Below are 55,588 nucleotides of genomic sequence, written 5' to 3'. Positions count from 1 at the left end.
ACATCCCCCCGCGGCAAAGCCCCGAGACGAACAGCCCCGCCTCCCGGATGCGCCGCGCCGCCGCCGCCACGCCCATCTCGCCAAGCTTGTCCCGCCAGGGCGAGATGCCTGGGATGCCATGCCGCGCACAGCCCTCGATGCATTGCGCGAGGCTCCACCGGTCCCTGACGGTGACGGTGTTGAGTGACAGCCCCGTCATCACGCGACGCCATGCACCGCGAGCAGCGCCCGCATCCGCGCCACCGCCATCTCCGGGTCCTGCAGCAGCCCCGCCGCATCCGCCAGCCGGAACAGCTCGGCCAGATGCCCGATGCTCCGCGTCGATTGCTGCCCGCCCAGCATGGTGAAATGCTCTTGGTGCCCGTTGAGCCAAGCCATGAACACCACGCCCGTCTTGTAGAAGCGCGTCGGCGCCCGGAAGATATGCCGGCTCAGCGGCACCGTCGGCGCCAGGACGCCGTGGAAGCCCGGCAGGTCGCCCGCCTGCAACGCCGCCAGCGCCCCCCCCACCGCCGGCGCGATCGGGTCGAAGATGCCGAGCAGCGCATCGGAATGCCCCTCGGCATCCCCCGCGATCAGCTCGGCATAGTTGAAGTCGTCGCCCGTATACATCCGCACGCCGGCCGGCAGGCGGCGCCGCATAGCGATCTCCTTTTCCTTGTCGAGCAGCGAGATCTTCACCCCATCCACCTTCGCGGCATGTCCGGCGATGACGGCCAGCGCCGTCTCCATCGCCTTGTAGTGCTCGGCATTGCCCCAATACCCCTCGAGCGCCGGGTCGAACATCTCGCCGAGCCAGTGGATGATCACCGGCTCCTTCACCTGCGACAGGATGCGGGCATAGACCCGCTCGTAATCGGCCGGCCCCCGCGCCGCCTTCGCCAGCGCCCGCGACGCCATCAGGATGATGCGCCCGCCCATCGCCTCGATGGCCTCGCACTGCTCCTCATAGGCCTTGATCACGTCATCGACGGAGACATCCGGCCCCGGCGCGAGATGATCCGTCCCCGCCCCGCTCGCCATCACCGCCCCCGGCACGTCGCGCATCGCCTCCAGGCTGCGCCGCACCAGCTCCTGCGCCCCCGCCCAGTCGAGCCCCATCCCGCGCTGCGCCGTATCCATGGCCTCGGCCACGCCGAGCCCGAGCGACCAGAGATGCCGCCGGAAGTCGATGGTACGGTCCCAATCCACCTTGATGTCGAGCCAGGGGTCCTGCTCCGCACGTGGGTCGGCCACCACATGCGCTGCGGCGAGGGCAATGCGCGGAAACGGCGGATGCGCCTTCGGGAACACACGCGGCTCGCTCAACGTGAACCGCTCGATGCCATTGCCCTTCGGCAGGTCGATGCTCACCATTGCTCAGCCCTCCAGCGTCGGGATATCGATCCACCGCCGCTCTCGCCAGCTGCGCAGCCCGGCCTCCGCCAGCTGCACCCCCTTCGCCCCGGCGAAGAGGTCCCACGGGAAGCTCGCACTCTCGCCGGCGAGGTGGCGCAGGAATATCTCCCACTGCACGCGGAAGCCGTTCGGATAGTCCTGCGTGCTGGGCACCTCCTGCCAGCCGCCGAAGAAGTCGATCGCCTGCGGGATGTCGGGGTTCCACACCGGCTTCGGCGTATTGACGCGGCTCTGCGTCCAGCACCGCTGCAACCCGGCGACGGCGCTGCCATGCGTCCCATCGACCTGGAAGGTGGCGAGGTCGTCGCGCCGCACCCGCGTCACCCAGCTCGAATTGATATGCGCGATGACGCCGCCCCGCAGCTGGAATGTCGCATAGGCCGCATCATCAACGTCGGCCTTGTAGGGCCTGCCATCCTCGCCGATCCGCTCCGGGATATGCGTCGCACCCAGACAGGAGACGGACTCCACCTCGCCGAAGAGGTTGTCGAGGACGTAGCGCCAGTGGCAGAGCATATCGAGGATGATGCCCCCGCCCTCCGCCGCCTTGTAGTTCCAACTCGGCCGCTGCGCCGGCTGCAGGTCGCCTTCGAAGACCCAGTAGCCGAACTCGCCCTTCACCGCGCAGATGCGCCCGAGGAAGCCGCTGTCGATCACCATCTTCAGCTTGCGCAGCCCGGACAGGAACAGCTTGTCCTGTACCACCCCATGCTTGATGCCCGCCGCCCTGGCGAGCCGCGCGACCTTCAGCGCATCTTCCAGCCGATCCGCCGTCGGCTTCTCCACATAGACGTGCTTGCCCGCCGCGATGGCCCGCTCGATCAGCCCCGCCCGCAGCTGCGTCGTCGCCGCGTCGAAGAACAGCTCATCCTTGGGGTCGGCGAGGCAGGCATCGAGATCGGTCGAGACCCGCTCGACGCCATGCGCCCGCGCCAGCGCCTCCAGCTTCTCCCGATTGCGCCCGACCAGCACCGGGTCCGGCATCACCTGGTCCCCATTCGCCAGCCTGACGCCGCCATCGGCGCGGATCGCGGCGATCGAGCGGATGAGGTGCTGGTTCGTCCCCATCCGGCCCGTCACGCCGTTCATGATGATGCCGATGCGCCTCACCGCCATGGCCGCCTCCCCTCCGTTCAGGTAACCATCCAGTTACCCAAATCCGGAGTCAAGGCCGCAGATAGCCCAGCACCACCTCCACCGCATGCCGCTCCCGCGCCCGCAGCGCCGCCTCGCCGCCCAACTCCGTCCCCAGCGCGGTCGCCAGCGTGAACTGGTTGGCCACGAAGAAATGCCCGAGCCCGACGATGGTGATGTAGAGCTGCACCGGGTCCACATCCCGCCGGAAGACCCCCGCCTCCGCCCCCCGCGCCAGCACCGCGCCGATCTGCCCGAGCAGCGGCGAATAGAGCGCCGGCACCCCCTCGGACTTCCGCAAATAGGCCGCCCGGTGAATGTTCTCCTGGTTGAGCAGCGCGACGAATTCCGGATGCGCCGCCGTGTAGCGCAGATTGAACTCGACCAGCCGCCGCATCGCCTCCGCCGGCGGCAGCGCCTCGACGCAAAGCGCCCGCTCCTCCGCACGCTTGGCCGCATAGGCGCCCTCCAGCACGGTGAGCCAGAGCTCCTCCTTGCTGCCGAAATAGGCGTAAAGCATCCGCTTGTTGGCGCCCGCCCGGAGCGCGATCTCATCGACCCGCGCGCCCGCCAGCCCCTTCTCGGCGAATTCGGCCAACGCCGCATCGAGGATGCGCTGCCGCGTCGCTGCCGCCCGGGGCGAAAGCCCGTCCATCACCCCGCCAGAACCTTCGCCAGCAGCGCCTCCGGCATCGCCGCGTCATCAGCGGCCAGCGGATCGCGCGGCAGCACCCGGTGCCGCAGCACCAGCCGCGCCAACTCCAGCCGCTCCGCGTCCTGCAGCCGTCCCGCCTCCCAGGCCATCGCCGCCGCGCTGGTCAGGTGATAGAGCGCGCTCGCCGCCTGCCGCGCCAGCGCCGGCTCCTGCTGCGCCCGCTCGGCGAGCGCTGCCGCCCGCTCGAAGGCCGGCATCGCCTCCGGCAGCGCCTCCCCATTGCCGAGCAAGCCCTGCACATGCGCCCTCAGCACCGGCAGCGACCCTTCGCGTTGCGCTGCCCGCAGCACGTCGAGGGCGACGATGTTGCTCGTCCCCTCCCAGATGCTGCCGAGATGCGCATCCCGCACCAGGCGCGGATCGGCCCATTCCTCGATGTAGCCGCAGCCCCCGCGCACCTCCATCGCATCGCCGGTGACACGGCGGGCATCGCGGCAGGCACGGAATTTCAGCAGCGGCGTCAGGATGCGCAGCAGGGCATAGGCACCCTCCTCCCCCGCATCGCTCCGCCGCATGGCCTCGGCCGCCTGGAACACCATGCTCCGCGCCTGTTCCATCGGCAGGACGAGCTTCATCAGCTGCCGCCGCATCAGCGGCATCTCGACCAGCCGCCGCCCGAAGGCGATGCGGTGCCGGGCAACGAACATCGCCTCCGTCACCGCCCGCCGCATCAGCCCCGCCGCCCGCATCCCGTTCGACAGGCGCGAGGCGTTGACCATATCGGCCATCTGCCGGAACCCCGCCTCCGGCTCGCCGACGAGGAAGGCCGTCGCCCCCTCCAGCCGGATCTCGCCCGAGGCCATGGAGCGCGTTCCAAGCTTCTCCTTCAGCCGCACGATCCGATAGGCGTTGCGCGACCCGTCCGGCCGCTCCCGCGGCAGCAGGAAGAGCGACACGCCCCGCAATCCGCCCGGCCCGTCAGTGCGCCGCGCCAGGACCAGCGCCACCCCCGCGTCCGGATTGCTGCAGAACCACTTGTCGCCGGTGAGCGCCCAGCTCCCATCCTCCCGCTCCTCGGCGGTGACGGCCGTCGCCGCGATATCCGAGCCGGCCCCCTGCTCGGTCATGAACATCGCGCCCTGCCGCAGTGCGTCCAGATCCGTCGAGGTCAGCCCCGGCAGGTAGCGCGCCACCAGCGCCGGATCGCCGAACCGCCGGAGCGTCCGCGCCAGCGCATCGGTCATGGAGAGCGGACAGCACAGGCCGAATTCCGCCTGCACGAAGAGGTAGCTGAGCGCATACTTGGCCGCCGGCGGCATCGCCTCCGGCCAGCCCAGCACCCCCGGCCGATGCGACATCGCCGCCAGCCCGAATTCGCCGAAGGCGACCCGCTCCATCTCCCGATAGGCCGGATGGTAGTCGATCGCCGCCGCATCCTCCCCCCGCCGTGTGCGGGGCTTCAGCACCGGCGGGTTGTGGTCTGCCACCCCCGCCAGCTCATCCAGCCGCCCGCCCGCCAGCGCCCCCATCCGGTCGAGATGCGGCAGCAGATGCGCCAGCAACCGCTCCTCCAGATAGAGGCCGAGCAGCGGTCGCGCCCAGGGATCGGCCCGCCAGAGATTGATCCCCCGGCTGTCGGGAACGGCCTCGGCGCCGACCGGCGCCGGCATGATCGGCAAACTGTCCATCACCGCAGCATGCCGCAGCCGCACCCCGCCATGCTAGGCTCCCGGCCAAGGGCAGCCATAAGCCATGTCACAGGGAGAACGAACGCCATGACCATCGCCGCCGTCATCCGCGAGAAGGGCCGCAACGTCGTCTCCGTCTCGCCCGAGGCGCCGATCGCCGAGATCGCCTCGATCATCGCCTCCCGCCGCATCGGCGCCGTCGTGGTGCTCGCCGACCATGGCGGCCTCGTCGGCATCGTCTCGGAACGCGACGTGGTGAAGGCCCTCGCCCGCCACGGCGCCCGTGTGCTGGAACTGACGGCGAGCGACCTGATGACGCGGCAGGTCACCACCATCACCATGCGCACCACCATCGACCAGGCGACGGAGATCATGGACGCCGGCTATTTCCGCCACCTGCCGGTGATGGAGGACGGCCAGCTCGCCGGCATCGTCAGCATCCGCGACCTGGTGAAGCACCGCATCACCCTGCACCAGCGCGACCTCGAGGCGCTGAAGGCCGCCACGGGCCGGGGCAAGGGCTGACTCAGCCCGCCCGCAGCAATCCCGGCCCGTTCTCCTTGAGCCAGGCCACCGCCGCATGGCGGTGCGGCGTCAGCCGCTCGACCAAAGTCCAGAACTCCGGCGAGTGGTTCATCGCGCCGAGATGCGCCACCTCATGCGCGACGACGTAGTCGAGCACCCAGCCCGGCGCCATCACCAGCCGCCAGGAGAAGGCGAGCGTGCCATCCGGCGCGCAGCTCCCCCAGCGGCTCCGCGTATCCTTCAACCGGATGCGCCGCACGCCAAGGCCGAGCGCCGCCGCGTGCCGGGCCACCAGCCCGGCGATGCGCTCCCGCGCTTCCTCCTGCAGCAGCGCCGCGACGCGCCCTGCCACATCCGCATCGCCGCCGAGCAGGATCGCGCCCGGCTCCAGCCAGGCCTCGCCACTCCGCTCCCCGGTGACACGCACCACATGCGCCGCGCCGCCGAGCGGCACCTCCGCCCCCGGCGCGAAGATGACAGGCGGCGCCAGCGCCGCCAGCCTCTCGCGCACCCAGGCCGCATGCGTCGTCAGCAGCGCGACGCCGGCCGGCCGGCCCGCGCGCGGCGGCAGCGTCACCACCACGGAGCCGCTGCGCACGTCGATGCGAAGGCTCACCCGCCGCGCCCGGGCCGAGCGTCGCCATTGCACGGGGCCCGGCAGAGCGGCCTCCTGCCCGAAAGACTCGTCATCCTGGTCCATCGGGCCACCATGCGCAGCAAGCAGCCCGCGCTTCAACCCGGCAGCGCCTTCAGCTCCGTCTCGACGAAGGAGAGCGGCGCGCTGCCGCCATTGACGACGTTGTGCTCCACGCCCGCCACCCGCGTGTAGGAGATGCCCGCCTTCAGCTCCGCCGTCACCGTCTCGCCACCCGGCAACTCGACCAGCAGCGTGCCATCCGTCACCGGCACGACGACGTAGAGCCAGCCATGCCGATGCCAGCCCGTCTCCGCGCCGGGATTGAAGTCCCAGCGCGTGACGCGGATGTTCTCGTCATCGATCTGCACGGTGCCCGTGGCGGGCTCCCGGCATCTCATGGGTTCGGTGAAGCTCACTCAGCGGCGGCCTTCACGCCCAGCCCCGGCAGCGGCAGCGCGCCCGCCACTTCCCAGGCCTTCCAGACCGCATCCGCCTGCGCCTGCGACAGCTTGAGATGCGGCGGGCGGATCGTGCGCCAGCCATCGTCGCCCGTGCTGCGCGCGATGATCTCGCGGAGCCCCGGGATCAACGCCACGCTCGTCGCCGCCTTGCGCGTCGCCGTCAGCACCGCCTGCGCCGCATCCGCCTCCGCGCCGGTGCGCTTCGCGTAGACGATGCCGCCCCAATGGCTGTTGGCATTGCTCGCTGCGGTGATGCAGCCCGCGCCGCCCTCGGCGAGGATCCGCTGCACATACTCATCGGAGCCAGAATAGACCTCGAACCCATCCTTGGCGAAGGCGTCGATCATCGCCTTCATGTTCGCGTAGTCGCCGCTGCTGTCCTTCACGCCCTTCACCGCGCCAGGATAGGCCTTCAGCAGCCGCCCGATCAGGTCGAGGCTGAAGGGCACCGCCGATTGCTGCGGGAAGTTGTAGAGGTAGAGCGCGATCCCGCCGCCGACCCGCTGGATCACCTCGGAGAAATACGCGAAGAGCCCGTCATCGCTCGGGTTCTTGTAGTAGAAGGGCGGCAGCACGAGCACGCCTCGGCAGCCCTGCGCCTTGGCATGCAGCGTCAGCTCGACGGTATCGGCGAGCGAGGCCGTACCCGTCCCCGGCATCATCGTCGCCGCCGACACGCCGTTGGCGACCAGCCCCTCAAGGATCTGCTTCCGCTCATGCAGGCCGAAGCTGTTCGCCTCGCCCGTGGTGCCGAGCACGCCGAGCCCGTTGCAGCCATTGGCGAGCAGCCACTTGGCATGGTCTGCCATCCGCGCCGGATCGGGCGAGAGGTCCGGCCTCATCGCGGTCAGCACGGCGGCATTCACGCCGCCGAACAGGGCGTCCTTCATGAGCTCTCTCCTCGCTTCGCCGGAGGCCGCGCCTTGCGCGGCAGCTGTCCCGGCCATTCCACCACATGGTCCTCGAGGGCGCCCGCCTCGCGCTCCGTCACTGCGCGCCCGCGCACCGACACCCCCGCCTCATGCACCGTCTCCGGACTACCCGAGATCAGCGGATGCCACCAGAACAGGTCGCGCCCCTCCGCCACCAGCCGGTAGGCGCAGCTCGGCGGCAGCCAGTCGATCGCGGCCACCCGCGCCGGCGTCAGCTTCACGCAATCCGGCACGTGCTGCCGCCGCTTCGCATAGTCGCGGCAGCGGCCGCTCCCGGTGTCGAGCAACCGGCAGGCGACCTCGGTGAAGACCACCTCCTCGGTGTCCTCGTCGCGCAGTTTGTGCAGGCAGCAGCGGCCGCAGCCGTCGCAGAGGCTTTCCCACTCCGCCCGGCTCATCGCCTGGAGCGGCTTGGTCTTCCAGAAGGGCAAGATGCTGTTCACCGCGCCATCCTACCCCATAGGGCGCCGGCCTACAGCCCCAGCAGATCGAGCGTCCTGTTGACGACCTTCGCCTCGTCGAACCGCTCGATGGCCCTTAACCGGCCGGCCGCTCCCATCCGGGCGCGCAGGCCGGCATCCCCGGCCAGCCGCCCCAAGGCCTCCGCCAGCGGCTCGATGCTCGCCGGCGGCACCAGGAAGCCCGTTTCCCCCTCCACCACCATCTCCCGCGAGCCGCGGATATCGGTTGCCACCACCGGCAGGCCGCAGAGCATCGCCTCGATGATGGACATCGGCAGCCCCTCGAAATGGCTCGGCAGGGCGAAGACATCCGCCGCCGCCATCACCCGCGCCACGTCGTGCCGGTAGCCGAGCCGCCGCACCCGCCCCGGCATCGCCGCCTCGGCCTGCGCGAACCAGGGCTCCAGATCCTCGCCATGATCCGTCGCCAGCCGCTCGCCCACGACCCACAGACTTGCCCCCGGCACCGCCTCCATCGCCTGCAGCAATTCGGGATAACCCTTGTGGCGCACGAGGCGCGAGACGGCGAGCACCACGCACTCCCCCTCCCCCGCGCCGAGCTCCGCCCTGACCGCTGCCCGCGCCCCCGCATCCGGCCGGAACAGTCCCGGGTCCCGCCCGTTCCGCACCGGCACGGCCTGCGGATGGATGCCGAGCCGCCGCGCATCCTCCGCCTCCTCCTCGCTGACGGTCAGGTAGGTATCGGTGATCCGCCCCGCCGCCCGCTCCAGCGCCAGCGCCAGCTCCCGCCGCCAGCCAGGCCCCGGCTGGTTGAACAGGAAGCCATGGCAGGTATAGGCGACCCCGGGCACCCCCGCCGCCCGCGCCGCCGCCCGTGCCAGCAGCCCGCTGATCGGCATATGCGCATGCACCAGGTCGAACCGCTCCGCCCGGAACACCCGGTGCAGCTCGCGGAGGCACCGCGCCTGCGCCACCGGGTTGAGGCTCCGCGCCATCGGTACCGGAATGACCCGGAATCCCTCCGCCCGCGGCAGGTCGAGCAACGGCCCCTCGGCACACAGCCCCACCACCTCATGCCCCCGTGCCCGGGCTCCCCGCATCAGCGGCAGCAGGAAGTGCCGCAGCGAGAAATCGACATTCGTGACCTCGGCTATCTTCAGCGGGCGGTCAGGCTTCCGCCCCCTCGCCCAGCGGCGCCGTCGCCGCCACGCGGCCGAGCGCCCATTGCACCGTATCCTGCCCCGGCTCGGCCGAGAGCACGATCTGGCTGTTCTGCCGCTGCTCGCCACCGAGATAGAGGCTCTCCTCCAGGCTCACCGCCGCCCCCTTGGCGCGCAGCCGCCAGCTCTGGCCGGAGGGCAGCCGCAGCAGCACCGCCTGCTCGTCCTCGACGAGGCTCGCCGTCACCCCCGGATGCAGGTGGAACCGCACGACGAAGCCAGGCGGCTTCGCCCCCTGCTCCAGCATCTCGACGATATCCTCGCCGCGCAGGTCGTCCCCGGACTCGGCTAGATAGAGCCGCCGCCGATGCACCGCGCCGAAGGGCCGCCGCCAGCCGTCATGGCTCGCCTCCAGCCATTGCGCGCCATTGGCCTCGTGCCGCTCCTGCTCGACGCGCTCCGGCCGCCGCCCGAGCCCCTCATCCTTCAGCTCGCTGCTGTTGGTATCGGCGAGGATCAGCGTCGAATGCGCCGCCGTCGCCCGCACCGCATCGCGCCAGGCGCCCTCCGCCCCCGGCGCCGCGCCGCAATTCACCACCAGCCGGTCCCGCCCGACCGACATCTCGAATGACAGGCTCCCGGCATGTGCATAACGGTCCGCCCCGCGCGGCAGCCCCGTCTCGGCATCCCGCGCGCGCGCCGGCGGCGCCGCCGCGGCATCGGCGATGACGAGCGTCCGCCCCGCCTGCAACCGGTGGAAGCCCGTCTCCTCCAGCAGCATCGGCGCCCGGCCACGCGCCTGCCCCTGGGTGAGGACAAGGTCGACGAGCCCCGCCCCCTCCTCCCGCGTGCCGTTGAACTGCGCCAACCCACCATCGCCATGGCGGAACAGCCTGAGCGCCTGCCCCGCCCGCTCCAGCACAGTGGCAAGCAAGGCAGGCGGGTTGATCCCCGCTCCGTGCAGCAGGTTGCGGATCTCGATCAGGTCCTGCATGGCGAAGAGCTGCTGCGCCGGCGAGCGCTCCACATGCCCGCCATCCGGGTGGAACTGCCGCTCCAGCTCGCCGGGCAGGAAGCGGAGCGCCCGCGTCATCCAGGCCTCCTCCTCCAGGGCGACGGCGGCCGCGATCGCCCCCTTCAGGGTGACGAGCGCCCCGCGATGCATCGCCTCCGCCGGGAGGGAGCCGACGACCCCCCGCGCATCCTGCGCCAGCCGCACCAGCAGCCGCTTGCGGAACCCGTCCTCGGCGGTCGCCGCCAGGAAATCCCAGTGGCCGAGCCAGGCCGAGACCCGCGCCGCGGCGACATCCGGCGCCTGGGCCAGCGTCTCTTCCGCCCCGCGCCCGAGCCAATCCTCGGCCAGGTCCCGCGCCCGCGTCCGCGCCGCATCCGTCCCGAGCGCGCGCAGGTCTCGCATCCATGCGAAGCCATGCGCCGCCGCCCGCCACGCCACCGGCCCCGCCGCCGCATCCCAGCCCGCGCCGCTTTCCGGGTCGAGCCGGTGCGTGGTGCCGAGATGCTCGAACTCGCCGCGCAGCAGCCGCGCGCCCCGGTTCGCATCCCCCGGCCAGAGGTCGCGGAAGGCCCGTGCCGGCGCCTCCGGCACCTTCACCGGCCGCAAGCCGGAGATGAAACGCCGCGTCCCGCGGATGATGTCGCGCATCAGGCCATAACCTTGGGTCGGAGCGCCTGGATGGCCTCCCTGTAATCTGGCTTGCCGAACACCGCCGTCCCGGCCACCAGCACATCGGCACCGGCGGCGATGCAGCGCGGCGCCGTCTCCGCCGTCACCCCACCATCCACCTCGAGGTCGATCGGCTGCCCTCCCGCCGCCGCATGCGCGTCGATCATCCGCCGGAGCGCCGCGATCTTGCCGAGCTGGCTGTCGATGAAGCCCTGCCCGCCGAAACCCGGATTGACCGACATGACGAGGATGAGGTCGCAGAGGTCGAGCACGTTCTCGACCGCGCTCACCGGCGTCGCCGGGTTGAGCACCACCCCCGCCCGCTTGCCGAGCGCGCGGATGGCCTGCAGGCTCCGGTGCAGGTGCGGCCCCGCCTCCGCATGCAGGCTGATGGTATCCGCCCCTGCCTCGGCGAAGGCGGCGAGATAGGGATCGGCCGGCGCGATCATCAGATGCACGTCGAAGGGGATGGCGAGGTGCCGCCGCAGCGCCTTCACCACCACCGGGCCGAAGCTGATATTCGGCACGAAATGCCCATCCATGACGTCGAGATGCAGCCAGTCCGCCCCGGCAGCGGCCACGGCCCGCGCCTCATCGCCGAGGCAGGCGAAATCGGCGGCGAGCAGGGAAGGCGCAATCCGGACGGGAGGCTTCGGCATCCCGGCGGTTCTAGCGGCGGCGGGAGGGCGGGGGCAAGGCGCCGTCCGACGGAGGATTCCAGGGCGCGACGGTTGAATCCCCCAAGAGTTGCTCCAATCATCCATTTATCGCGCCAGAGCTTCAACCGCGCCGCCACCGCGCCATGAAGAACCCATCCATGCCGCCCCGCTCCGCCCACAGATCCGGCCGCGTCCGCAGCGTCCCCGCACCCGTCACCGCCGCCTCCAGCCCCGGCACCTCCTCCGGCCGCACCGGGTCGGCGACGAACCCCTCCGGCGCCGCATGCCCCTCCCCTTCCTCCGGCTGCAGGGAGCAGGTGGCGAAGACCAGCCGCCCGCCCGGCGCCACCCGGCGCGCCGCCGCGGCGAGCAGCGCCCGCTGCACCTCCGCCATCGCCGGCACATCCCGCGCCCGCTTCAGATAGGGCACGTCCGGGTGCCGGCGGATGGTCCCGGTCGCCGTGCAGGGCGCATCGAGCAGAACCGCGTCGAAGACCGCCCCGCCCGCATCCCACTGCACCGCATCCGCCTCGACGACCTCCGCCTCCAGCCTGAGCCGCGCCAGGTTCTCGCGCAGCCGCATCGCCCGCCGCGGCTCGCGCTCCACCGCCACCACCTGCCCGCCGGCGGCGACCAGCTGCGCCGTCTTCCCCCCCGGCGCCGCGCAGAGGTCGAGCACCCGCTCCCCTGCCCGCACCCCGAGCATCCGCGCCGGCAGGGCCGCGGCGGCGTCCTGCACCCAGAACCCGCCCTCGGTGAAACCCGGCATCTCCGCCACCCGCGTCCCCGGCGGATAGCGCCAGCTCCCCGTCGGCAACTGCTCGCCCCCCTCCGGCGCGGCGGTGCCCGGCGCCAGCGACAGGTCGAGCGGCGCCTCCTCCCGATGCGCCGCGGCGATCGCCCGCACCCCGGGCCCATAGGCCGCATGCCAGGCCGACCACAGCCAGGGCGGCGTATCCAGCCGCTCCGCATCCAGCCCCTCCAGCGCCGCCGCCCCCGCCTCCGCCACCCGCCGCAGCACCGCATTGGCGAGGCCGGTGAAAGGCTTCGGCACCAGCGTCACGCAGCTGGCGACGGCCGCATGCGCCGGCGTCCCGAGCAGCAGCAGCTCCGCCGCTCCCATGCGCAGCGCCTGCCGCACCTCGGAGGGCGGCTCCCGCCGCAGGAAGGGCTCCAGCACCGCATCGAGGCTCCCCGCCCGCCGCAGCACCGCCCCCGCGATCCGGTGCGCCGCCGCCTTGTCGCGCGGCGCGATGCCCTTCGGCAGCGCATCGAGCGCCTCCTCCAGCGGGCGGTGGCGGGTCATCACCGCCTCCAGCAGGGCAAGGGCGGCACGGCGGGTCGGGGAACCGAGATGGGAGGACATGGCAGCGGTTTATGGCCCCCGACCCCGCCCCATGCTAGTCCGCGCGCCATGCATCTCTCGGCCCTCTCCAGCCCGGACCCGTCGCTCGGCCTCCTGCCCGATGCGCTGCAACGCCGGCCGAAGCTCTTTTTGGTCCTGCTTTGCCTGCTGCTCTGGCTGCCCGGCTTCTTCACCCTGCCGGCGACGGACCGCGACGAGGCGCGCTTCGCCCAGGCCAGCCGGCAGATGGTCGAGAGCGGCGACTATGTCCGCATCCGATTCGGCGAGGAGGAGCGGAATAAGAAGCCCGCTGGTATCCACTGGCTGCAGGCCGCCTCGGTGCACCTGATGGAGGCCACGCATCTCGGCACGCGGGACATGATCTGGCCCTATCGCCTGCCGAGCCTCGCCGGCGCCCTGCTCGCCGTGCTGGCGACCTTCCACTGGGGCCGCGCCCTGGTCGGCAGGCGGGCGGCGCTGCTCGGCTCCGCCATGCTCGCCTCCTCCCTGGTGCTGGTAGCCGAGACCCATATCGCCAAGACCGATGCCGCCCTGCTGGCCGCCATCGTCGGCGCCATGGGGCTGTTCGGCCAGGCCTATCTCCGCCCCGACGCCTTCACCGCCCGGCAGGCGGCAGGGTTCTGGCTGCTGCTCGGCCTCGGCGTCCTGCTGAAGGGCCCGATCGGGCCGATGGTCCCGCTGCTCGCCGGCATCACCCTCGCCGCAAGCGACCGCGAGGCCCCCTGGCTCCGAGCACTGCGCCCTGCCTGGGGCATCCCCCTGATGATCGCCGCCGCCGCGCCGTGGTTCATCGCCATCGGCCTGGCGACGGAGGGCCGCTTCTTCCAGCAGGCGGTCGGTGGCGACATGCTCTCCAAGATCGGCTCCGGCGAGGAGAAGCATTGGGGCCCGCCCGGCTACTACCTGCTGACCTTCGCCATCGCCGCCTTCCCCGGCGCCTGGATCGTGCTCGCCGCCCTGCCCAATGCCTGGCGTGACCGGCTGAACCCGCCGACCCGCTTCCTGCTCGCCTGGGTCGTCCCTTCCTGGCTGGTCTTCGAGGCGGTGCAGACCAAGCTGCCGCACTACACCCTGCCGCTCTACCCCGCGCTGATGCTGCTCGGCGCCGCCTGGGCGATCAATCCGATGCGCAACCCGCCCGGCCGCTGGTGGCGTTGGACCGGCATCGCAGGCCTCGTCCTCGTCGCCACGGCACTCGCCGCCGCCGCCCTGGCCGCGCCCTGGTATCTGGAGCGCCGCATCCTTCCCGCCGGCCTGCTGGCCATCCCGGCCGCCGGCGCCCTCGCCTACCTGCTGCTGCGTGCCGCCCGGCTCCGTGCCTGGGGCCGCGCCGGGCTGCTCGGCGCCCTGCTCGCCGTGCCGCTCTATGCCGCGGTGCTGGAAGGCATCGCCCCCCACCTCGCCCCGCTCTGGATCGCCCCCCGCCTCGCCGAGGCGGTGGAGGCCCGCGCGCCCGGCCTGCCCGCCGACCGCTTCGGCATCACCGGGCATTCCGAGCCCTCGGTGCTTTTCGCCCTCGGCCAGGAGGCGCGCTTCCTCCGCACCGGCACGGAGGCCGCCGATTTCCTCGCCGCCGGCCCCGGCCGTGTCGTTGCCGTCGGCGACCGCGCCGAGGCCGATTTCCGTAGGCGGGCCACGGCCCTCGCCCTGGCACCGCAGGAGGTCGCCAGCGTCACCGGCTTCAACTACTCCCGCGGCCGATGGGTGACGCTGCTGCTCTACAGGCTGCCGGCATGATCGCCTGGGCCTCCGACCTCGTCGTCTCGGCCGGCCTCACCGGCGTCTTCCTGCTGATGGTTGCCGAGAACCTGTTCCCGCCGATCCCGTCGGAGGTGATCATGCCGCTCGCCGGCTTCGCCGCCGCCCGCGGCCAGCTCTCGATCGAGGGGGTGATCGCCGCCGGCATCGCCGGCTCGCTCGCCGGCAACGCCTTCTGGTACGAGGCGGCGCGGGCCTTCGGCGCCGCCCGCATCCGCCGCCTCGCCGACCGCTTCGGCCGCTATGTCGGCCTCACCCCCGAGACCCTCGACCGCGCCGAGGCCGCGCTCCGCCGCAACGGCGCCGCAGCCGTCTGCCTGGCGCGGATGATGCCCGGACTCCGCACCGGCATCTCCGTCCCGGCCGGCCTCGTCGCCCTGCCGCGCCCGGTCTTCTACGGCTTCAGCGCCCTCGGCACCTCGATCTGGACCGGCGGGCTGGCCACCGCCGGCTACCTGCTCGAGGACCAGTTCCACCTGATCGAGGACTGGGCCGGCACCGCCGGCCTCGCCCTGACGGCGCTGATCCTCCTCGTCGTCGGCCTGCGCATCCGGCGGGCGCGACGGGCGGGGTAGCGCCTCAGCGGATGGCGATCGGGTTGATGATCGCCTGCACCGCCCCGCGCAGCAGCGGCTGGCCGAGCACGAACAGGAATTCCTTCGCCCCGTCCCGCGCCAGCGCCCGCGTGTCCATCACCTCGAGGATGTGGATGCCGTTCTTCGCAAGCAGCGTCTGGTGCCCTTCCCAGACCCGGTTCGGGTTCTTGAAGGGCACCGCCTCCACCCCCCAGGTATCCGCCCCCACCGCAACGACGCCGAGTGAGGCGAGGTACTCCGCCGCGCCGTTGTCGATCCCCGGCTCGCCCTTGCCGAACCGCGCCGGGTCCCGCTCCAGCAGCTCCACCCAGCCGGTATGGATGAGGATGACATCGCCTTGCCGAACCTCGACGCCCTGGTCGCGCATCGCCGCGCGCAGGTCGTCGGCGGTGACGATCTCGCCCTCCTCCAGCATCGGCTTGCCGCGTGCCTTCGTCATGTCGACCAGCACGCCGCGCGTCACCATCGGCGGGATGCCTTCGATGCCGAGCCGCGTCACCCCGGTCGTGCGCATGAAGTCGCGTGCGTGGTTGCCGTTGTAGAAGACGTTGTCGATGCCGAGATGGGCGAAGCTGTCGATCTGGCTGCCGACGCCGAGCCAGCCGGTGAACATGTCGTCCGCATAGGACATGCGGTTCTCCGACGGCACCGTCGCTCCCTCGAACTGGTCCGGCATCATCACCGTGACGGCCGCGCTGCGCGGCGGGAAGGCCGGCGTCTCCCGCCCCACCGGCACGCCGAGCCGGTAGACCTGCCCGCGCTGCACCAGCCGCGCCGCCTCCAGCACCTTCTGCGGCGTCAGCAGGTTCATCGCGCCGATCTGGTCATCCGCCCCGTAGCGCGAGGGATACCAGTTGCCCGCCGACTGCTGCCCGGAGGCCGCGAGCGGCGCCAGCATCGCCGCCGCCAGGACCGCCTTGCCGAATTGTTTCAGCATTGTTTCCTCCCGTAACACAACCCTTCGGGAGGATAGCGGGAGCGACGCCCCCGCCAGCGGTCACGCTGGCGCGATCATGTCCTATTCACTCTCGCGGTGTAGGTCGTGCGTCACGATTCCCGGCACTTCCGACGGCAGTTCCAGCCAGTCGCGCCGCTGCAGCGTCCGCACCGTGTCCTCGTAGCCGCTCGCCCAATGCTCGCGCATCGTGTCCGGGCCGAACTCGTAGTCCTTCGACTGCCCCTCATAGGCCCGCGCCTGATAGACCATCTGCAGGATCGCCAGCCGCGGCAGCTGCGCCAGGCTCTCGCGCAGCCGGCGCTCCTCCTCGCTCAGCGCCTCCTCCGGCACCTTGGCGAGGATCTGCCGCAACCGCACTTGCCACTCGCGCCGGGTGCGGAAGGCATCCGTGTTCATCCGCGTCCGCGAGGAGTAGCGGATGTCTTTCTCCCGCCCCAGCACCTCCTCCATGTCGCGCGGCAGCGCGCCGCGCGCCGGGAACAGGTCGACCTGGAAGACCAGCGCATCCCGGCTGTCGATCTCGTCTTCCAGCAGGTATTGCAGCGGCGTGTTGGAGACGAGCCCGCCATCCCAGTAGTAGGCGCCATCCACCTTCACCATCGGCAGCCCCGGCGGCAGCGCGCCCGAGGCCATGACATGCTCCGGCGCTAGGTGCTGCTGCGCGCTGTCGAAATAGCGGAAATTCCCCGTCGCCACGTTGACTGCGCCGACCGCCAGCCGCGGATGCCCGCCCGGCGCCGCCAGCAATTCCCAGTTGACCAGATCCGCCAGCGTCTGCCGCAGCGGCGCCGTGTCGTAGAAGGCCGTCGCCCCGCTCCCCCCGCGTGGCGCGAACCAGGGATTGACGCTGTTCGGCGCAAAGAAGCCCGGGGTCCCGAACAGCAGCGTCTCGAAGGCGCTCGTCCCGTTCCGCGCCCGGCGCAGCATGTCGCCATCCGGCGCGAAGGGCCAGACCGGCCGTTCCGTCACCCGCTGCCAGAAGGCGCGCAGCCGCTCCAGCCGGTCCTCCCGGCGGTTCCCCGCGATGATCGCCGCGTTGATCGCCCCGATCGAGACGCCGGCCAGCCAATCCGGCTCCAGCCCTGCTTCATGCAGCGCCTGGTAGACCCCGGCCTGGTAGGAGCCGAGCGCACCGCCGCCCTGCAATACCAGGGCGATGCGGCCGAAGGGGCAGGCGATGGGCTCCATGGTCGTCTCCTTGCGCCAAGCGGCAGCGGTTGCTGCACCGGAAGCGGGTGCGACGCAACACCCTCCCGCATCACACCCCGCTGGCCTATCGTCACCGGCCCAGGGAGGACCAGAGCATGGACGGCACCGCCGCACCCCGCCCCAACGACCAGCAGGCACAACTCGAAGCCCTCTACGCCGAGATGCGCCCGCAAAGCCTCTATCCGCTCTGGGAGGTCCTCTCCGCGCTCGTCACCCCTACCCCCCGCTCCGCCGCCAAGCCGCACCACTGGCCCTACGCCCCGGCGCGGGACTACCTGCTCCGCGCCGGCGACCTCATCAGCGCCGAGCAGGCCGAGCGCCGCGTCCTCATCCTGGAGAATCCCGGCCTCCCCGGCACCTCCGCCATCGTGCCGAGCCTCTATGCCGGCCTGCAACTGATCCTCCCCGGCGAGGTCGCCCCCTGCCACCGCCACGCCCAGTGCGCGCTGCGCTTCGTCATGGAAGGCGACGGCGCCTTCACCGCGGTGGATGGCGAGCGCGCGGTGATGCGCCCCTTCGACCTCGTCCTGACCCCGAACTGGCAGTGGCACGACCACGGCAATGCCAGCGACAGCCCGATGATCTGGCTCGACGGCCTCGATATCCCGACCGTCCGCTTCTACGAGGCGAGCTTCGCCGAACGCCTCCCCGAGGCCAGCCACCCCGAGACCGTCCCCCCCGGCGACAGCGCCCGCCGCTACGGCCGCAACCTCCGCCCGCTGCGCGGCACTGCGGCCGACCGCCGCCCCGCCCGCCAGCCGCTCTTCCACTACCCCTACGCGGAATGGCGCGAGAGCCTCCTCGCCCTCGCCGCCGCGGAGGCGCCCGACCCGCATCTCGGCCACGCCCTGGAATTCGTGAACCCGGCCGATGGCGGACCGGTCATGCCGACCATCGCCGCCCATGTCCGCCACCTTCCTGCCGGCTTCGAGACGCGGCCCCGCCGCAGCACCGACGGCACGGTCATGGTCGTTGTCGAAGGCCGTGGCACCGCCCGCATCGAGGGCGCGGAACACCCGCTGGCCGAGCGCGACCTCCTCGTCATCCCCTCCTGGCACGCGCTCGAACTCCGCGCCGGGACGCCGCTCACCCTCTTCGCCTATTCCGACCGCGCCGCGCAGGAGAAGCTCGGGCTGTGGCGGGAGGAACGGCTTTAGCCACCCCGAACTTGAACCATCCCCAGGCGTTTCGATCCCAACCACGGATCAGGACCCTCGTGATGCCAAGCCACACCCAGGACCGCCCCGACAAGACCCGCGACGCCAATGTCGAGGCCGCCGTCGAGGACACCTTCCCCGCCAGCGACCCGGTCGGCCACACCGCCGAGCACGGTTCCCGCGCCGTCCCGGCCGAGGACATGATGCCTAGCCGCGTCTCCTCCCAGGCTGCCGGCCTCGCCAGCTTCACCGTCCCCTTCCCGAGCCAGGAGAGCGCCAAGCTCGCCCTTGAGACCCTGGTGCGCGAGGGCCCGGTCGATCGCCGCTGCGCCGAGATCACCCATGAAGGCGGCCAGACCACGCTGCGCGTCTCCGCCCCGGAGGCGGATGTCGCCCGGCTGAAGTCGATGCTGGAGAACAGCCCCTCCGCTACCTAGGAAAATAAGCTTTACAGCACCGTTCGTTGCTAATACGTTCCCTCCTGCACCCTGCAGGAGGGAACGATGCCCCAACCCCCCGACGCCGCCTTCTTCTCCGAGGCCGCCACCCAGGCTCCGCCGGCCGCCTGGTCCGTCGCCCTCGTCATCGCCGCCCTGGCCCTCTTCATCACCGGCATGGCCTGGCTGCTCTCGGCCCTGGCCCGCCGCCTCCAGGTCGCGGCACAACAGGCCGGCCCCACCGCCTTCGCCCGGCTGACAGAGCTGCCCTGCGGGGTGCCCGATGGCACCATCCGCGCGCTGATCTCCTGCTTCATCATCATCTTCGGCTTCCTGCTGATCGGGTTGCAGAAGCCGCTCGGCCTCGCCAGCGCCGAGGCGCTCACCGGCTTCATCGGCGCCGTCATCAGCTTCTACTTCGCCACCCGGCAGACCGAGCAGGCCCGCGCCGCCACGCCCGCCGCCGACCACACCCCCGCGAGCACGGCCCTCGCCACCGCCCGCAGCGTGCTCGATGCCGCCGCCGCTGCCGCGCAGCTGGCCCCCGGCAGCGAGGCCGCCCAGCGCGCCGCCGCCACGGCGAGCGCCGCCCGCACCACGATCGACGCCGCAGCGGAGGCCCTGCGCGCCCCCACCCCCGCCAGCATCGCCGTCGCCACCGGCGCCGCCGAGGCGACCATCAGCGCCGCCCTCGGCCCCGCCAACCCGGCCACCGCCCTGATCGCCGACACGCTCGGTGCGCTCCGCGCCAGCCCGGCCCTGCTCGGCCTCGGCGGCCCCGCCGGCCTCGTCGCCGCCATCGGCCTCGGCGCCCTCCAGGCCATCGGCCAGGGCGGGGAGCATTTCGAGCGCTGGAAGGCGCGCATCCTCGACCGCCCCTATACCGCCAACCTCTTCCCCCCCGGCCCGGTCGACGGCGCCGTCGCCCTCTCGGCACTCGAAGCCTCGCCGATCTTCGCCCGGGCCTTCCTCACGCCCGGCCTCGCCCCGACCGAGCGCTTCGCTACCGCCACTCGCCTCGCCACCCTCGCCCGGGGCGAAACCGAGCCCGCCCGCCTCGCCCTCGACACGCCAGGCCGCTTCGCCAGCGCCGACGAATTCGCGGCCGGCCTCCAGGAATTCCGCGGCCGGCTGCTCGACGGCACGATCGACGCCGTGGACGGCCGCCCCATCGACCTTGCCCCCGCCGGCCTCGCCACCCCGCCCCTCCCGCAGGAGGCGCTGCGCGAGGCGCTTGCCGCCCTCCGCCAGGATCCCGCCGGCAGCGACCTCGACCGCCTGGTCCTGCTGCTGACCAACATGGCCGCCAGCCCCGACCTCACCCGCGCCCAGGCCGCCGACCTGCTCCGCCGCCAGCTCGCGGCGGCCGCATGAGGCCCGCCCTCACCCTTCTCCTTCTCCTCGCCGCCTGCGCCACGCAGCGCCTCGCGGCCGACAAGGACCTGCTGGCGCAGGGCGATGTCATGCGCCTCGCCACCCAGCCCGCGCCCTGCGCCGATGCCCGGCCGGAATGCCGCCAAACCCAGGAGATCCGCGCCGAGGCTTGCCGCCGCAGCGGCGACCTGCCCTGCGCCATCGCCGCCTGGCAGGCCGCCCTCGGCCCCGGCAGCCCGCGCCGCATCCCGCTGAACCTCGCCGCCGCCGCCCAGGACGCCATCGGCACCGGCACCGGCGACCCCGCACGCAACGCGGCGGCGGAGCTGCTCGCCGCCGACGCCCTCCGCGCCACCGATCCCGCCGACCCGGCAGGCTGCGCCCACGCCGCCTCCGCCCGCCTCACCTTCGCCCTGCTCGCCCCACCCGGCCCCGCCCGCTGCACCCTGCTCGCCCCCCTCCCCGCCGCCTGCCGCCCCGTCCGCCCGCGCCCCCTCGCCGCCGCCCTGCACCGGAGCTGCCCATGACCCCCCGCACCCTCCGCCTCACCCAGCCGATGATGCGCGGCGAGGACGTGCTCCAGCTCCAGCGCCGCCTGCAATCCGGCGGCTGGCCCCCGCCCGTCCCCGGCCTGGTCCGCAGCGCCGACGGCCTCTTCGGTCCGGCGACGGCCGCCGCCGTCGCCGCCCTCCAGGCGCTGCTCGGCCTCCTCCCCGACGGCACGGTGGACGCCACCCTCTGGTCCCGCTTGATGCTTGGCACCCCGCCGCCCGCGGACCCGCTCTCGCCCGAGGCGCTGGCCGCCCTCGCCCTGCCGCATGCCCGCTTCGGCGGCGGCACCCGCTGGTCGCTGACCAGCTCTGGGATTGTCCTGGAGAGCGGCGACCTGCCCGCGACCGCCGCGCAGGAGGCGATGATCCGCCGCATCCTCGCGGCCTTCGCCGCCCCGCTCGCGGCCGAGTCTCTCCGCCACCGCCTGCCGGTGGAGCTGCTCGCCGCCTGCATCGCCACCGAATCCGGCGGCGACCCGCTCGCCGAGCGCCACGAGCCCGGCTTCCGCAGCTATGAGGCGACGCCCCACCGCGTCTCCATCGGCTGCATGCAGACCCTGGTCTCGACGGCGGCAGCCGTCCTCCGCCGTCCCGTCGCCCCCGAGGAGCTGCGTCGCCCCGAGATCAGCATCGCCGCCGGTGCCGCCTTCATCGCGGAAGCCGCCCCCCGCACCCTGCTCGACCCGCCGGTCGTCGCCTGCGCCTACAATGCCGGCTCGGTCCGCCACGACCCCTCGCCCGGCAACCGCTGGCGCATGCTGCAATACCCGGCCGGGACCGGCGCCCATGCCGACCGCTTCTGCGGCTTCTTCAACGCGGCCGTCCGCCTGCTCCGCCGCGAGCCCGCCTTATCCGCTCAATTCCTAAAATTTCCGCCTCAACCCGTTGATTCGGCAGGGGAGGACCCCTCGCGCCCTCAAGCGGCTTGAAGCCGCTTCAAGCGGATTGAACCCCCTTGGTGGTGCTGTACTCGAAATGCAGCGCCTCCCCGGGGAAGACCCGCGGATGGATCGCATGCGCCGCCATCGCCGCCTCGGAGAAGCCTTGCAGGATCAGCTTCAGCTTCCCCGGATAGGTGGCGATGTCGCCGATCGCATGCACGCCCGGCAGGCTGGTCATGCAGGTCGCGGGCTCGACGGACACGTGGCTGTGGGAGAGCCCCAGCCCCCATTCCGCGATCGGCCCCAGCTCCATCGACAGGCCGAAGAAGGCCAGCAGATGATCCGCCGGCACCACCTTCTCCTCGCCCTTCAAGGTCGCCAGCACGACACCCGACAACCGCCCCCCATCCCCCTGGAGCCCGTGCAGCTGGTAGGGGATGGCCATCTCCACCTCGCCCTTCGCCGCCGCCTCCTCGAGCCTGGCTGCGCTCTCCGGCGCCGCCCGGAACTTCGCCCGGCGATGCACGACCACCACCCGCTCGGCGACGTCCTTCAGCGACAGCGCCCAGTCCACCGCCGAATCGCCCCCGCCCGCGATGACGACGCGCTTGCCGCGGAATTCCTCGCGCCGCGCCACCGCATAGCGCACCGCGCCCGAGGCCTCGTAGCCGGCGAGCCCTTCCAGCGGCGGCCGGTTCGGCCCGAAGGCCCCGGCCCCGGCCGCGATCACCACCGCCTTCGCCCTGACCTCGTCCCCCGCGCTGGTGCCGAGGAGATAGGTTTCCCCCTCCCGCGCCAGCCGCTCCACCCGCCGCCCGAGCAGATAGGCCGGCCGGAAGGGTGCCGCCTGCGCCTCCAGCTGATGGATCAGCGCCGCCCCCTCGATCGCCGGATGCGCCGGGATGTCGTAGATCGGTTTCTCCGGGTAGAGCGCCACGCATTGCCCGCCGATCGAATCCAGCGCGTCGATCACGACGCTCCGCATCCGCAGCATGCCGCACTGGAAGACGGCGAAGAGCCCGACCGGGCCCGCGCCGATGACCGCCACATCCGTCTCGATCGCCGCCATCACCATGACCTTCGAAGAGGCCCGGGGTATTAGGGCCGAAGCCGCGCTATACCAACCCCTCGATGCCCCCTTTGACCCTCCCGTTGCCCGACGCCGAGGCCACCGCACGCCTCGCTGGCCTGCTCGCCCCGCGCGCCCGGCCGGGCGATGCCATCCTGCTCGACGGCCCGCTTGGCGCCGGCAAGAGCGCCTTCGCCCGCGCCTTCCTCCGGGCGCTCGCCGGCGACCCGGCGCTGGAGGTGCCCTCGCCCAGCTTCACCCTGGTGCAGACCTACGACCTCCCCGGTGGGCTGGAGGCGCATCACTTCGACCTCTACCGGCTCGACGGCCCCACGGACCTCCGCGAGCTGGGTTGGGAGGAGGCCCGGCGCGGCCTCGTCCTGATCGAATGGCCGGACCGCCTCGGCCCGCTGGCGCCGGAGGGGGCGTTGCATCTCCGCCTCGCCCACGGCGATACCGAGACTTCCCGCATCGCCACACTGGACGGCTGGCCCGGCCGGCTGCATGGGCTGCCCGGATGAGATTCCCCGAACCCTTCCTCGCGGCCCATGGCTATGCGGCGGCCGCGCGCCAGCCGCTGGCCGGCGATGCCGACCTGCGCCGCTACGCCCGCCTCACCGGCGGCCCCCGCCCCGCCCTGCTGATGGACGCCCCGCCGCCGCAGGATGTCCGCCCCTTCCACGCCCTCTCCCGACACCTGCTCTCGGCCTGCTTCTCCGTCCCAGAGGTGATCGCCGCCGACGAGGCCGCCGGCTTCCTCCTGGTCGAGGATTTCGGCGACGCCACCCACGCCGCGCTTCTCGATGCCGGTGCCGACCCGCTCCCCCTCTACCGCGAGGCGGCGGAGACGCTCGCCGCCCTGCACGCCGCCCCGCCGCCCCCCGGCCTCCCCGCCTGGGATGCCGAGGCGATGACGCGCGCGACGGCCGCAACCTTCCTCGACTGGTGGTGGCCCGCCGCCTTCGGCGCCCCGCCCGGCGAGGCCGTCCGCACCGAACTCGCCGCGGCGCTGGCCGAGATGCTCGCCCCGCTCGCCGGCGCCCGCGGCTTCGTCCACCGCGACTACTTTCCCGCCAACCTCATGCGCATTGGGGACCGCGAGGGCATCCGCCGCACCGGCATCCTCGACTTCCAGGACGCCGCCATCGGCCACCCCGCTTACGACATCGTCTCGCTCGTGGAGGATGCTCGCCGCGACGTGACGCCCGAGGTCCGCCGCGCCACCCTCGCCGCCTATCTCGCGGCCCGCCCCGGCCTCGACCGCGGCGCCTTCCTCGGCGCCATGGCGGCCTGCGGCGCGCAGCGGCATCTCCGCGTCGCCGCGCTCTGGGTCCGTCTGGCGAGGCGCGACAACAAGCCCGGCTATCTGATACATGGCCCCCGCTGCTGGGCGCTGCTCGACCGCGCGCTCTCCCAGCCGGCCTGCGCCCCGCTCCGCCGCTTCCTCGACGCCCATGTGCCGCATGAGATGCGCCGCAACCCACCGGAGGCCGCGTGATCACCCTCACCCATGGCATGGTCCTCGCCGCCGGCCTCGGCCTGCGGATGCGGCCGCTGACCGAGACCACCGCCAAGCCGCTGCTGATGCTGCAGGACCGCAGCCTGCTCGACCGCGCGCTCGACCGGCTTGAGCAGGCCGGCATCGGGCAGGCCGTGGTCAACGCCCACTGGCATGCCGACCAGGTCGCCGAGGCCGTCGCCCGCCGCGAGACGCCCCGCATCGCCCTGCAACGCGAGGAGGAGCTGCTGGAGACCGGCGGCGGCGTCACCCGCGCCCTGCCGCTGCTCGGCCCCGGCCCCTTCGCTGTGCTGAACGGCGACAGCGTCATCCTCGACGGCCCGAGCCCGACCCTGGCCCGCATGGCCGCCAGCTTCGACCCGGCGGCGATGGACGGGCTGCTGCTCGTCGTCCGCACCGCGCAGGTGGATGGCGAGGTCGGCCGCGGCGACTTCCACCTCGACCCGCTGGGCCGCATCCGCCGCCCGCGCGAGCTGGAACTCGCCCCCTACATCTTCTCCGGCGTCCAGATCCTCGCGCCCTCGCTCTTCGATGGCGCCCCCGCCGGCCGCTTCAGCCTCAACCGCCTCTACGACCGCGCCATCGAGGCCGGCCGGCTCTATGCGCTGGTGCATGACGGCATCTGGTTCCACCTCTCGACGCCCGAGGATTTGGAGCGCGCCGAGGCCTCCCTCGCCTCCGGGTTGGTGAAGGCGCTGTTCTAGCGCCGTTCTGCTGATATCCTCGCCCGGTGACCGTCTTCCACATCCCGACGCATCTGCCCTTCCTCGACTGCCTCGCGGCCGGGGTGCTGCACGCCATGCCCGGCGACGCGCCGGAGCGGCTGTCGCGCGTCACCATCCTGCTGCCGACGCGCCGCTCCGCCCGCGCGCTCCGCACCGCCTTCCTGCGCGCCGCCGATGGCCAGGCGCTGCTGCTGCCGCGGATGCGAGCGCTTGCCGGCCTCTCCACCGAGGATGCCGACGAGCTGGCGCTGCCCGCCCTGCTCGACCTGCCGCCCGCGGTCGACCCGCTGCGCCGCCAGGCGGTGCTGACCGGCTTCATCCAGCGCCTGGAGCGGAAGCACGGCGGCCCGGCGACGCCCGACCAGGCCTGGGCGCTGGCAGGCGCCCTGGGCACGCTGCTCGACGAGATCGCCCTGGAAGAGCGCGACCTCGACCTGCTCGCCGAGACCCCGCCGATCGCTCTCGCCGAGCAATGGCTGGAGCGACTCGAGTCGCTGGTGCCGGAGACGCATGCCGCGCACTGGCAGATCACCCTCGCCTTCCTCCGCGGCGTCATGGCGCAGTGGCAGCACTGGCTGGAGGGCGAGGGCTTGCTCGATATCGGCATGCGCCGCGCCCAGGCGCTGCGCGCCCAGACCTTCGCCTGGCAGCAGGACCCGCCGCGGGACCCGGTGATCGCCGCCGGCATCGGCGTCGGCGGCACCATCCCGGCGGCCGAGGCGCTGCTGCGCGTCATCGCCCATGACCTGCCCCGGGGCGCCGTCGTCCTGCACGGCATCGACGCCGCCTCGGCCGAGCCCCGCGTCTGGGACGCCATCCCCGATTCGCCGACGCATCCGTATTGCGGCCAGCGCCGGCTGCTGGCGGCGCTGAAGCTCGGCGCCGACCAGGTCGAACGCTGGCCCGGCTGCCCGGCGGCGGAGGCCGAGCGCGCCGCGCCGCAGCGCCGCCCCGATCTGCTCGGGATGGCGCTCCGCCCTGCTGCCGGCCTGCCCGCCTGGCAATCCTGCCGCCCGGAGGAATGGCGCCCGGCCCTCGACGGCCTCACCCTGTTGACCGCACCCGACGCCCAGGCCGAGGCCGCCGCCATCGCCCTGACCCTCCGCGAGGCGCTGGAAGACCCGGCCGCCCGCGTCGCGCTCGTCACGCCTGACCGCGACCTCGCCCGCCGCGTCTCGGCGGAGCTGGCCCGCCACGGCGTCACCGCCGACGACTCGGCCGGCGAGCCGCTGGGCGAGACGCCGACCGGCAGCTTCCTCCGCCTCCTTGCCCGCATGGCCGCCGCCGAGCTGGCGCCGGTGCCGCTGCTCTCCGTCCTCAAGCACCCGCTCTGCGCCGGCGGCTGGCCGCGCGAGCGCTGGGTTTCGGCCGTCCGCCGCCTGGAGCGCGCGGCGTTGCGCGGCCCCCGTCCGGCGCCGGGGATCGCCGGGCTGCGCGCCGCCGCCCGCGCCGGCCTCGCCCGCGAGAGCGAGGCCGAGGCGCTGGCCGAGATCACCGTCCTGCTCGACGCGCTGGAGGCGGCGCTCGGCGGCTTTGCCGGCCTTGCCTCGGCGGCCCGCCCGCCGGCCGACCTGCTCGCCGATCACCTCGCCGCCGCCGAGGCGCTGGCGACGACGCCGGGCCTGCCGGGCGGCCTCCGCCTCTATGCCGGGGAGGAGGGCGAGGCGCTGGCCTCCCACCTCGCCGCCCTGACGCCCGCCATGGCGCTGCTGCCGCCGCTCGCCGCCGAGGCTTGGCCCTCGCTCTTCGACGCCGCCATGGATGGCGCGGCCGCACCGAGCCTCCGCGGCAGCCGCGGGCGGGATGGCGGGCCGCATCCGCGCGTCGAGATCCTCGGCCTGCTGGAAGCGCGGCTGCTGACCTTCGACCGCGTCGTGCTCGGCGCGCTCGACGAGACGGTCTGGCCGCTGGCGACCGATCCCGGCCCTTGGATGAGCCGGCCGATGCGGCGCGAATTCGGCCTGCCGGAGCCCGAGGCGCGCATCGGCCGCGTCTGCGCGGACTTCCTGCTGACCGCCTGCTCCGCCCCGGAGGCCGTGCTTTCCCGCGCCCAGCGCCGCGGCGGCGCGCCGACGCTGCCCGCGCGCTGGCTGACCCGGCTGGAGACCTTCCTCACCGGCCAGGAGGGGCTGCGCCTGCCGCCGAGCCCCGCCATCGCCTGGGCCGCCCGGCTGGACCGGGCCGAGCGCGCCATGCCCTGCCCCCGCCCCGCCCCGCGCCCGCGGCCGGAGCAGCGGCCGGTGCGGCTTTCGGTGACGCAGGTGGAGACGCTGATCGCCGACCCCTATGCCTTCTATGCCCGGCATGTCCTGCGGCTCTACCCGCTCGACCCGCTGGAGGCGGATGCGGGGGTGCTCGACTACGGCAACCTCGTCCATGCGGCGATGGCCGGCTTCGTCCGCCGCCTTTCCGGCCGGCCCTGGCCGGGCGAAGAGACGGCGCGGCGGTATTGGGAGGATGCGGCGCGGGACGCCCTCGGCGACGCCTCGCCACGCCCCGGCCTCGCCGCCTTCTGGGCGCCGCGCCTCGGCCGCATCGGCGAATTCGCGGTGCAGCAGGAGGCAGCCCTGCGCCAGGGCGCCGCGCCGATCCGCAGCGAGGTGGAGGTGCGGGGCGAGCTGCCGCTGCGCCTCGGCGGACGCGAGGTCAGGCTCACCGCCTATGCCGACCGCATCGACATCCTGCCGGGCGGCCTCCGCATCCTTGACTACAAGACCGGCGAGCCGCCGAGCGGCGAGGCGGTGCGGGACGGGCGGAAGCCGCAGCTGACGCTGGAGGCCGCCATCGCCGCGGCGGGCGGCTTCGAACGGGTGCCGCAGGAGGATGCTGAGGCGCTGCTCTACTGGCGCCTCTCCGGCGGGCCGAAGCCGGGCGAGGAGAAGGCTGCCGCGGAGGACAGGGTGCTCGTCCGCCACCTCGCCGATATGGCGCAGACGGCGCTGATCGGGCTGATCGGCGACTTCCTGCTCGGCGACCGGCCCTTCACTGCCCGGCCGCACCCGAAGCGGGCGCCGGCAGGCAGCGACTACGATCATCTCTCGCGCCTCGCCGAATGGGCCGGCGCCGAGGATTCACGGGGCGGCGCATGAGCGAGAACGCGCGCCTCCGCGCCGAGCAGCAGCAGCAGGCGGCCTCCGACCCGACGGTCTCGGCCTGGGTGGGCGCCTCGGCCGGCTCCGGCAAGACAAAGGTGCTGATCGACCGCGTGCTGCGGCTGCTGCTCGACCCGGACCAGGTGCCGGGCCGCATTCTCTGCCTCACCTTCACCCGCGCCGCAGCGGCCGAGATGCAGGAGCGCCTCCGCAAGCGGCTGGGCGCCTGGACGACCGAGGAGGAGCCGAAGCTTGCGGAGCAGATTCGTCGCCTGACCGGGCACGAGCCGGATGCGCGGCGGATCGAGCGGGCGCGGCGGCTGCTGATTGAGGTGCTGGAGATGCCGGGCGGGATGCGCATCTCGACCATTCACAGCTTCTGCCAGAGCCTGCTCCGCAGCTTCCCGCTCGAGGCCGACCTGCCGCCGCAATTCGCCGTTCTGGAAGAGCAGGACGCCGCCGCCATGCTGGCCGAGGCACGCGAATCGGTGCTCGCCAATGCGGGCGCGGTGGCGCAGGAGCTGGCGCTGCTGGCGGGCATCGCCTCGGCGGATACCTTCGCCGATGTCACGCGCGCGCTGCTGCAGGACACGGCGCGGGAGCGGCTGCTGCGCTGCCTCGATGGCTGCAACGGCATCACCGGACTCCGGCTGCGGCTGGCCGCGGCCCTCGGCGCGCCGGACAGCCTCGACGAGGCCGAGGTGATCGCCGCCGCCTGCACGGTGGAGGAAGCGCCGCTGCGCCTGGCGGCGAGCCTGCTCGGCGCGAGCAAGACCGAGAGCGACCGCAAACGCGCGACGCTGCTCGCCGAGTGGGTCGGCGCGGATGCCGAGGCCCGCGCCGCGCGCTTCGACGATTGGCACCGGTTCTTCATCACCGACAAGGGCACGGTCCGGGCCGGCACGGGTCTGGCCACCAAGGGTGTCGGCGCGCGCCAGGCGGAGGTGCTGTCAGCGCTCGTCGCCGAGGGCGAGCGGCTGCTGAAGGTCGCCGAGCAGCGCGCCGCCTGCCGCCTCGCCGCCGCGACGGGCGCGCTGCTGGCGCTGGCCGCACCGGTGCTCGACCGCAGCCGGGCGCGGCAGCGCCAGGCCGGGCTGCTCGGCTATGGCGACCTGATCGACCATGTGCGGCGCATCCTGCAGGACCCGGGCAGCGCCTGGGTGCTCTACAAGCTCGATGGCGGGCTCGACCACGTCCTGCTCGACGAGGCGCAGGACAGCAACCCGGCGCAATGGGGTATCGCCGCGGCGCTGACGGCGGAGTTCTTCGCAGGCGCCGGGGTGGAGCGCGGCCGGGCGCGCTCACTCTCCGCCGTGGCGGTGGAAGCGCCGGCGCCGCGCCGCACGGTCTTCGCGGTCGGTGACATCAAGCAGGCGATCTACGGCTTCCAGGGCGCCGATGCGGCGGGCTTCGCCACCTGGCAGCAGCATTACGGGCGGCAGGTCGCCGACGGCGGCGGCGAGTTCCGCCATGTGCAGCTCGACGTTTCTTTCCGCTCGACGGCACCGGTGCTGGCCCTCGTCGATGCCGTCTTCGCTGATGGGCCGGCGCGGCAGGGCGTCGTCGCCGATGGCCTGCCGCTGCGGCACCTGCCCGATCGCCAGGGCCATGCCGGATGCGTCGAGCTCTGGCCGCTGCTCCGCCCGGCCGAGACGCCCGCACCCGAGCCCTGGCAGGTGCCGCTGGAGCCGGAGCGCGTCGCCAGCGCCGACGCGTTGATGGCCGAGGCGCTGGCGGCGCGAATCGACCACATGATCCGCCACGAGCAGCTTCCGGCGCGCGGCCGCGGGGTGCGGGCGGGCGACGTGCTGGTGCTGCTGCGGAAGCAGGCCAATGTCGCCCTCGTGCCGCTGCTGGTCCGCGCCCTGAAGGCGCGGCAGGTGCCGGTCGCGGGCGTCACGCGGGTGAAGCTCGTCGAGCATATCGCAGTGATGGACCTGCTCGCCCTCTGCGACGTGCTGCTGCTGCCGGAGGACGACCTCCAGCTCGCCGCGCTGCTGAAGAGCCCGCTGATCGGCCTCTCCGAGGAGGGGCTGCTGGCGCTCGCGCATGGCCGCACGGGCTCGCTCTGGCGCGCGCTGATGGCACACCGAAACGAGGCGGCGGATGGCACCGCGGCGCGGGCGGCGGCCTGGCTGGCGCGGCTGGCGGACCGGGCCGATCTTGTCACCCCGCACGCGCTGCTGGCCGAGGTGCTGGGCGAGGCCTCCATGGATGGCACGCGCGGGCGGGCGCGGCTGCTGGCCCGCCTCGGCCCAGAGGCGGCCGATGTGCTGGACGAGCTGCTGAACGCGGCGCTGACCCATGAGCGGCGCCACCCGCCGAGCCTGCAGGGCTTCCTCCACTGGCTGCGCCAGGGCGGCGCCGAGGTGAAGCGGGAGGCCGAGACGGCAGGCGATGCGGTGCGGATCATGACCGTCCACAATGCCAAGGGGCTGCAGGCGCCGATCGTCATCCTCCCCGATGTCGGCAGCGGCACGGGCAGCGAGGCGATCCGCTGGCTGGTGGGGGACGGGATCACCCTGCCGCTCTGGGCGCCGAACAAGAGCTTCCACGCGCCCGCCTTCCTCGCGGCCAAGGCGGCCGACGAAGCCAGGCGGCAGGAGGAGGAAAACCGGCTGCTCTACGTCGCCCTGACCCGGGCCGAGGACCGGCTGGTGGTCTGTGGCTGGGGCAAGGAGCCGGGCGAGTGGTACCTGCATGTCGCGGCCGGCTTCCGGCGGATCGAGGGCGCGGCGGAGCATCGCTTCGACCATCTCGGCTTCGGCGCGCCCGCGGCCTGCGACTTCGGCGATTGCACCCACTGGCGGCTGGAGTGCGGGCAGCAGGAGGCGGCGGTGCCGGACAGTCTCCATTCCGCCGCCGCCGAGGCGGGGCCGCTGCCGGATTGGGCGACCCGCCCGGCGCCGGCCGAGGCGGTGGAGGCGGCGCTCAGCCCCTCAGCCCTGCCCGGCGAGCAGGAGACGCCGGCCGCCGCCCCGCATGGCGAGGCCGACCCCGGCGGGCGGCGCTTCCGCCGCGGGCGGGTGATGCATGCGCTGCTCCAGCACCTGCCGGAGCGGGACCCGGCCGAGCAGCGGGAGGCGGCGGCGCGCTTCCTCGCCCGGCCGGGCCATGGGCTGGACCCGGCCGAGCAGGCGGGGATGCTGGAGGAGGTGCTGGCCTTGCTCGCCGCGCCAGCGATCGCCGCGGCCTTCGGGCCAGGCAGCCTGGCCGAGGCGCCGATCGCCGGCCGGATCGGCGGGCAACTGGTGACCGGGCAGGTGGACCGGCTGGTGGTCGGGCCGGACCGCGTGCTGGTGCTCGACTACAAGACCAACCGCCCGCCTCCCGCCACGGCGGAGGCGGTGGCGCCGCTCTACCTGCGGCAGATGGCGGCCTACCGGGCGGTGCTGCGCCAGGCTTTCCACGGCCGGGTGGTGGACTGCGCCTTGGTCTGGACCTATGGCGCGCGGCTGATGCCATTGCCTGGTGAATTGTTGGACCAGCATATCCCTGCGCCGGCGGCATAGCGGGCCCGCGCGGGCGGCGGCCTTGACCCGAGCCCTCCGTGTGACGAATTCTTACGCCACGATGGGGCCTTTCCGGCTCCTGGAGCGAGGCGCAGAACGATGAGCGAACTCACCAAGGCCGTGACCGATGACAGTTTCAAGCAGGACGTGCTGGAAGCCTCCGGCCCCGTGCTGGTCGATTTCTGGGCGGAGTGGTGCGGCCCCTGCCGGATGGTCGGCCCGATCCTCGACGACATTGCCCGCGAGTATGACGGCAAGCTGACCATCGCCAAGGTCAACATCGACGAGAACCCGATGACGCCGAACGAGTACGCGGTGCGGGGCATCCCGACCATGCTGCTCTTCAAGGACGGCAAGCTGCTCGACACCAAGGTCGGCGCTCTGCCGAAGACGGCGCTGAAGGACTGGATCGCCGGCAAGATCGCCTGATCCCGGCGGGGCTTTCCGGCCTGGCCGGAGGCCCCATCTCCGCCGGATGAGACGTTTCCTGCGGACCTTCCTGTCCATTCCCTTGGCCCTGCCTTGGGCCCTGCCGGCCGTGGCGCAGAGCCCGGCCGGCTTTCGCGTGGCGGAATTCGCCGACGGCCTCGAACGCCCCTGGGGCGGAGCCTTCCTCCCGGACGGGCGGCTGCTGCTGACCGAGCGGTCGGGGCGGATGCGCCTCGTCGGGCGCGACGGGGCGGTGTCGCCTCCGCTCGCCGGCGTGCCGGAGGCAGAGGCGCGTGGCCAGGGCGGGTTGCTGGATGTGGCGCTCGCTCCCGATTTCCAGCGGACGCGGGAGGTCTATCTCTGCCAGGCGGCACTGGTGCAGGGCGGCGCGCTGACACGGCTGGTCCGCGCCCGGCTCTCGGCGGATGCGACGGCGCTGGAAGGGGCGACGCCCATCCTCGATGCGACGCCGCCGCAGGAGAGCGGCCGCAACCACTATGGCTGCCGCATCGCCTTCGGCCCGGACGGGGCGATGTACCTTGCGACCGGCGATCGCTATGCGACCAAGATGCGGGCGCAGCGGCTCGACGATCTCGGCGGCAAGGTGCTGCGCCTGGCGCGGAACGGTGCGGCGCTGGCCGACAACCCCTTCGCCGGTCGGCCGGGAATGCGGGCCGAGATCTTCACGCTTGGGCACCGTAACCCGCAGGGCCTCGCCTTCAATCCCTGGACGGGAAGCCTGTGGGAGGCGGAATTCGGTGCCCGCGGCGGGGACGAGGTGAACATCCTCCGGCCGGGGCGGAACTACGGCTGGCCGGTCGTCACCAAGGGCGTTGACTACGACGGCAGCCGGATCGGCGAGGGCACCGCGCGGCCTGACATGGAGGAGCCGGCGCATTACTGGGTGCCCTCGGTCAGCCCCTCCGGCATCGCCTTCTACACGGGCGACGCCTTCCCCGCCTGGCGCGGCAGCCTGTTCCTCGCGGCGCTCAACCCGCCTGGCCTCGTGCGTCTCTCGACTGATGGCGACCGGGTGACGGGAGAGGAGCGGCTGCTGCAGGGGCGAACGCGGTTCCGCCAGGTGCTGCAAGGGCCGGACGGATTCATCTATCTGCTGACGGATGAGGGCGCGGGACGGGTGCTGCAGCTCCGCCCATGAAAAAGGCCCCGGGGATCGCTCCCCGGGGCCCGTCCTGCCGGCTTGCCGCCGATCAGTTGTCGCTCTGGCGGACGCCCATGAACTGCATCATCAGCTGGAACAGGTTGATGAAGTTCAGGTAGAGGCCAAGCGCGTCCAGCACGCTGCGCTTGCCGGCCTCGTCCGTGCCATCGGCATAGGCGTACTGGACGTAGTCCGACTTGATCCGCTGCGTGTCGTAGGCAGTGAGGCCGGTGAAGACCACGACGCCGAGCACGCTGATGGCGAACTGGAGCGCCGTCGAGCCGATGAACATGTTCACCAGCCCCGCGATGATGATGCCGAAGAGGCCCATCATCATGAAGCTGCCCATCCGCGTCAGGTCGGCCTTCGTCGTGTAGCCGTAGAGGCTGATGGCGGCGAACATGCCCGCCGTCACGAAGAAGGCGCGTGCCACCGAGGCGCCGGTGAAGACCAGGAAGATGTGCGCCATGCTGGCGCCCATCACCGCGGCGAAGGCCCAGAACAGGGCCTGCGCGGTTCCCTTGGACAACCGGTTGATGCCGAAGCTCAGCACCAGCACGAAGGCCAGCGGCGCGAACATGGCGACATAGGCCAGGATTGTCGGCTGCACGGTGGCGCCACGCGGCGTCATCACGCGCTGGTAGAACAGCGCCTGAAGCTCAGGGACATTGGCGATCAGGTAGGCGACGATGCCCGTCAGCACCAGCCCCGAGGCCATCCAGTTGTAGACCCGGAGCATATACGCCCGGAGCCCGGCATCGACGGCGACCGCGTCGGCGGTCGCCGCGCGACCCCAGCCTGGCGCACCCGTCGTGGCACGATAGTCGGGTTGAAGGGCCATAGGTGTCTCGAACCTCCCAAAGGGGGTTATCCCCGCGATGTGCATTTATATGGACAGGCTGTAACCCGTTTCAACGGGATTCGGGAGCGGCAGGTCGAAGGCCGCCTCACATCCTCTCCGGCCGGCGGGCGAGGGGGCCACCGGCCTGCCTAATATGGCCCGGCGACCGGTTAGGTTCATGTGAAGAAGTGTGCATGTCCGCCTATTCGTTCCGAAGGAGCGGCGCAGGGCGGGCGCGGAGTGCGAGGGCGGTGCCGATCTGGCCGCAGAGCAGCGTCAGCAGGGCACAGCCGAGGACGGTCGCGGCGAGCGTCCCCGGCAGCGGTGCCCAGTGCGCCTGCATCACCAGGGTGACGACGGCCCAGGAGGCGGCACTGCCGGCCACCGCCGCCAACGCCCCGGCAACCAGGCCGATCAGCGCGTACTCCACCAGCCAGGCGGCGCGGATCTGCGCCCGCGTCGCGCCGATCGTCTTCAGCACCACCGCATCGCGCACCCGCTGGCGCTGCCCGGCGGCGACGGCGCCGGCCAGCACCAGCCCGCCCGCCAGCAGCGTCACCCCGCCGACCGCCGACATCGCCGTGCCGATGCGGCCGAGCAGCGTCGCCACCGCCTCCAGCGCATCCCGCACGCGGATGCCGGTGATGTTGGGGAAGGCATCGGTCAGCACGCGGAGCACCGTCGCATCCTGCGCCGCATCGCCGCGGAGGGTGGCGATATGGGTGTGCGGCGCCGCCTCCAGCAGGCCGGGCGAGGCGACCATGGCGAAGTTCAGCCCGAGGCCGCGCCAGTTCACGTCGCGCAGGTTGGCGATGGTGAAGTCGATGTTGCGGCCGAGGATGTTGAGGGTGATGACGTCGCCGAGCCCGACGTCCCAACCCTTGGCGATGTTCGCCTCGAAGGAGAGCAGCGGCGGGCCGCGATAGTCGGCCGCCCACCACTGCCCGGCGACGAGGCGCGTGCCGTCGGGCGGGGTCGGCGTGTAGGTCAGGCCGCGGTCGCCGCGCAGCGCCCAGGCGGTCTCCGGCGTCGTCCGGTACTGCTCGGCGGGGATGCCCTTCACCGCGGCGACGCGGGCGCGGAGGCTCGGCACCCGCTTCACCTCCTCGATGCCGGGGATGCCGCGGGCCAGCGCGTCGAACCGCCCGGCCTGGTCCGATTGGATGTCGATGAAGAAGAAGTTCGGCGCATTGGCTGGCATCTCGTTGGCCAGCTCGCGGCGGAGGTTGCCCTCGATCTGGGCGATGGCGGCAAGCGTCGTCAGCCCGATGCCGAGCGAGACCACCAGCAGCACGGTCGGTGCCCCCGGACGGTGGAGGTTGGCGAGACCGAGGCGCAGTGCCGGCCGGCGCAGATGGCCGAGCCGCCGGGCCAGCAGCATCAGCCCGGCGGCGCCGAGGCGGAAGAGCAGCAGCGCCCCGATCGCCGCGCCGCAGAAGCCGGCGGCGAAGATCGGGTCGCCGGAGCTGCGGATCACGAGGGCGATCAGCGCCAGGGCGGCAAGCGCATTGAGCGCCAGCACCGGCCAGGCCGGGCGGCCGGTGGCCGGCTGCACGGCATCCCGGAACAGCGCCGCGCCCGAGATTCGCGCCGCCCGGCCAAGCGGCCAGAGGGCGAAGGCCAGCGCGGTGAGGACGCCGTAGAGCGCTGCGCCGATCAGTGGCCGCGGATAGGGGGCGAGGCGCGGCGGCACCGGCAGCGCGCCGGACAGTGCTTGCGCCGCTGCCCAGGTCAGCCCGTAGCCCACCACCAGCCCGATGACGATGCCGAGCGCGGCCAGCGCCATCACCTGGATCAGGTAGGTGAAGAAGATGACCGAGGACGGCGCGCCGAGGCAACGCAGCGTGGCGATGGAGCGGGCACGGGCCTCCAGCCAGGCGCGCACGCCGGTGGCGACGCCGATCCCCCCCACCAGCAGGGCGGTAAGGCCGGCGAGCGTCAGGAAGGAGGCGGAGCGGTCGAGGAAGCGGTTCACTCCGGGTTCCGCCGCATCGGCGGTGCGGATGCGCCAGCCCTCGGTGGCGAAGGCGGCCTGCAGGCCCTCCGCGAAGGCCTTGGGGTCGGCGCCGGCCGGCAGGCGGAGGCGGAGGTCGCTCTGATAGAGGCTCCCGGGCTGGATCAGTTGCGTCTCGGCCAGGGTGGCGGCGGCGATCATGGCGCGGGGTCCGAAGAGCGCGGGCGTCGCCACCTTGTCCGGCTCCACTTTGACCGTCGCGGCGAAGCGGAGATGCGCCTCGCCGATCCGCACCTCGTCGCCGGGGGCGAGGCCGAGCCGCCCGGCGACCAGCGGGTCGAGGGCGATCATGCCGGGGGCGAGCGGCACGGGCGGATCGAGCTCGAGCCGTCCGATTAATGGGTAGGCGCCATCCACCGCCTTCAGCTCCACCAGCATGCGCTCGCCCCGCGGCGATACGGCCATGGCGCGGAGCGAGGTGATGGCGGAGGGCACGGCGCCGCGGGCGGTGGTCCAAGCGAGAAGCTCCGGCGGCAGGGGGCGCGAGCCGCCGCGGACCTCGACGTCGCCGCCGAGGATGCGGGCGCCATCGGCCCGGAGCCCGGCCTGGATACCGGCGCGCAGCGTCCCGACCGCGGCGATGGCGGCGACGCCGAGGGCGAGGCAGGCAAGCACGATGCGCAGGGACCGCATCCCGCCGCGTAGCTCGCGCCGCGCCAGGACGAGGCCGAGCCTCGCTTGGCCGAGGATGCCCAAATATCGTCTCCGCAATGGTGTTATGCTTCCGAGGTGGGGCGCCGGAATGGCGATCCAAGGCCTGGCGGCAGCGCTTGCAGTGAAGAAGCGTTACGCCGCCCGACCGGGAGAGCGGAACGAATGGAAAGTGAAATTGTCGTCGCCCTTGTGGCGCTCATCGCGATGGAGGTGGTGCTCGGCATCGACAACCTCGTCTTCATCGCCATCCTTTCCAACCGCCTGCCGGAGGAGCAGCGGGTCAATGCGCGGCGGATCGGCCTCGGCCTCGCGGTGCTGATGCGCTTCGCCATGCTGGCCGGGACCTCCTGGCTGTTGTCGCTGACCCGGCCGCTTTTCGACGTGGCGGGGATGGAGTTCTCCGGCAAGGACCTGATCCTGCTCGCCGGTGGCCTCTTCCTGATCGGCAAGGCGGTGATCGAGATCCATCACCGGGTCGACCCGGACAGCCAGGCGGCGGCGCATCAGGCGGATGCGCGCGTGGCGAGGTTCTGGCCGACGGTCTTCCAGATCCTGCTGCTCGACTTGGTTTTCTCGGTGGACAGCATCCTGGCAGCCGTCGCGCTGACGCGGGAATTCTGGATCATCGCCACCGCAATCGTCGTTGCCGTGCTGGCCATGCTGCTGTCGATGGATGCGCTCTCCCGCTTCATGGAGCGCAACCCGACGGTGGTGATGCTGGCGCTGGCCTTCCTCGTCATGATCGGCATGGTGCTGGTGGCCGAGGGCTTCGGCGTCCATGTGCCGAAGGGCTTCGTCTATGTCGCCATGGCCTTCGCCGCGGCGGTGGAGGGGCTCAACCTGCTGGCGAAGCGGGCGATGCGGCGGAAGGGGACTACTTCTTCGCCGGGAAGCGGTTGAAGACCAGGGCGCGAAGACCGGGCGGCAGGCCGCCCGTCAGCCGCGCCGCCAGGTAGAGCGGCCAGGGATAGGCGATGCGGGTACGGCCGGCGGCGATGCCGGCCAGCGTCCGCTGCGCCGCCTCCTCCGGCTCCATTAGGAAGGGCATGGGAAAGGCGTTCCGGGCGGTCATCGGCGTGCGGATATAGCCGGGGCAGACGGCGTGGAGGCGGATGCCGCGCCGCCGCTCGCTGGCATCCAGCGCTTCGGCCCAACGCTGCACCGCCGCCTTGCTGGCGCAATAGGCAGGCGCGCCGGGGGCGGCCACGAAGGCGGCGACGGAGGCCACCACCGCCACCCGGCCGCGCACTCCGTCCGGGCGGGGTGACTGGGCAGCCATCGCCTCGATCGCCGGAAGGGCGGTGTTCAGCACGCCGGTGACATTGGTCTCGAAGACCGAGCGGGCGACCGAGGCAGGCTCCACCGCGCCGCCAGTGCCGGCGGAGATGCCGGCATTGGCAAGGACGAGGTCCAGCCGGCCGGCGGAGCCGATCCATTCGGCCATCGCCCCGGCGTCACAAACATCGACCACGCGCGGCATGGCGGCGGCGCCGGCGGCGCGGCAGGCCTCGGCCGCCGCCTCCAGCCGGGCCGGGTCGCGGCCGCCGAGATGCAGCACCGCGCCCTCCCCCGCGCAGGCGAGCGCGAGCGCCCGTCCGAGGCCCGAGGACGCCCCCGTCACCAGCACATGCCGCCACGCTGCCATCGCTTGCATCCCGCCGCGCCGCGCGGGACAAGGCGCGGCGATGGGCACTCTTATGAGCATGACCGGCTTCGCGCGCGAGAGTGGCGTGCTGGCCGATGGCACCGGCTTTGTCTGGGAACTCCGCAGCGTCAACGGGCGGGGCCTCGACCTCCGGCTGCGGCTGCCGAACGGCATGGATGCGCTGGAGGCGGGGCTGCGCGAGGCGCTGGCCAAGCGGCTGAAGCGCGGCAACGTCTCGGCGACGCTGAGCCTGAAGCGGGAGGAACGGCCACGGCTCGCCGTCGATCCGGCGGCGCTCGACCAGGCCTTGCGGCTGGCGCTTGACCTCGCCGCGCGCATCCCGGGCAGCGCGCCGCCGCGGGCCGAGGCGCTGCTGGCGCTGCCGGGCGTCATGCGGAGCGAGGTCCCGGAACCGGACGAGGCGCTCGAGGAGGCGAAGCGGGGCGAACTCGCCGCCGCCTGGGGCCGGGCGCTGAAGGAGCTGGTCGCCGCCCGGCACGCGGAAGGGGCGAAGCTCCAGTCCATCCTCGCCGGGCTGCTCGACGAGGTCGCGGCGCTGCGCGAGCAGGCCATCGCCGAGGCCGCCGACCAGCCGGAGGCGCAAAGGCGGCGGATGCTGGAGCAGCTCGCGGCGCTGCTCGGCGAGGGCGGCATGGCGCGGGTGCCGGAGGAGCGGCTGGCGCAGGAAGTGGCGCTGCTCGCCCAGAAATCCGACGTGCGGGAGGAGCTCGACCGGCTCGGCGCCCATATCGAGGCGGCCCGCACCCTGCTGAAGGCGGGCGAGGGCGCGGGGCGGAAGCTCGACTTCCTCACCCAGGAATTCGTGCGCGAGGCGAATACGCTCTGCTCGAAATCCGCGTCTGTCCCCCTCACCCGCACCGGGCTGGCGCTGAAGGCCGCGATCGAGCGGCTGAAGGAGCAGGCGGCGAATGTCGAATGATGCGTAAGGGCTGCTGCCTCGTCCTCGCCGCCGCACCGGGTGGCGGCAAGACCAGCATCTCCCGCGCCCTGCTGGAGCTGGAGCCGGAGCTGCGGCTCTCGATCAGCGCGACAACGCGGGCGCCAAGGCCTGGCGAGCGGGAGGGGGAGCACTACTTCTTCCGCAGCCCGGCGCAGTTCGCGGCCGGCGTGGCGGCGGGCGAGTTCCTCGAGCATGCCAGCTTCCTCGGCCGCTCCTACGGCACGCCGCGCGCCCCGGTGGAGGCGACGCTGGCGGCCGGGCAGGACGTGCTCTTCGACATCGAATGGCAGGGGCATCGGCTGTTGAAGGCGTCGATGCCGGAGGATGTCGTCGGCATCTTCCTGCTGCCGCCGAGCCTCGCCGAGCTGGAGCGGCGGCTGCGCGGCCGCGGCCAGGACGCCGAGGAGGAGATCGCCCGGCGCATGGCGGCCTCGCGCGAGGAAATGCGGCACTGGGACGAGTTCGACCACGTGCTGGTGAACGACGACTTCGCCACGACCGTCGCCGCGGCGCGGGCCATCCTGCACGCCGCGCGGACGCGGCGGAGCCGCCTGCCCTGGCTGCCGGGCTTCGTCGCCGGGCTGCTGGGGGAGTAGGGTGGGGGCGGTCCTCGAGGTCGTCGGGCCGGTCTTCGTCATCATCGGCCTCGGCTGGGCGATGGCGCGCCGCAACTTCATCGACGCGCCGGGCTTCGCGGCGCTGAACCGCTTCGTCTTCACCTTCTGCGCGCCCTCGCTGCTCTTCCTCGGCGGGACGACCGGGGCAGGTGGCGGCGGGCGGGCGGCGCTCGCCTTCTTCCTTGGCACGGCGGTGCTTTATGCAGGCGTGCTGGTGCTGGCACGGCGGCGGATGCCGCTCGGCCAGGCGGGGATGCTGGCGCTCGACGCCACCTTCGGCAACACGGTGATGATGGGCATCCCGCTCATCCTCGCGGCCTTCGGGCAGGCGGCGCTGGCGATGCTGCTGGCGATCCTCGCGCTGCATTCCATGCTGCTGCTGGGAACGGCGACCGTCGTCGCCGAGATCGGGCTGCATGCGCGGGCGCCCTGGCGGCGGGTGCTGCGGGCGACGTTGCTCGGCGTGGCAAGGAACCCGATCGTCATGGCGGTGCTGGCGGCGCTGGTCTGGCGGCTGGTCGGGCTGCCGCCGCCGCCCGGCGTGGTGCGGCAGACGCTCTCGCTGCTCGGCGGCGCGGCGCCGCCGGTCGCGCTGTTCTGCCTGGGCGGCAGCCTGGCGCGCTTCGATGTCGCCAGCGCCTGGCGGGAGACGGTGGTGGCAACGGTGCTTAAGCTGCTGGCGATGCCGGCGCTGGTCGCGCTGGTCGGCGCGGCGATGGGGCTCGACCGGCTGGAGATGGCCGTCGCCGTCACGGCGGCGGCGCTGCCGACCGGCGCGAACGCCTTCCTGCTCGCCGAGCGCTATCGGATCGGGGCGGCGCGCTCAGGGGCGACGGTGCTGGCCAGCACGCTGCTCTCCGTCGTCACGCTGGCGGGGCTGCTGGCCTGGTTCGGGATCGGCTGATCAGCGCATGGGCGGGGCGAATTGCAGGCCGCCCTTGGTCCACAACGCATTTGGGCCGCGCTCGACGCCCATCGGGGTGATCGAGCGGTCCCACATCTCGCCGTAATTGCCGACCTGGCGGATCGCCTCATAGGCCCAGCGGTTGTCGAGTCCGAGCGCCTCGCCGAGATTGCCCTCGCGCCCGAGCAGGCGGCGGATGTCGGGGTTGGTGCTGGCGTCGTGCCTGGCGAGCTCGGTGCTGCGGACCTCGAGCACCTCGGCGGTCAGCAGGGCGAAATGCACCCAGCGCACCACGTCGAACCAGCGGTCGTCGCCCTTGCGGACCATGGAGCCGGAGGGGCCGGTGCTGATCATCTGCGGCAGGATGCGGTAGTCCTTCGCCCGCTCCGGCCCGAGCCGCCAGCGGAAGCCGGCGAGCTGCGAGGCATCAGTGGTGAAGGCGTCGCACCGGCCGGCGAGGAAGGCCTCCTGCACCTCGGTCACGCCGCCGATCATCACCGGGGTGAAGCGCATGTTGCGGGTTCGGAAATAGTCGGCGAGGTCGAGCTCCGTGCTGGTACCCGGCCGGACGCACACGCTGGCGCCGTCGAGCTGGCCAGGCTCCGTCACGCCGGAATCGGCACGGACGATGAAGGTGGTGCCGTCCCAGAAATTCGTCGCGGCGAAGAGCAGGCCGAGATTGCCCTCGCGCGTCAGCGACCAGCCGGTGTTGCGGATCAGCACGTCGATCTCGCCCGATTGCAGGGCGGTGAAGCGGGTCTGCGCCGAGAGGTTGACGTAGCGGACGCGCTTGGCGTCTCCGAGCACGGCTGCGGCGATGGCACGGCAGTAATCGGCATCGAGCCCCTGAACCTCGCCCCGGCTGTCGGCGAGCGAGAAGCCGGCGATCTCGCCCGAGACGCCGCAGAGCAGCTGGCCGCGGGCACGGATCGCATCGAGCGTAGCCGAGCCGCTGGGACGTGGCTGGGCAGCGGCGGGGCCGGCGGCGAGACCGAGGGCGAGCAGGGCGAGGAGGCAGAGGCGGCGCATGAGGTCTCTCCGGGTTAGGCGGCGCGGCGGGTGGCGCGGGCGAAGCGTTCCAGCCGGAAGGGCGCCGGATCGACGACGGGCGCGGCGCCGATGGCAAGCTCGGCGGCCAACCGCCCGGCGCCGGGACCGAGGCCGAAGCCATGGCCGGAGAAGCCGCTCGCCAGGATGAGGCCGGGCAGCGCCGCGACCGGGCCGATGACCGGCACCGCATCGGGCGTCGCATCGATCAGCCCGCCCCAGCTATCGGCGACGCGCATCGCCTTGAAGGCCGGGAAGTCGCGCGCGAGGTTGGCCTGCGCCTCGGCGAGGATGCCGGGGACGGGCGCCGGGTCGAGCACGCGGACTCGCTCGAAGGGCGTCACTTCGTCCATCGACCAGCGGCGCGGCATGCGCCATTCCTCGAGGAAGCGGCCGCCGACGCGGAGCCGCAGCTCATGCCATTGCTTGCGGAGCGAGGGCAGGAAATCGCCCATCAGGCGGAAGCTGTCGGGCACGATCTCAGCGACGCTGGCGCCACGCTGGGCCACCGTGTAGCCGCCATCGCGCCGCTTGCGGAAGGCCCAGTCGGAGGCGCCGACGGCCATCTCCGGCAGGCCCTCCAGCTTCTCGGTGCGGAGGACGGAGCCGAGGATCTTCAGCTGGGGGAAATCGACGCCATGGTTGCCAAGGAAGAGGCGCGACCAAGCGCCCGCGGCGAGGATCACGCCGTCGCAGGCGATCCGTCCGCGCTCGGTGACGACTCCGGCGATTCGGCCGCCCGTCAGGTCGAGGCCGCGTACCGCGCATCCGGTGAGGATCGCAGCGCCGGCGCGGCGTGCGGCTGCGGCCATGGCCGGCACCGCCAAGGAGGGCTCGGCCCTTCCGTCGCTCGGCGTGTGCAGGCCGCCGGCCCAGCGGCGGGTGGTCTGGGGGAACATCTCCGCCACCTGGCCGGGGGTGAGCAGGCGGGCATCGATCTGCCATTGCCGCGCATGCTCGAGCCAGGCCTCGTGCGCCGCGGTGTGCTGCGGGGTTTCGTGTAGGTAGACGACGCCGGCGCGACGAAAGCCGGTCGGCGCCTCGAGGCGGGCTTCCATTCCCTCCCACTGGCGGAGGGACTCGAGGGAAAGGGGCAGCTCGGCCGGGTCGCGCCCCATCTTGCGGCACCAGCCCCAGTTGCGGCTGGATTGCTCGCCGGCGATGCGGCCCTTCTCCACCAGGGCGACGGAGATGCCGCGCTCGGCGAGCGTCAGCGCGGCCATGACGCCGATGACGCCGCCGCCGATCACCACGACCGCGGCGTGGGCGGGCAGCGCCTCATCGCCCTGAAATGGATCAACCGCTGCAGGCATGCGTCACCTCGAAGGCCATGCGGCAGGGTGGCGAATCGCCGGCGCGAGGCCAAGGCCCCTCGTTGCGCCGTGAGCGATCAGCCGCGCGCGAGCAGCACGCGGGCGAGGCGATCGAACTCCGCGATGCTCAAGGTTTCCGCACGGCGGTCGCCGGCGATCTCCGCCGCGGCGAGCAGGCCCTCGGCATCGCCGAGCGATTTCAGGGCGCCGCGCAGCATCTTGCGGCGCTGGCCGAAGGCGGCGGCGGTCAGGCGCTCCATGCTGCGGAACAGCGCCTCGCCGGGGTCCTCGGCATGCGGGGTGAGGCCGACCACGGCGGACCAGACCTTCGGCGGCGGGCTGAAGGCGCCGGGTGGCAGGCGCAGCAGCAGCTCGCAGCGGCAGCGCCACTGGGCGAGGACGCCGAGCCGGCCATAGGCTTCCGTCCCCGGCGCGGCGCAGATGCGCTCGGCGACCTCCTGCTGGAACATCAGCGCCATTCCGGTCAGCGCCGCGGCGCCACGCAGCCAGCCAACCAGCAGGGGCGTCGCCACGTTGTAGGGCAGGTTGGCGAGGATGGCGCGTGGCGCGGGGATGAGCGCCACCGGCTCGATGGTCAGCGCATCCGCCTCGATGACGCGGAGCCGTCCGGGATGGGCGGCTTCCAGCTCGGCCAGGACGGCGATGGCGCGGCGGTCGAGCTCCACCGCCGTCACCGTGTCGGCGGGGCCGGCGAGCAGGGCGCGGGTCAGGCCGCCGGGGCCGGGGCCGACCTCCAGGACGTGGCGTCCCGTGAGGTCGCCGGCGAGGCGGGCGATGCGGGCGCAGAGTGCCTCGTCCAGCAGGAAATGCTGGCCGAGGGACTTCCGTGCATCGAGCCCGTGGCGGGCGATCGTCTCCCGCAGCGAGGGGAGCGCGGTCAGTTCCGCATCTCAATCACGGCGCGGCGGCGCAGGTCGCGCTGGAGCTGGCGGGACAGCAGCTCGATCCGGTCCCGCAGCATCTGCTGCTTGGCCTGGTCGGGCGTCAGCTCGGCGAGGTTTCTCTGCTCGCGGGAGCAGACCATCATCACCAGCACGCCGTCCGGCATGAGGATGGGCTGCGAGGGCTTGCCGGGGGAAAGGCCCGCCAGCATGGCACGCAGCGGCGGCGGGTTCACCGTCTCCAGCCGGATCTGGCCGGGGTCGGCGGCGCGCTCGTTGCCGCCGGCGCTCCGGGCTGCAGCCTCGACGGCGTCGCAGCTGCGGGCACTGGTGGCGAGGCGCTGAGCCTTCTCCACCTGGTCGCGCTGCTGCTGCGTCGGGTTGTTCGGGTCGAGCGTGCCGGCGAAGGGGAAATAGGCCTGGCGGACGCTGATCAGCGTGGCGAGGTCGCGGCCGCTCTCGCGCTTCTGGCGGAGCGCCACGATCTGGAAGCCGCCGGGCACCTTGATCGCGTTGCTGACGGCGCCGGGCGGCATGCGCTCCGCAACGGCGGCGACGGCCGGGTCCAGGTCCTCCTTCCGGGTCCAGCCGAGGTCGCCGCCCTGCAGGGCTGTCTGCGACTGGCTGAACTGCGTCGCTGCCACCGGGAAGGGGATGCCGGCGCGGAGCTGGCGGATCACCTCCTCGGTGAAGCGGTTGACCTCGGCCTCGTTCCGCGGGTCGTCGAGCGGGACAAAGATCTCGGAGAGCAGGTATTCCGGCTGCCCGGTGCGGGCGGCGGCGGCGCGGATGGTCTCCTGCACCTCGGCATCGGAGGGGATGGCGGTGGGGCCGAGTTGCTGGCGCAGCAGCCGGGCCCAGCCGATCTGGGTGCGGATCTGATCGTAGAGCACGCGCGGCTGGACGCCGACCTGGCGGAGCTGCTGGCTAAGCGCACCCTCCGGCAGGTTGTTGCGCTGCTCCAGTTCCTTCACCGCATCGGCGACATCGCTATCGGCGACGGGGATGCGGCGGCGCTGCACCTCCTGCAGGCGAAGGCGCTCGTCGATCAGCAGGCGCGTGACCTGCGGGGTGAGGCGGTCCAGCACCTCGGGCGCCACGGCGATGCCGGCATTGAGGGCGAAGAGCCGGGCGCGACCGACGATGTCGGCACGGCTCACCACCTCGCCGTTGATCACGGCGACGATGCGGTTGGACTGCGCCGCGGCCTGGGATTGCGGCGGCAGCTGCGCGCCCGCCGGCAGGGGCAGGACGGCGGCCAGCAGCAGGGCGAAGGCAGCGGAACGGAGGGGGCGCGGCATGGGGGCGTTCCTTAGCCGGGCTGTGGCGGCAATGCCAGGGCCATGCATGGACGGTCAGGCGAACCAGGCCTCGAAGGCGGCGAAGGTCGCGGCGGCGCCGGCCTGCATCCCGGCGAGGCCGCCGGGTTCGGTGCCGCAGGCCTCGATGGCGGCACAGCAGGCGGCCCACATCGCCCCGTGCCGGGCACCATGGCCAAGGAGGAAGCCCCTCCCCTCCCCGCTGTCCCCTGGCAGCAGGTGGTCGAGGCCGCGGGCAAGCTGGCGGCCCCCGAGGGTGGAGCCTTCGGTCACGTAGAGGGCGCCCAGGGCATGCGCGGCGGTGGCGAAGCCGGACATGGGGGCGAGCGGCGCCTCGGCCGGGACGCCGAGATGGGCGAGGTCGGCCCGCAGCAGCGGCGCGCGGCGGCGCCCGGCGAGGTCGATGCCCCAGAGGGAGAGCGAGCGGGCGAGCAAGGGGGCGGCGAGGGCGGCCTCGATCGCCGCATGAAAGCCGAGCAGGCGGCGAAGCAAAGCGGCATAGCCGGGCCGGTCCAGCCTGCCCTCGGTGAGGTCCTGGAAGGCGGGGATGTGGTGCAGCCGTTCATGCGTCGCGGCGGTGGCCGCACGGAGGGCGAGGCGGGAGGTCGGGTGGGAAGGCACTGGGGCGCGGAATACCTTGGCAGGGGGGATACCGTACCAGCCCAGTCGGCTTCATGCCAGGGAAAGGCCGGCCGGTTTGCGCCGGCGCAAGGACGGTGGCGCGGCGCCGGTGCAGCCTGCCGGCATGACCGATGCCGCCCTGCCCTCCCGCCTGCTGCTCGCCGAGGCGCGGGTGCCACGCTACACCAGCTACCCGACGGCCGCGCTGTTCGGGCCGCTGGAAGAGACGACCTACCGCCGCTGGCTGGCCGAACAGATCGGGCCGGGCGATGCGCTCTCGCTCTACGTGCATGTGCCCTTCTGCCGCGAGCTGTGCTGGTACTGCGCCTGCCATACGAGGCCGACGCGCTCGGCGGCGCGGATCGAGGCCTATCTCGCCGCGCTGCTGGCCGAAGCAGGTCTGCTGGCCGCGGCGCTGCCGGCGCATGGCGGCATCGCCCACCTGCATCTCGGCGGCGGCACACCCTCGATCCTCGGGCCGGAGGGGCTCCGTGCGCTGGTTGGCCTGCTGCGCGGGCGGTTCGGCCTGCGGGCGGGGGCGGAGCTGGCGATCGAGCTGGACCCCAGGTTGTTCGACGCGCCGCTCGCCGGGGCACTGGGGGAGTTCGGCTTCACCCGGGCGAGCCTCGGCGTGCAGGATATCGACCCGGAGATCCAGCGGCGCATCGGCCGGGTGCAGCCGATGGAGCAGGTCGCCGAGGCCGTGCGGCTGCTGCGCGCCGTCGGCATCGGCGGGGTCAATCTCGACCTGATGTACGGGTTGCCCGGGCAGGCGGAGGCGCATGTGGCGGCGAGCGCGCGCTTCGCCGCCACGCTCGGCGCCGACCGGCTCGCGGTCTTCGGCTATGCGCACCTGCCAGGGGCGCGACCGCACCAACGGGCGATCGACGCCGCCGCCCTGCCCGGCGCGGCGGCGCGCATGGCACAGGCCGAGCGGGCGGAGAGGGAGTTGGTCGCCGCAGGCTATGTGGCGCTCGGCCTCGACCATTTCGCCCGGCCCGGAGATGCCTTGGCCATTGCTGCGGCGGAGGGGCGGCTGCGGCGCAATTTCCAGGGCTACACGACGGATGCGGCGCCGGTGCTGCTCGGGCTCGGGGCCTCGGCCATCGGCTCGCTGCCGGGCGGCTTCGCGCAGAACCTGGTCGATGAGCGGCGCTATGCCGAGGCGGTGGGCGCGGGGCGGCTGCCGGTCGCGCGGGGCCTCGCGGTGACGGCGGAGGACCGGCTGCGCGCCAGCCTGATCGAGCGGCTGATGTGCGACTTCGCCCTCGACCTCGACCGGCCGGAGGCGGCAGCGGTGATCCGCGATGCCCTGCCACGGCTGGCGGCGTTGGAGCGCGAAGGGCTGGTGCGGCGCGGGCCGGGGCGGCTGGAGGTGACGCCGCTCGGCCGGCGCTTCGTGCGGCAGGTGGCGGCCTGTTTCGATGCCCATGCCGAGGCCGGGGCGGCGCGCTATTCCGTCGCCGTCTGAGCCTCCTTCGCCCGGCGCATGAGGGCGGCGAGACGGGGTTCCGCGGCGCGCTGGGCGGCCCGTTCGATGGCGCGGTAATCGGCGACCAGGCTGTGGCCGGCCTCGGTCAGCGTCGCGCCGCCACCACGGTGGCCGCCGGGGCTGGCCGCCACCGCGGCCTGGCCGAGCAGCCGGTTCAGCGCATCGACCAGATCCCAGGCGCGCTTGTAGCTCATGCCGAGGGCGCGGCCGGCGGCGGAGATGGAACCCTCGCGGTCGATCGCCTCGAGCAGGTCGATCTTGCCGGGGCCGACGCGGCCCCGCGGCAGGTCGATGCGGAGGCTGAGCAGGCCGGAATCCTTGGCAGTGGCGGTCGATCCTTCATCGGTCATGGGGCGGAGTGTAGCGCTTTCCACGCGGGCGGCCTCCGGAGAACGCGGCTCAACGGGCCAGGGCGAAGCCGAAGCGCTGCCAGGTCGGTGCCGCCTCCGGCCCGGCGAGGAAGGCGAGCAGGGCGCGGGCCTCCGCAGTGCCCTCGGCACGGCGGGCCAGGGCGAAGGGGTAGGTGATCGGCGGGTGGCTCGCGGCCGGGAAGGTGCCGAGGACGCGGACGCCGCTGCCGGCGGCAGCATCGGTGGCGTAGACGATGCCGTAGGGAGCCTCGCCGCGCTCGACCAGCAGCAGGGCGGCGCGGACATTGTCGGCCCGTGCCAGGCGGGGGGCGAGAGCCTCCCATTGCCCCATCCAGGTCAGCGCGGCCTGGGCATAGCGACCGACCGGGACATGCGCGGGATCGCCGGTGGCGATGCGGCCGGCCGGCCCGAGCAAGGCGGCGAGGTCGGTCCCCCTGGCCAGGGGGACCGGGCGGGCGGCACCGGCAGGGGCGACGAGGACCAGGGAATTGCCGATCGGGCTGCTGCGCGTCGCCTCCGCCAGCAGGCCGCGCTGCTGGAGGTAGTCGGCCCAGGGCTCGTCGGCGCTCATGAAGAGGTCGGCCGGGGCGCCCTGCTCGATCTGCCGGGCCAGGGCGGAGGAAGCGGCGAAGGAGAGGCGGGGCGCCGGATGGCCGCGCGCCTGCCATTCGGCGGCGAGGGCCCGGAGGGCATCGGTGAGGCTGGCGGCGGCAAAGACGGTGACGGGCGCCTGCGCCCGGGCGACACCGGCAGGAGCAAGGCCCAAGGGCAGGGCGAGGAGGCTGCGGCGGCGCATGCGGGTCTCCCGGGACGTCGTATCCGTCTGGATATAGCGCGTGGGACGGCTGCCGTCGATGACCGGCCTCAGCCTATGCCGGCCAGGTCAGGCACCCGCCTCTGCCGGCTAACCCCGTCCGGCACGGCCGCCGGTGGCGGGTCGGCGCTGCCGAAGCAGGCGCAGAGCGCGGGCAGCACCATGAGGGTCAGCAGGGTCGCAGTGACGAGGCCGCCAATGACCACGGTGGCGATCGGCTTCTGCACCTCGGCACCGGCCCCGGTGGCGAGCGCCATTGGCAGGAAGCCGAGCGAGGCGACGAGGGCGGTCATCGCCACCGGCCGCAGCCGGTCCATCGCCCCCTGGCGGATGGCTGCCTCGCGGCCGAGGCCCGCGGCACGCAGCGTCCGGATGTGGTCCAGCATGACGAGGCCGTTCAGCACCGCGATGCCCGAAAGGGCGATGAAGCCGACCGCGGCCGAGACCGAGAGCGGCATGCCCCGGAGCCAGAGCAGGGCGATGCCGCCGGTCAGCGCCAGGGGCACGGCGCTGAACACCAGCAACGCGTCGCGCGGCGAGCCGAGGGCGGCGTAGAGCAGCAGGAAGATTAGGAAGAACACCGCCGGCACCACCACCAGCAGGCGCCCCCGCGCCGCCTCCAGGTTCTCGAACTGCCCGCCCCAGCCGAGCCAGGAGCCGGCGGGCAGGCGCAGCTCTGCCTCCACGCGCGCCCGGGCCTCGGCGACGACGGAGGCGATGTCGCGGCCACGGATATTGGCGGTGACGACGATGCGGCGCCGGCCGTTCTCGCGGCTGACCTGGTTCGGCCCCTCGGTCAGCCGGAAGGCGGCGAGACTGCGGAGGGGGACGCTCGCACGCGCCTCGCTGGGCAGCGCCACCGGCAGGTTGCGCAGCGCCTCGAGGTCGCGGCGCACCGCCTCCTCCACCCGCACCAGGATGGCGAAGCGGCGGTCCCCCTCGAAGACGCGGCCCGCCTCGCGGCCGCCGATCGCCGTGCCGATCACCTCTTGCACCGCGCCCAGGCTGAGGCCGCGCCGGGCGATGGCCGCCTTGTCCACGGTGATCTCGAGGAAGGGCAGGCCCGTCGCCTGCTCCACCCGCACGTCCTCGGCGCCCGCGATGCCGCGGAGGATGCCGGCGACCTGCTCGGCCGCCGCCAGCATCGCCACGGAGTCCTCGCCGAAGACCTTGACGGCTAGGTCGCCGCGCGTGCCTGCCAGCAGCTCGTTGAAGCGCATCTGGATGGGTTGGGTGAACTCGTAATTGTTGCCCGGCAGCCGGTTCACCGCCGCCTCGATGCGCCGCACCAGCGCCGCCTTCGGCAGCGACGGGTCGGGCCACTGGTCGCGCGGCTTCAGGATGATGAAGGCGTCGGAGACGTTGGGCGGCATCGGGTCAGAGGCGACCTCGGCGGTGCCGGTCTTCGAGAAGACAACCGCGACCTCGGGAAAGCGCGAGACCGTCGCCTCGATCGCCAGCTGCATCGCCTGCGACTGCGAGAGCGAGGTCGAGGGGATGCGCATCGCATGCATGGCGATGTTCCCCTCGTCGAGCTGCGGGATGAATTCCGAGCCGAGCCGCGTACCGAGCAGCAGCGCGCCGAGGAAGGCCAGCGCCGCGGCGCCGATGACCGGCGCCGGTCGCCGCAGGGCAAGGCCGAGCGCCGGGGCATAGCCGCGCCGCAGGGCGCGCAGCAGCCGGTTGTCCGCCTCCTCCACCCGCCCGGTGACCGCCAGGGCGACCATGGCGGGGACGAAGGTGAGCGAGAGGACGAAGGCCATGGCAAGCGCGATGATGACGGTCAGCGCCATGGGGGCGAACATCTTGCCCTCCACACCCTGGAAGGTGAGCAGCGGCACGTAGACCAGGATGATGATGGCCTGGCCGAAGACCGAGGGGCGGATCATCTCGCGCGCCGCGGCGGCCACCGTCTCCAGCCGTTCGGGCAGGAGCAGCCGCCGGCCGAGCGCCCGCTGCCGTCCGGCCAGGTGGCGCAGCGCGTTCTCGGTGACGATGACGGCGCCGTCCACGATCAAGCCGAAGTCGAGCGCGCCGAGGCTCATCAGGTTGGCGCTGATGCCGCTCTCCAGCATCCCCGTCGCAGTCAGCAGCATCGTCGCCGGGATGACCAGCGCCGCGACCACCGCCGCGCGCAGGTTGCCGAGCAGCAGGAACAGCACGGCGACGACGAGCAGCGCCCCCTCGGCGAGGTTCCGCGCCACCGTGCGGATGGTGGCATCGACCAGCTCCGTCCGGTCGAGCACCGTGCGCAGCCGGATGCCGGGCGGCAGCGTGCGGGCGATCTCGCGCAGCTTCCCCTGCACCGCGGTGGCGACGGTGCGGCTGTTTTCGCCGATCAGCATCAGCGCGGTGCCGACCACCGCCGGCGCCCCGTTCGCGCTGGCGCTGCCGGTGGGCAGCTCCCGCCCCAGCTCGACGCGGGCGATGTCGCGGATGCGCAAGGGGACGCCCTCGCGCGTCGCCACCACGGCGTCGCGGATGTCCTCCAGGGTTTCGAGCCGGCCGCCGGAGCGGACGACATAGCCCTCGCCGCCGCGCTCGATATAGCCGGCGCCGCGGCTCTGGTTGTTGCGCTCCAGCGCCTCCGCCACCGCGGCGAAGGAGAGGCCGAGGCCGATCAGCCGGGCCGGGTCCGGCTCCACATGGTACTGCTTCACCGCGCCGCCGATGGCGTCGACGCCGGCGACGCCCGGCACGTTGCGGAGCTGCGGGCGGATCACCCAGTCCTGCAGCGTCCGCAGGTAGGCCTCGCGCTCCAGCCCCGTCGTCAGGCGCTGCCCTTCGGGGGCGAGGTAGCTGCCGTCCGCCTGCCAGCCGGGGCGGCCGTCGCGCGCGGCATCGCCGACGCGGCGCGGCGCCCAGTCGAGCGTCCACATGCTGACCTCGCCGAGGCCGGTCGAGATGGGACCCAGCCGCGGCTCGGCGCCCTCCGGCAGCAGCTCGCGCGCCTCGGCCAGCCGCTCCAGCACCTGCTGGCGGGCGTAGTAGATCTCCACCTCGTCGCGGAAGATCGCCACCACCTGGCTGAAGCCGTTGCGCGAGAGCGAGCGGGTGGACTGCAGGCCGCGGATGCCGGCGAGGGCGGTCTCGACCGGGACCGTCACCTGCTTCTCGACCTCCTCGGGCGAGAGGGCGGGCGCCAGGGTGTTGATCTGCACCTGGTTGTTGGTGATGTCCGGCACCGCGTCGATCGGCAGCGACTGCAGGGAGCGCAGGCCGAAGCCGGCGGCGGCGGCGACCAACAGCACCACCAGCCAGCGCTGGCGGACCGAAGCCTCGATGATGCGTGCGATCATGGTCCGGCGGCCCTAATGCTCGTGCCCGGCTTCGGCCTTGCCGAGCTCGGCCTTGAGGACGAAGCTGTTGCCGGCGGCGTAGCGCTCGCCGGGATAGAGGCCGGAGACCACCTCGACGCCCTCCTGGTCGCCGCGGCCAAGCATCACCTCCCGCCGCACGAAGCCTTCCGGCGTGCGCAGGAAGAGGATGCTCTCGCCGCCGATCTCCTGCACGGCGCCGCGCGGCACCAGCACCGGCACGGTCGTGCGGGCGGCGGCGACTTCGGCGGTGACGAAGCCGCCCGGGCGGAAGGCGCCCTCCGCATTCGGCAGCTCGACCACGGCGCGGGCGGAGCGCGTCTCCGGGTCCAGCACCGGGCTGAGGAAGACGACCCGGCCTTCGCCCTGCGTCTCGCCCCGGATGCGCACCGCCATGCCCTCCGTGACGGCGGCGAGATCGGCGGTCGGCACCGCCAGCTCCACCCAGACGGTGGAGAGGTCGGCGAGCGTATAGACCTCCGCCTCGGCCGAGACCGCGTCGCCGAGCATCCTGGTGCGGGAGGTGATGCGGCCGGCGATCGGCGCGCGGACCTCCTGGCGGCGCAGCGTCTCGATGGGCTGGCGTGGCAGCGCCTCGATCTCCGCCCCGCCGAGGCCGATGGCGGCGAGCTTCTGACGCGCGAGGTCGAGGCGGATCTGCGCTTCCTGCCAATCGGTCCGCGCCTTCAGGAAATCCTGCTCGGCCGAGATGCGGCGCTGCCACAGCCGCTGCTCGCGCTCGAAGGTGAGGCGGGCGAGGTCGCTGGTGCGCAGCGTGGCGAGGTAGTCGCCCTTGGCGGCGGCGATCTCGGCGCTCTCGACCACGGCCAGCACCTCGCCGGCCGCCACCGTGTCGCCAAGGCGGCGGTGCAGGGCGGTGACGATGCCGGCCACGCGGGCGGGGACATGGGCCAGGCGGTCGGCATTCGCGGCGACGGTGCCGGGCAGCGAGGCATGCCGCGCGACGATGCCGGGGCCGGCCTCCGCCACCTCGATCCGGGCGGCGGCGACCTCCTCCCCGGTCATGCGGAGGGTGCCGTCGGCAGCCTCCTCGTCATGCCCCTCATGCGGGCCATGGGCATGGCCGCCGGCCGCATGCGGCGGCGCGGTCTCGACGGGCGGGGCAAGACCGAGGCCGAAGCGCAGACCGGCGGGCAGGCCTGGCGCCAGCACGGCGGCGCCGAGGGCCGCCACGGCGCCGGCGAGGAAGGCAAGGATGGATTTCATGGTCACGGCCTCCCGGCGGGGGCGGTGGCGGGGAGCAGCCCGGCGGCCCGGCCGCGGAGGCGGGTGATGTCGGCGCGCAGCTGCTGGACCTCGAGCAGGGCGGCGTTGCGCTGCTCGCGTGCGTCGGACAGGGCGCGCTGGGCATCAAGCACCTCGAGCAGCGAGAACTTGCCGGCGGCATAGCCCTCGCGCGCCGCCGCCGCGGCCTCCGCCGCCGCGGGCAGGACGATGCGGCGGAGCGAATCGGCCGCGCGCCAGGCCTGCTCCAGGCGGCGCTCGGCATCGGCGAGGGCGGCATCGAGATAAAGGCGGCCGTGCTCCGCCTCGGCCTCGGCCCGGGTCAGCTCGGCCCCGGCGCGCAGGATGTTGCCCTGGTTCCGGTCGAAGACCGGCAGCGGCACGCTGAGGCCGAGCACGAAGGCGCTGTCGCCGCCCGCCTCGCGGTAGCGCCGGAGGCCAGCGCCGAGGGTGACGTCGGGGATGGCGTTGCGCCGTTGCAGGTCGAGTTCGGCCCGGCGCTGGTCGATCAGCGCATCGAGCCGGGCACGGTCGAGCTGGCCCGGCGGCGCGGGCGCCGCGCGGGCGGGATCGGGGCGCGGTCCGGGGTCGTCGAACCAGGCGGACCGGGCGGGCAGGACCTCGATCTCCGGCGTCGCCAGGACCACCGAGAGGGCGCGCAGGGCGACCGCCGCCTCCCGCTCCGATCGTTCAAGGAAGACCGCGGCGGTCTCCCGCGCCACCTCGGCCCGGCGCTGCTGCGGGAAAGCTTCCCGCCCGGCCTCGACCCGGCCCCGGGTGGCGCGGAGAACCTCATCCGCCAGGCGCACCCGCTCGCGGGCGATCTCGGTGGCGCGGCCTGCGGCCACCGTCCCGGCCAGGGCGCGGTGCGCCTCGCGCGCCAGGTCGAGGCGCAGCGCCTCGGCATCGAGGCCGGTCAGCGCCACAGCGCGGTCTGCCGCCGCGATGCGGGCCTGCCGCTTGCCGCCGGTCTCGATGCGCTGGGACAGGGCATAGGTGGTCTCCAGCGAGGCGATGCCGCGATAGGATCCGCTGCCGCCGATATTCTCCGCATTGAAGGAGACGCCCGGGTTGGGCCGTAGCCCGGCGGTGACGCGGTCTCCCCGGGCCGCCTGGCGCCCGGCCTCGGCGCTGCGCAGGATGGGCGCGCGCGTCAGGGCGAGGCTGACGGCCTGCTCGGGCGAGGTCACGATGAGCCAGCCAGCCCGCTCCGCCGCGGACGCCACCGCGCCGGGGCTGGCCTGGGCCGGGCGACGGCGTGGCGGGGGCTCCGCGCCCGCGCGGGGGGCGATGGCCGTGGCAAGCAGCGCCGCGCCCAGCAGGGCGAGCGGAATACGGGACGGGATTCGGATCGGCATGGCACCCGGGGCGGACGGAGGCGAGGCAGGCCACCGTCCCCGGTCTGGCGGGGCGCGGTGGCCGGAGCGGCTCAGCTTCGGTCAGGCCCTGCCTGGGTGGGCGCGCGGGGGGCTCCGCCTCGTGGGAGGCACGGGCGTGGTCGGCGAAGGTCGCGCCAGGGTCCAGGGCGAGGACGAGCCTCGGCCGTGCGAGGGCCGGTGGCGTCAGGCGATCCGCCAGCTGGCAAGCGCAATGGGCGCCGGCATGGAGGATGCCGTGTGGGCGCGACGGCGTGTCCAGGCCGCCATCCTGATCCATCGCGGCGGAGGCCAGCATGGCGGGGCCGGCAGTGGAGGCCTCGGCGACGGGCGGGACCAGCAACGAGGCGAGCAACAGGGCGAGCGCGAGCAGCCGGGCGATGACCGCCCGCCCCTTCGTCGCCCCTGCCCTGCCCTTGCTGCGGGTCACGCCACGCCCCCGGATCGTGTGGTCGAGGTGTAAGGTGGTGGGGAGTTCGGTTCAAGTGGCTCGGCCGGGGGCAGAGCGGGACGGTCATTGCGGCACTGGTGGATGGCGTGCCCGGACCATGGCGCCTGACTGACTGTCTGGAAAGGCGATCAGACTGCAGCGCGGCGAAGCGTGATACGCGACATCGCCACGTGGATCGTGGTTCTCCTGTTTCAGGCAGGCGCTCGTAGTCCTCGGACAGGCGCCGCCATCGGCTGAGCCAACCGATGGCGGCGCCTGGGCAGCAGGTGAAAGCCCTTCGGCTTTTCTCCATGTCATAGCGCCGGGGGTGACGACGCGGTGCCTTGGCGTCTCGACACGCCAGCCGCGCCCGACCTCTAGCAGGCTGCTGAAATTCCCTCTCGCGATTGGCGCTGGATCGTGATTCGCTTGCCCCCGGTGGGGGAGGCTGATCGGGATGCGCGGCAAGGACGAGGTTCGGGGTTCGCTGTTCAGCTACGTCGATTTGGAGCAGCGGATCCGGTCCGACCACCCGCTGCGGCTGATCCGCGCCAT

At 73.1% G+C, this 55,588-nt stretch carries 50 protein-coding genes (1 of these 50 cut by a window edge); 21 read left to right on the top strand and 29 right to left on the bottom strand.

Annotation, left to right across the window (positions count from 1 at the left end; all coding sequences use genetic code 11):
• The 5 genes in view from JMJ56_RS09925 to JMJ56_RS09905 are tightly spaced (at most 49 nt apart) and all read right to left on the bottom strand, a layout consistent with a single transcriptional unit that may run on beyond the window.
• Positions 1-199, bottom strand: the start of a protein-coding gene (locus JMJ56_RS09925; RefSeq protein ID WP_202831475.1) for a sugar phosphate isomerase/epimerase family protein. The gene continues 608 nt to the left of window position 1, outside the view; 199 of the gene's 807 nt are visible here — the first part of the coding sequence; its start codon is at positions 197-199; its stop codon lies beyond the left edge, outside the window.
• Complete coding sequence (locus JMJ56_RS09920; RefSeq protein ID WP_202831474.1) at positions 199-1,356, bottom strand: dihydrodipicolinate synthase family protein; 1,158 nt, start codon at positions 1,354-1,356, stop codon at positions 199-201. Before JMJ56_RS09920 ends, JMJ56_RS09925 begins: the two co-directional genes overlap by 1 nt.
• A gap of 3 nt (positions 1,357-1,359) precedes the next feature.
• On the bottom strand, positions 1,360-2,514 hold the full coding sequence (locus tag JMJ56_RS09915; protein ID WP_202831473.1) for a Gfo/Idh/MocA family protein: 1,155 nt from the start codon (positions 2,512-2,514) through the stop codon (positions 1,360-1,362).
• Between the two features lie 49 nt (positions 2,515-2,563).
• Positions 2,564-3,187, bottom strand: a complete 624-nt coding sequence (locus JMJ56_RS09910) for a TetR family transcriptional regulator (protein WP_202831472.1) — start codon at positions 3,185-3,187, stop codon at positions 2,564-2,566.
• Positions 3,187-4,875 (bottom strand): acyl-CoA dehydrogenase family protein, encoded by a 1,689-nt coding sequence (locus JMJ56_RS09905; protein ID WP_236037630.1) that lies wholly within the window; start codon positions 4,873-4,875, stop codon positions 3,187-3,189. The genes JMJ56_RS09910 and JMJ56_RS09905 overlap by 1 nt, the downstream gene beginning before the upstream one ends.
• An 87-nt stretch (positions 4,876-4,962) precedes the next feature.
• Here JMJ56_RS09905 and JMJ56_RS09900 point away from each other — a divergent pair, with 87 nt between their 5' ends.
• Positions 4,963-5,400 (top strand): CBS domain-containing protein, encoded by a 438-nt coding sequence (locus JMJ56_RS09900; RefSeq protein ID WP_202831470.1) that lies wholly within the window; start codon positions 4,963-4,965, stop codon positions 5,398-5,400.
• Position 5,401: 1 nt separating this feature from the next.
• On the opposite strand, the gene JMJ56_RS09895 is transcribed toward JMJ56_RS09900, so the two are convergent.
• From JMJ56_RS09895 to JMJ56_RS09860, 8 genes are all read right to left on the bottom strand, one after another.
• Positions 5,402-6,100, bottom strand: a complete 699-nt coding sequence (locus JMJ56_RS09895) for a M48 family metallopeptidase (protein WP_202831469.1) — start codon at positions 6,098-6,100, stop codon at positions 5,402-5,404.
• Between the two features lie 32 nt (positions 6,101-6,132).
• On the bottom strand, positions 6,133-6,435 hold the full coding sequence (locus tag JMJ56_RS09890; RefSeq protein ID WP_202831468.1) for a cupin domain-containing protein: 303 nt from the start codon (positions 6,433-6,435) through the stop codon (positions 6,133-6,135).
• 14 nt (positions 6,436-6,449) lie between these two features.
• Positions 6,450-7,388: a dihydrodipicolinate synthase family protein gene (locus JMJ56_RS09885; RefSeq protein WP_202831467.1), complete on the bottom strand. Its 939-nt coding sequence runs from the start codon at positions 7,386-7,388 to the stop codon at positions 6,450-6,452.
• Positions 7,385-7,873 (bottom strand): YcgN family cysteine cluster protein, encoded by a 489-nt coding sequence (locus tag JMJ56_RS09880; protein WP_202831466.1) that lies wholly within the window; start codon positions 7,871-7,873, stop codon positions 7,385-7,387. Before JMJ56_RS09880 ends, JMJ56_RS09885 begins: the two co-directional genes overlap by 4 nt.
• 29 nt (positions 7,874-7,902) lie before the next feature.
• Positions 7,903-9,012: a glycosyltransferase family 4 protein gene (locus JMJ56_RS09875; RefSeq protein WP_202831788.1), complete on the bottom strand. Its 1,110-nt coding sequence runs from the start codon at positions 9,010-9,012 to the stop codon at positions 7,903-7,905.
• 7 nt (positions 9,013-9,019) lie between these two features.
• On the bottom strand, positions 9,020-10,675 hold the full coding sequence (locus JMJ56_RS09870) for a heparinase II/III family protein (RefSeq protein WP_202831465.1): 1,656 nt from the start codon (positions 10,673-10,675) through the stop codon (positions 9,020-9,022).
• Entirely contained in the window at positions 10,675-11,355 is a 681-nt protein-coding gene (rpe, locus tag JMJ56_RS09865; RefSeq protein ID WP_202831464.1) for a ribulose-phosphate 3-epimerase, read from the bottom strand. Before rpe ends, JMJ56_RS09870 begins: the two co-directional genes overlap by 1 nt.
• Positions 11,356-11,476: 121 nt before the next feature.
• Positions 11,477-12,721, bottom strand: a complete 1,245-nt coding sequence (locus JMJ56_RS09860; RefSeq protein ID WP_236037629.1) for an RsmB/NOP family class I SAM-dependent RNA methyltransferase — start codon at positions 12,719-12,721, stop codon at positions 11,477-11,479.
• 48 nt (positions 12,722-12,769) lie between these two features.
• Here JMJ56_RS09860 and JMJ56_RS09855 point away from each other — a divergent pair, with 48 nt between their 5' ends.
• Positions 12,770-14,458, top strand: a complete 1,689-nt coding sequence (locus JMJ56_RS09855; protein WP_236037628.1) for an ArnT family glycosyltransferase — start codon at positions 12,770-12,772, stop codon at positions 14,456-14,458.
• Positions 14,455-15,054, top strand: a complete 600-nt coding sequence (locus JMJ56_RS09850; RefSeq protein WP_202831462.1) for a DedA family protein — start codon at positions 14,455-14,457, stop codon at positions 15,052-15,054. Before JMJ56_RS09855 ends, JMJ56_RS09850 begins: the two co-directional genes overlap by 4 nt.
• A gap of 4 nt (positions 15,055-15,058) precedes the next feature.
• Here JMJ56_RS09850 and JMJ56_RS09845 read toward each other — a convergent pair whose 3' ends face one another.
• Together JMJ56_RS09845 and JMJ56_RS09840 are read right to left on the bottom strand one after the other, a co-directional pair.
• Entirely contained in the window at positions 15,059-16,012 is a 954-nt protein-coding gene (locus tag JMJ56_RS09845; protein WP_202831461.1) for a cyclase family protein, read from the bottom strand.
• A gap of 81 nt (positions 16,013-16,093) precedes the next feature.
• The gene (locus JMJ56_RS09840; RefSeq protein WP_202831460.1) at positions 16,094-17,221 is read right to left on the bottom strand and encodes a patatin-like phospholipase family protein; all 1,128 of its coding nucleotides are present in this window, start codon (positions 17,219-17,221) and stop codon (positions 16,094-16,096) included.
• 116 nt (positions 17,222-17,337) lie between these two features.
• Between JMJ56_RS09840 and gtdA the strand changes: the two genes are divergently transcribed.
• The 5 genes from gtdA to JMJ56_RS09815 all read left to right on the top strand — a co-directional run bounded on the left by gtdA (position 17,338) and on the right by JMJ56_RS09815 (position 21,690).
• Complete coding sequence (gene gtdA / locus JMJ56_RS09835; protein WP_202831459.1) at positions 17,338-18,399, top strand: gentisate 1,2-dioxygenase; 1,062 nt, start codon at positions 17,338-17,340, stop codon at positions 18,397-18,399.
• A gap of 62 nt (positions 18,400-18,461) precedes the next feature.
• On the top strand, positions 18,462-18,836 hold the full coding sequence (locus JMJ56_RS09830; protein ID WP_202831458.1) for a hypothetical protein: 375 nt from the start codon (positions 18,462-18,464) through the stop codon (positions 18,834-18,836).
• Positions 18,837-18,902: 66 nt separating this feature from the next.
• Positions 18,903-20,210, top strand: coding sequence for a hypothetical protein (locus tag JMJ56_RS09825; RefSeq protein WP_202831457.1), 1,308 nt, complete (start codon positions 18,903-18,905; stop codon positions 20,208-20,210).
• Positions 20,207-20,737, top strand: a complete 531-nt coding sequence (locus tag JMJ56_RS09820; protein ID WP_202831456.1) for a hypothetical protein — start codon at positions 20,207-20,209, stop codon at positions 20,735-20,737. Before JMJ56_RS09825 ends, JMJ56_RS09820 begins: the two co-directional genes overlap by 4 nt.
• Positions 20,734-21,690: a peptidoglycan-binding domain-containing protein gene (locus JMJ56_RS09815; protein ID WP_202831455.1), complete on the top strand. Its 957-nt coding sequence runs from the start codon at positions 20,734-20,736 to the stop codon at positions 21,688-21,690. The genes JMJ56_RS09820 and JMJ56_RS09815 overlap by 4 nt, the downstream gene beginning before the upstream one ends.
• Positions 21,691-21,697: 7 nt before the next feature.
• Here the strand turns inward: JMJ56_RS09815 and JMJ56_RS09810 are convergent, their stop codons facing one another.
• Entirely contained in the window at positions 21,698-22,714 is a 1,017-nt protein-coding gene (locus JMJ56_RS09810) for an NAD(P)/FAD-dependent oxidoreductase (protein WP_456318785.1), read from the bottom strand.
• Between the two features lie 59 nt (positions 22,715-22,773).
• Here JMJ56_RS09810 and tsaE point away from each other — a divergent pair, with 59 nt between their 5' ends.
• From tsaE to JMJ56_RS09775, 7 genes are all read left to right on the top strand, one after another.
• Positions 22,774-23,232 carry a tRNA (adenosine(37)-N6)-threonylcarbamoyltransferase complex ATPase subunit type 1 TsaE gene (gene tsaE / locus JMJ56_RS09805; RefSeq protein WP_202831453.1) on the top strand — a complete coding sequence of 153 codons (459 nt, stop codon included), beginning with the start codon at positions 22,774-22,776 and terminating at the stop codon, positions 23,230-23,232.
• Positions 23,229-24,209: an aminoglycoside phosphotransferase family protein gene (locus tag JMJ56_RS09800; protein WP_202831452.1), complete on the top strand. Its 981-nt coding sequence runs from the start codon at positions 23,229-23,231 to the stop codon at positions 24,207-24,209. Before tsaE ends, JMJ56_RS09800 begins: the two co-directional genes overlap by 4 nt.
• Positions 24,206-24,934 (top strand): nucleotidyltransferase family protein, encoded by a 729-nt coding sequence (locus tag JMJ56_RS09795; RefSeq protein WP_328702338.1) that lies wholly within the window; start codon positions 24,206-24,208, stop codon positions 24,932-24,934. Before JMJ56_RS09800 ends, JMJ56_RS09795 begins: the two co-directional genes overlap by 4 nt.
• 26 nt (positions 24,935-24,960) lie before the next feature.
• Positions 24,961-28,044: a double-strand break repair protein AddB gene (gene addB / locus JMJ56_RS09790; RefSeq protein WP_202831451.1), complete on the top strand. Its 3,084-nt coding sequence runs from the start codon at positions 24,961-24,963 to the stop codon at positions 28,042-28,044.
• Complete coding sequence (addA, locus tag JMJ56_RS09785) at positions 28,041-31,559, top strand: double-strand break repair helicase AddA (RefSeq protein ID WP_202831450.1); 3,519 nt, start codon at positions 28,041-28,043, stop codon at positions 31,557-31,559. The genes addB and addA overlap by 4 nt, the downstream gene beginning before the upstream one ends.
• A gap of 99 nt (positions 31,560-31,658) precedes the next feature.
• The gene (gene trxA, locus JMJ56_RS09780) at positions 31,659-31,988 is read left to right on the top strand and encodes a thioredoxin TrxA (RefSeq protein ID WP_043358710.1); all 330 of its coding nucleotides are present in this window, start codon (positions 31,659-31,661) and stop codon (positions 31,986-31,988) included.
• 46 nt (positions 31,989-32,034) lie between these two features.
• Complete coding sequence (locus tag JMJ56_RS09775) at positions 32,035-33,147, top strand: PQQ-dependent sugar dehydrogenase (RefSeq protein ID WP_202831449.1); 1,113 nt, start codon at positions 32,035-32,037, stop codon at positions 33,145-33,147.
• Between the two features lie 52 nt (positions 33,148-33,199).
• Here JMJ56_RS09775 and JMJ56_RS09770 read toward each other — a convergent pair whose 3' ends face one another.
• A complete protein-coding gene (locus JMJ56_RS09770) occupies positions 33,200-33,991 on the bottom strand; it encodes a Bax inhibitor-1/YccA family protein (RefSeq protein ID WP_202831448.1) in 792 nt (263 codons plus the stop codon).
• Between the two features lie 202 nt (positions 33,992-34,193).
• Positions 34,194-36,701, bottom strand: a complete 2,508-nt coding sequence (locus JMJ56_RS09765) for an ABC transporter permease (protein ID WP_236037626.1) — start codon at positions 36,699-36,701, stop codon at positions 34,194-34,196.
• A gap of 120 nt (positions 36,702-36,821) precedes the next feature.
• On the opposite strand from JMJ56_RS09765, the gene JMJ56_RS09760 reads away from it, so the two are divergent.
• Complete coding sequence (locus JMJ56_RS09760) at positions 36,822-37,559, top strand: TerC family protein (RefSeq protein WP_202831447.1); 738 nt, start codon at positions 36,822-36,824, stop codon at positions 37,557-37,559.
• On the opposite strand, the gene JMJ56_RS09755 is transcribed toward JMJ56_RS09760, so the two are convergent.
• Positions 37,534-38,304: an SDR family NAD(P)-dependent oxidoreductase gene (locus JMJ56_RS09755; RefSeq protein WP_328702337.1), complete on the bottom strand. Its 771-nt coding sequence runs from the start codon at positions 38,302-38,304 to the stop codon at positions 37,534-37,536. The genes JMJ56_RS09760 and JMJ56_RS09755 overlap by 26 nt on opposite strands.
• A gap of 58 nt (positions 38,305-38,362) precedes the next feature.
• Between JMJ56_RS09755 and JMJ56_RS09750 the strand changes: the two genes are divergently transcribed.
• From JMJ56_RS09750 to JMJ56_RS35245, 3 genes are read left to right on the top strand one after another with little or no spacing between them, the layout of a single operon-like run.
• The gene (locus JMJ56_RS09750) at positions 38,363-39,244 is read left to right on the top strand and encodes a YicC/YloC family endoribonuclease (protein WP_202831445.1); all 882 of its coding nucleotides are present in this window, start codon (positions 38,363-38,365) and stop codon (positions 39,242-39,244) included.
• A complete protein-coding gene (gene gmk / locus JMJ56_RS09745) occupies positions 39,241-39,861 on the top strand; it encodes a guanylate kinase (RefSeq protein WP_202831444.1) in 621 nt (206 codons plus the stop codon). Before JMJ56_RS09750 ends, gmk begins: the two co-directional genes overlap by 4 nt.
• A gap of 1 nt (position 39,862) precedes the next feature.
• A complete protein-coding gene (locus JMJ56_RS35245; protein WP_202831443.1) occupies positions 39,863-40,786 on the top strand; it encodes an AEC family transporter in 924 nt (307 codons plus the stop codon).
• Here the strand turns inward: JMJ56_RS35245 and JMJ56_RS09735 are convergent, their stop codons facing one another.
• The 5 genes from JMJ56_RS09735 to JMJ56_RS09715 form a co-directional block, all read right to left on the bottom strand.
• Entirely contained in the window at positions 40,787-41,815 is a 1,029-nt protein-coding gene (locus tag JMJ56_RS09735; protein ID WP_202831442.1) for an amino acid ABC transporter substrate-binding protein, read from the bottom strand.
• 14 nt (positions 41,816-41,829) lie between these two features.
• Positions 41,830-43,146, bottom strand: coding sequence for an NAD(P)/FAD-dependent oxidoreductase (locus JMJ56_RS09730; RefSeq protein WP_202831441.1), 1,317 nt, complete (start codon positions 43,144-43,146; stop codon positions 41,830-41,832).
• A 77-nt stretch (positions 43,147-43,223) separates the two neighbouring features.
• A complete protein-coding gene (gene rsmA, locus JMJ56_RS09725) occupies positions 43,224-44,048 on the bottom strand; it encodes a 16S rRNA (adenine(1518)-N(6)/adenine(1519)-N(6))-dimethyltransferase RsmA (protein WP_202831779.1) in 825 nt (274 codons plus the stop codon).
• Positions 44,045-45,349: a peptidylprolyl isomerase gene (locus JMJ56_RS09720; protein ID WP_202831440.1), complete on the bottom strand. Its 1,305-nt coding sequence runs from the start codon at positions 45,347-45,349 to the stop codon at positions 44,045-44,047. Before JMJ56_RS09720 ends, rsmA begins: the two co-directional genes overlap by 4 nt.
• A 54-nt stretch (positions 45,350-45,403) precedes the next feature.
• Entirely contained in the window at positions 45,404-45,988 is a 585-nt protein-coding gene (locus tag JMJ56_RS09715) for a biliverdin-producing heme oxygenase (RefSeq protein ID WP_202831439.1), read from the bottom strand.
• A gap of 76 nt (positions 45,989-46,064) precedes the next feature.
• Between JMJ56_RS09715 and hemN the strand changes: the two genes are divergently transcribed.
• The gene (hemN, locus tag JMJ56_RS09710; RefSeq protein WP_236037625.1) at positions 46,065-47,459 is read left to right on the top strand and encodes an oxygen-independent coproporphyrinogen III oxidase; all 1,395 of its coding nucleotides are present in this window, start codon (positions 46,065-46,067) and stop codon (positions 47,457-47,459) included.
• On the opposite strand, the gene JMJ56_RS09705 is transcribed toward hemN, so the two are convergent.
• The 5 genes from JMJ56_RS09705 to JMJ56_RS09685 all read right to left on the bottom strand — a co-directional run bounded on the left by JMJ56_RS09705 (position 47,441) and on the right by JMJ56_RS09685 (position 54,585).
• Complete coding sequence (locus JMJ56_RS09705) at positions 47,441-47,854, bottom strand: winged helix-turn-helix domain-containing protein (RefSeq protein WP_328702335.1); 414 nt, start codon at positions 47,852-47,854, stop codon at positions 47,441-47,443. The two genes, hemN and JMJ56_RS09705, sit on opposite strands and share 19 nt — an antisense overlap.
• Positions 47,855-47,879: 25 nt before the next feature.
• Positions 47,880-48,647: a molybdate ABC transporter substrate-binding protein gene (modA, locus tag JMJ56_RS09700; protein WP_202831438.1), complete on the bottom strand. Its 768-nt coding sequence runs from the start codon at positions 48,645-48,647 to the stop codon at positions 47,880-47,882.
• Between the two features lie 68 nt (positions 48,648-48,715).
• Positions 48,716-51,964: an efflux RND transporter permease subunit gene (locus tag JMJ56_RS09695; protein ID WP_202831437.1), complete on the bottom strand. Its 3,249-nt coding sequence runs from the start codon at positions 51,962-51,964 to the stop codon at positions 48,716-48,718.
• A gap of 12 nt (positions 51,965-51,976) precedes the next feature.
• Positions 51,977-53,209: an efflux RND transporter periplasmic adaptor subunit gene (locus JMJ56_RS09690; protein WP_202831436.1), complete on the bottom strand. Its 1,233-nt coding sequence runs from the start codon at positions 53,207-53,209 to the stop codon at positions 51,977-51,979.
• Between the two features lie 2 nt (positions 53,210-53,211).
• Positions 53,212-54,585: a TolC family protein gene (locus tag JMJ56_RS09685; protein ID WP_202831435.1), complete on the bottom strand. Its 1,374-nt coding sequence runs from the start codon at positions 54,583-54,585 to the stop codon at positions 53,212-53,214.
• 136 nt (positions 54,586-54,721) lie between these two features.
• On the opposite strand from JMJ56_RS09685, the gene JMJ56_RS09680 reads away from it, so the two are divergent.
• On the top strand, positions 54,722-55,066 hold the full coding sequence (locus tag JMJ56_RS09680) for a hypothetical protein (RefSeq protein WP_236037624.1): 345 nt from the start codon (positions 54,722-54,724) through the stop codon (positions 55,064-55,066).
• Positions 55,067-55,588 lie beyond the last annotated feature (522 nt).

The organism is Belnapia arida, assembly GCF_016773205.1.
Taxonomy (GTDB): Bacteria; Pseudomonadota; Alphaproteobacteria; order Acetobacterales; family Acetobacteraceae; genus Belnapia; species Belnapia arida.
This window is presented reverse-complemented; position numbering and strand designations above follow the sequence as displayed.

Excerpts from the sequence above, each read along its gene's own strand:
- JMJ56_RS09920 (WP_202831474.1), bottom strand. The coding sequence starts at position 1,356 with ATGGTGAGCATCGACCTGCCGAAGGGCAATGGCATCGAGCGGTTCACG.
- JMJ56_RS09915 (WP_202831473.1), bottom strand. The coding sequence starts at position 2,514 with ATGGCGGTGAGGCGCATCGGCATCATCATGAACGGCGTGACGGGCCGG.
- JMJ56_RS09910 (WP_202831472.1), bottom strand. The coding sequence starts at position 3,187 with ATGGACGGGCTTTCGCCCCGGGCGGCAGCGACGCGGCAGCGCATCCTC.
- JMJ56_RS09905 (WP_236037630.1), bottom strand. The coding sequence starts at position 4,875 with ATGGACAGTTTGCCGATCATGCCGGCGCCGGTCGGCGCCGAGGCCGTT.
- JMJ56_RS09900 (WP_202831470.1), top strand. The coding sequence starts at position 4,963 with ATGACCATCGCCGCCGTCATCCGCGAGAAGGGCCGCAACGTCGTCTCC.
- JMJ56_RS09895 (WP_202831469.1), bottom strand. The coding sequence starts at position 6,100 with ATGGACCAGGATGACGAGTCTTTCGGGCAGGAGGCCGCTCTGCCGGGC.
- JMJ56_RS09890 (WP_202831468.1), bottom strand. The coding sequence starts at position 6,435 with ATGAGATGCCGGGAGCCCGCCACGGGCACCGTGCAGATCGATGACGAG.
- JMJ56_RS09885 (WP_202831467.1), bottom strand. The coding sequence starts at position 7,388 with ATGAAGGACGCCCTGTTCGGCGGCGTGAATGCCGCCGTGCTGACCGCG.
- JMJ56_RS09870 (WP_202831465.1), bottom strand. The coding sequence starts at position 10,675 with ATGCGCGACATCATCCGCGGGACGCGGCGTTTCATCTCCGGCTTGCGG.
- rpe (WP_202831464.1), bottom strand. The coding sequence starts at position 11,355 with ATGCCGAAGCCTCCCGTCCGGATTGCGCCTTCCCTGCTCGCCGCCGAT.
- JMJ56_RS09860 (WP_236037629.1), bottom strand. The coding sequence starts at position 12,721 with ATGTCCTCCCATCTCGGTTCCCCGACCCGCCGTGCCGCCCTTGCCCTG.
- JMJ56_RS09855 (WP_236037628.1), top strand. The coding sequence starts at position 12,770 with ATGCATCTCTCGGCCCTCTCCAGCCCGGACCCGTCGCTCGGCCTCCTG.
- JMJ56_RS09850 (WP_202831462.1), top strand. The coding sequence starts at position 14,455 with ATGATCGCCTGGGCCTCCGACCTCGTCGTCTCGGCCGGCCTCACCGGC.
- JMJ56_RS09845 (WP_202831461.1), bottom strand. The coding sequence starts at position 16,012 with ATGCTGAAACAATTCGGCAAGGCGGTCCTGGCGGCGGCGATGCTGGCG.
- JMJ56_RS09840 (WP_202831460.1), bottom strand. The coding sequence starts at position 17,221 with ATGGAGCCCATCGCCTGCCCCTTCGGCCGCATCGCCCTGGTATTGCAG.
- gtdA (WP_202831459.1), top strand. The coding sequence starts at position 17,338 with ATGGACGGCACCGCCGCACCCCGCCCCAACGACCAGCAGGCACAACTC.
- JMJ56_RS09830 (WP_202831458.1), top strand. The coding sequence starts at position 18,462 with ATGCCAAGCCACACCCAGGACCGCCCCGACAAGACCCGCGACGCCAAT.
- JMJ56_RS09825 (WP_202831457.1), top strand. The coding sequence starts at position 18,903 with ATGCCCCAACCCCCCGACGCCGCCTTCTTCTCCGAGGCCGCCACCCAG.
- JMJ56_RS09820 (WP_202831456.1), top strand. The coding sequence starts at position 20,207 with ATGAGGCCCGCCCTCACCCTTCTCCTTCTCCTCGCCGCCTGCGCCACG.
- JMJ56_RS09815 (WP_202831455.1), top strand. The coding sequence starts at position 20,734 with ATGACCCCCCGCACCCTCCGCCTCACCCAGCCGATGATGCGCGGCGAG.
- tsaE (WP_202831453.1), top strand. The coding sequence starts at position 22,774 with ATGCCCCCTTTGACCCTCCCGTTGCCCGACGCCGAGGCCACCGCACGC.
- JMJ56_RS09800 (WP_202831452.1), top strand. The coding sequence starts at position 23,229 with ATGAGATTCCCCGAACCCTTCCTCGCGGCCCATGGCTATGCGGCGGCC.
- addA (WP_202831450.1), top strand. The coding sequence starts at position 28,041 with ATGAGCGAGAACGCGCGCCTCCGCGCCGAGCAGCAGCAGCAGGCGGCC.
- trxA (WP_043358710.1), top strand. The coding sequence starts at position 31,659 with ATGAGCGAACTCACCAAGGCCGTGACCGATGACAGTTTCAAGCAGGAC.
- JMJ56_RS09775 (WP_202831449.1), top strand. The coding sequence starts at position 32,035 with ATGAGACGTTTCCTGCGGACCTTCCTGTCCATTCCCTTGGCCCTGCCT.
- JMJ56_RS09770 (WP_202831448.1), bottom strand. The coding sequence starts at position 33,991 with ATGGCCCTTCAACCCGACTATCGTGCCACGACGGGTGCGCCAGGCTGG.
- JMJ56_RS09760 (WP_202831447.1), top strand. The coding sequence starts at position 36,822 with ATGGAAAGTGAAATTGTCGTCGCCCTTGTGGCGCTCATCGCGATGGAG.
- JMJ56_RS09755 (WP_328702337.1), bottom strand. The coding sequence starts at position 38,304 with ATGGCAGCGTGGCGGCATGTGCTGGTGACGGGGGCGTCCTCGGGCCTC.
- JMJ56_RS09750 (WP_202831445.1), top strand. The coding sequence starts at position 38,363 with ATGACCGGCTTCGCGCGCGAGAGTGGCGTGCTGGCCGATGGCACCGGC.
- gmk (WP_202831444.1), top strand. The coding sequence starts at position 39,241 with ATGATGCGTAAGGGCTGCTGCCTCGTCCTCGCCGCCGCACCGGGTGGC.
- JMJ56_RS09735 (WP_202831442.1), bottom strand. The coding sequence starts at position 41,815 with ATGCGCCGCCTCTGCCTCCTCGCCCTGCTCGCCCTCGGTCTCGCCGCC.
- JMJ56_RS09730 (WP_202831441.1), bottom strand. The coding sequence starts at position 43,146 with ATGCCTGCAGCGGTTGATCCATTTCAGGGCGATGAGGCGCTGCCCGCC.
- JMJ56_RS09720 (WP_202831440.1), bottom strand. The coding sequence starts at position 45,349 with ATGCCGCGCCCCCTCCGTTCCGCTGCCTTCGCCCTGCTGCTGGCCGCC.
- modA (WP_202831438.1), bottom strand. The coding sequence starts at position 48,647 with ATGCGCCGCCGCAGCCTCCTCGCCCTGCCCTTGGGCCTTGCTCCTGCC.
- JMJ56_RS09695 (WP_202831437.1), bottom strand. The coding sequence starts at position 51,964 with ATGATCGCACGCATCATCGAGGCTTCGGTCCGCCAGCGCTGGCTGGTG.
- JMJ56_RS09690 (WP_202831436.1), bottom strand. The coding sequence starts at position 53,209 with ATGAAATCCATCCTTGCCTTCCTCGCCGGCGCCGTGGCGGCCCTCGGC.
- JMJ56_RS09685 (WP_202831435.1), bottom strand. The coding sequence starts at position 54,585 with ATGCCGATCCGAATCCCGTCCCGTATTCCGCTCGCCCTGCTGGGCGCG.